The 55,586-nt window shown below is 72.7% G+C and carries 51 protein-coding genes and 6 tRNA genes; 41 read left to right on the plus strand and 16 right to left on the minus strand.

Annotation, left to right across the window (positions count from 1 at the left end; all coding sequences use genetic code 11):
* The coding region (locus ACFC1F_RS20305) for a serine/threonine-protein kinase (RefSeq protein ID WP_376160060.1) at positions 1-951 on the minus strand (951 nt) is incomplete at its 3' end.
* Positions 952-1,393: 442 nt separating this feature from the next.
* Here ACFC1F_RS20305 and ACFC1F_RS20310 point away from each other — a divergent pair.
* A complete protein-coding gene (locus ACFC1F_RS20310) occupies positions 1,394-1,591 on the plus strand; it encodes a hypothetical protein (protein ID WP_148647613.1) in 198 nt (65 codons plus the stop codon).
* A 385-nt stretch (positions 1,592-1,976) separates the two neighbouring features.
* On the opposite strand, the gene ACFC1F_RS20315 is transcribed toward ACFC1F_RS20310, so the two are convergent.
* The 4 genes from ACFC1F_RS20315 to ACFC1F_RS20330 form a co-directional block, all read right to left on the minus strand.
* A tRNA-Val gene (locus ACFC1F_RS20315) sits at positions 1,977-2,048 on the minus strand.
* 41 nt (positions 2,049-2,089) lie between these two features.
* Positions 2,090-2,161, minus strand: a tRNA-Val gene (locus ACFC1F_RS20320).
* Positions 2,162-2,195: 34 nt separating this feature from the next.
* Positions 2,196-2,269: transfer RNA gene (locus ACFC1F_RS20325), tRNA-Cys, on the minus strand.
* 40 nt (positions 2,270-2,309) lie between these two features.
* Positions 2,310-2,382, minus strand: a tRNA-Gly gene (locus ACFC1F_RS20330).
* Positions 2,383-2,875: 493 nt separating this feature from the next.
* Between ACFC1F_RS20330 and ACFC1F_RS20335 the strand changes: the two genes are divergently transcribed.
* The 3 genes from ACFC1F_RS20335 (at position 2,876) to ACFC1F_RS20345 (ending at position 5,920) form a co-directional block, all read left to right on the plus strand.
* Positions 2,876-3,925, plus strand: coding sequence for a chorismate-binding protein (locus ACFC1F_RS20335; protein ID WP_376160062.1), 1,050 nt, complete (start codon positions 2,876-2,878; stop codon positions 3,923-3,925).
* A gap of 104 nt (positions 3,926-4,029) precedes the next feature.
* On the plus strand, positions 4,030-4,860 hold the full coding sequence (locus ACFC1F_RS20340) for an aminotransferase class IV (protein ID WP_376160064.1): 831 nt from the start codon (positions 4,030-4,032) through the stop codon (positions 4,858-4,860).
* A gap of 217 nt (positions 4,861-5,077) precedes the next feature.
* A complete protein-coding gene (locus tag ACFC1F_RS20345; protein ID WP_376160066.1) occupies positions 5,078-5,920 on the plus strand; it encodes a GNAT family N-acetyltransferase in 843 nt (280 codons plus the stop codon).
* A 19-nt stretch (positions 5,921-5,939) separates the two neighbouring features.
* Here ACFC1F_RS20345 and ACFC1F_RS20350 read toward each other — a convergent pair whose 3' ends face one another.
* Positions 5,940-6,440, minus strand: coding sequence for a DsbA family protein (locus ACFC1F_RS20350; RefSeq protein ID WP_376160067.1), 501 nt, complete (start codon positions 6,438-6,440; stop codon positions 5,940-5,942).
* A 132-nt stretch (positions 6,441-6,572) separates the two neighbouring features.
* On the opposite strand from ACFC1F_RS20350, the gene ACFC1F_RS20355 reads away from it, so the two are divergent.
* Positions 6,573-7,100 carry a hypothetical protein gene (locus tag ACFC1F_RS20355; RefSeq protein WP_376160069.1) on the plus strand — a complete coding sequence of 176 codons (528 nt, stop codon included), beginning with the start codon at positions 6,573-6,575 and terminating at the stop codon, positions 7,098-7,100.
* Between the two features lie 43 nt (positions 7,101-7,143).
* On the opposite strand, the gene ACFC1F_RS20360 is transcribed toward ACFC1F_RS20355, so the two are convergent.
* Positions 7,144-7,713, minus strand: a complete 570-nt coding sequence (locus ACFC1F_RS20360; protein ID WP_148647608.1) for a CGNR zinc finger domain-containing protein — start codon at positions 7,711-7,713, stop codon at positions 7,144-7,146.
* Between the two features lie 458 nt (positions 7,714-8,171).
* Entirely contained in the window at positions 8,172-8,585 is a 414-nt protein-coding gene (locus tag ACFC1F_RS20365) for an SsgA family sporulation/cell division regulator (RefSeq protein ID WP_030056266.1), read from the minus strand.
* Positions 8,586-8,779: 194 nt separating this feature from the next.
* Between ACFC1F_RS20365 and ACFC1F_RS20370 the strand changes: the two genes are divergently transcribed.
* The 3 genes from ACFC1F_RS20370 (at position 8,780) to ACFC1F_RS20380 (ending at position 9,782) form a co-directional block, all read left to right on the plus strand.
* The gene (locus ACFC1F_RS20370; RefSeq protein WP_376160071.1) at positions 8,780-9,292 is read left to right on the plus strand and encodes a TIGR02611 family protein; all 513 of its coding nucleotides are present in this window, start codon (positions 8,780-8,782) and stop codon (positions 9,290-9,292) included.
* Positions 9,293-9,417: 125 nt separating this feature from the next.
* Positions 9,418-9,489, plus strand: a tRNA-Val gene (locus tag ACFC1F_RS20375).
* Between the two features lie 221 nt (positions 9,490-9,710).
* Positions 9,711-9,782 (plus strand) — tRNA-Val (locus tag ACFC1F_RS20380).
* An 80-nt stretch (positions 9,783-9,862) separates the two neighbouring features.
* Here ACFC1F_RS20380 and ACFC1F_RS20385 read toward each other — a convergent pair.
* On the minus strand, positions 9,863-10,630 hold the full coding sequence (locus ACFC1F_RS20385; protein WP_376160073.1) for a 3'-5' exonuclease: 768 nt from the start codon (positions 10,628-10,630) through the stop codon (positions 9,863-9,865).
* 148 nt (positions 10,631-10,778) lie between these two features.
* Between ACFC1F_RS20385 and ACFC1F_RS20390 the strand changes: the two genes are divergently transcribed.
* The 4 genes from ACFC1F_RS20390 (at position 10,779) to ACFC1F_RS20405 (ending at position 15,296) form a co-directional block, all read left to right on the plus strand.
* Positions 10,779-11,333, plus strand: coding sequence for a DUF4365 domain-containing protein (locus tag ACFC1F_RS20390; protein ID WP_376160075.1), 555 nt, complete (start codon positions 10,779-10,781; stop codon positions 11,331-11,333).
* 31 nt (positions 11,334-11,364) lie between these two features.
* On the plus strand, positions 11,365-12,519 hold the full coding sequence (locus tag ACFC1F_RS20395; RefSeq protein ID WP_376160077.1) for a hypothetical protein: 1,155 nt from the start codon (positions 11,365-11,367) through the stop codon (positions 12,517-12,519).
* An 87-nt stretch (positions 12,520-12,606) separates the two neighbouring features.
* Positions 12,607-14,586 carry a threonine--tRNA ligase gene (thrS, locus tag ACFC1F_RS20400; protein WP_376160079.1) on the plus strand — a complete coding sequence of 660 codons (1,980 nt, stop codon included), beginning with the start codon at positions 12,607-12,609 and terminating at the stop codon, positions 14,584-14,586.
* A 149-nt stretch (positions 14,587-14,735) separates the two neighbouring features.
* Positions 14,736-15,296 carry an HIT domain-containing protein gene (locus tag ACFC1F_RS20405; protein WP_148647602.1) on the plus strand — a complete coding sequence of 187 codons (561 nt, stop codon included), beginning with the start codon at positions 14,736-14,738 and terminating at the stop codon, positions 15,294-15,296.
* 63 nt (positions 15,297-15,359) lie between these two features.
* Here ACFC1F_RS20405 and ACFC1F_RS20410 read toward each other — a convergent pair whose 3' ends face one another.
* Entirely contained in the window at positions 15,360-17,006 is a 1,647-nt protein-coding gene (locus ACFC1F_RS20410) for a hypothetical protein (protein WP_307852899.1), read from the minus strand.
* A gap of 190 nt (positions 17,007-17,196) precedes the next feature.
* On the opposite strand from ACFC1F_RS20410, the gene ACFC1F_RS20415 reads away from it, so the two are divergent.
* Positions 17,197-17,649: a thiol-disulfide oxidoreductase DCC family protein gene (locus ACFC1F_RS20415; protein ID WP_376160081.1), complete on the plus strand. Its 453-nt coding sequence runs from the start codon at positions 17,197-17,199 to the stop codon at positions 17,647-17,649.
* Here ACFC1F_RS20415 and ACFC1F_RS20420 read toward each other — a convergent pair.
* Entirely contained in the window at positions 17,628-19,685 is a 2,058-nt protein-coding gene (locus ACFC1F_RS20420; protein WP_376160083.1) for an elongation factor G-like protein EF-G2, read from the minus strand. The genes ACFC1F_RS20415 and ACFC1F_RS20420 overlap by 22 nt on opposite strands.
* 278 nt (positions 19,686-19,963) lie before the next feature.
* On the opposite strand from ACFC1F_RS20420, the gene pgsA reads away from it, so the two are divergent.
* From pgsA to ACFC1F_RS20500, 16 genes are all read left to right on the plus strand, one after another.
* Entirely contained in the window at positions 19,964-20,611 is a 648-nt protein-coding gene (gene pgsA / locus ACFC1F_RS20425) for a phosphatidylinositol phosphate synthase (RefSeq protein ID WP_209410124.1), read from the plus strand.
* A gap of 17 nt (positions 20,612-20,628) precedes the next feature.
* Entirely contained in the window at positions 20,629-21,618 is a 990-nt protein-coding gene (locus tag ACFC1F_RS20430; RefSeq protein ID WP_376160085.1) for a phosphatidylinositol mannoside acyltransferase, read from the plus strand.
* 30 nt (positions 21,619-21,648) lie between these two features.
* A complete protein-coding gene (locus ACFC1F_RS20435) occupies positions 21,649-22,833 on the plus strand; it encodes a glycosyltransferase family 4 protein (RefSeq protein WP_376160087.1) in 1,185 nt (394 codons plus the stop codon).
* Positions 22,834-22,918: 85 nt separating this feature from the next.
* Positions 22,919-23,284 (plus strand): 5-carboxymethyl-2-hydroxymuconate Delta-isomerase, encoded by a 366-nt coding sequence (locus ACFC1F_RS20440; protein WP_209410128.1) that lies wholly within the window; start codon positions 22,919-22,921, stop codon positions 23,282-23,284.
* Positions 23,285-23,385: 101 nt separating this feature from the next.
* Positions 23,386-23,886 (plus strand): hypothetical protein, encoded by a 501-nt coding sequence (locus ACFC1F_RS20445; RefSeq protein WP_148647726.1) that lies wholly within the window; start codon positions 23,386-23,388, stop codon positions 23,884-23,886.
* Between the two features lie 209 nt (positions 23,887-24,095).
* On the plus strand, positions 24,096-25,007 hold the full coding sequence (gene pdxS, locus ACFC1F_RS20450; RefSeq protein ID WP_030300161.1) for a pyridoxal 5'-phosphate synthase lyase subunit PdxS: 912 nt from the start codon (positions 24,096-24,098) through the stop codon (positions 25,005-25,007).
* A gap of 186 nt (positions 25,008-25,193) precedes the next feature.
* On the plus strand, positions 25,194-25,817 hold the full coding sequence (gene pdxT, locus ACFC1F_RS20455) for a pyridoxal 5'-phosphate synthase glutaminase subunit PdxT (protein ID WP_209410130.1): 624 nt from the start codon (positions 25,194-25,196) through the stop codon (positions 25,815-25,817).
* A 124-nt stretch (positions 25,818-25,941) separates the two neighbouring features.
* Positions 25,942-26,700, plus strand: coding sequence for a YebC/PmpR family DNA-binding transcriptional regulator (locus ACFC1F_RS20460; RefSeq protein WP_209410139.1), 759 nt, complete (start codon positions 25,942-25,944; stop codon positions 26,698-26,700).
* A gap of 168 nt (positions 26,701-26,868) precedes the next feature.
* Positions 26,869-27,450 (plus strand): crossover junction endodeoxyribonuclease RuvC, encoded by a 582-nt coding sequence (gene ruvC, locus ACFC1F_RS20465; protein ID WP_209410141.1) that lies wholly within the window; start codon positions 26,869-26,871, stop codon positions 27,448-27,450.
* Positions 27,447-28,058, plus strand: coding sequence for a Holliday junction branch migration protein RuvA (gene ruvA / locus ACFC1F_RS20470; protein ID WP_376160090.1), 612 nt, complete (start codon positions 27,447-27,449; stop codon positions 28,056-28,058). Before ruvC ends, ruvA begins: the two co-directional genes overlap by 4 nt.
* 95 nt (positions 28,059-28,153) lie before the next feature.
* The gene (gene ruvB / locus ACFC1F_RS20475) at positions 28,154-29,245 is read left to right on the plus strand and encodes a Holliday junction branch migration DNA helicase RuvB (RefSeq protein WP_376160092.1); all 1,092 of its coding nucleotides are present in this window, start codon (positions 28,154-28,156) and stop codon (positions 29,243-29,245) included.
* 247 nt (positions 29,246-29,492) lie between these two features.
* Positions 29,493-29,900 (plus strand): preprotein translocase subunit YajC, encoded by a 408-nt coding sequence (gene yajC / locus ACFC1F_RS20480; RefSeq protein ID WP_376160093.1) that lies wholly within the window; start codon positions 29,493-29,495, stop codon positions 29,898-29,900.
* Positions 29,901-30,047: 147 nt separating this feature from the next.
* Positions 30,048-31,862 carry a protein translocase subunit SecD gene (gene secD, locus ACFC1F_RS20485; RefSeq protein WP_376160095.1) on the plus strand — a complete coding sequence of 605 codons (1,815 nt, stop codon included), beginning with the start codon at positions 30,048-30,050 and terminating at the stop codon, positions 31,860-31,862.
* A gap of 4 nt (positions 31,863-31,866) precedes the next feature.
* Positions 31,867-32,976, plus strand: a complete 1,110-nt coding sequence (secF, locus tag ACFC1F_RS20490; RefSeq protein WP_376160097.1) for a protein translocase subunit SecF — start codon at positions 31,867-31,869, stop codon at positions 32,974-32,976.
* Positions 32,977-33,002: 26 nt separating this feature from the next.
* Positions 33,003-33,554 (plus strand): adenine phosphoribosyltransferase, encoded by a 552-nt coding sequence (locus ACFC1F_RS20495; protein ID WP_148647590.1) that lies wholly within the window; start codon positions 33,003-33,005, stop codon positions 33,552-33,554.
* Positions 33,555-33,724: 170 nt separating this feature from the next.
* The gene (locus tag ACFC1F_RS20500) at positions 33,725-36,175 is read left to right on the plus strand and encodes a bifunctional (p)ppGpp synthetase/guanosine-3',5'-bis(diphosphate) 3'-pyrophosphohydrolase (protein WP_374105942.1); all 2,451 of its coding nucleotides are present in this window, start codon (positions 33,725-33,727) and stop codon (positions 36,173-36,175) included.
* Positions 36,176-36,262: 87 nt separating this feature from the next.
* On the opposite strand, the gene ACFC1F_RS20505 is transcribed toward ACFC1F_RS20500, so the two are convergent.
* Positions 36,263-37,492 (minus strand): DUF349 domain-containing protein, encoded by a 1,230-nt coding sequence (locus tag ACFC1F_RS20505; RefSeq protein WP_209410151.1) that lies wholly within the window; start codon positions 37,490-37,492, stop codon positions 36,263-36,265.
* A 263-nt stretch (positions 37,493-37,755) separates the two neighbouring features.
* Positions 37,756-38,589 (minus strand): peptidylprolyl isomerase, encoded by an 834-nt coding sequence (locus ACFC1F_RS20510; RefSeq protein ID WP_376160099.1) that lies wholly within the window; start codon positions 38,587-38,589, stop codon positions 37,756-37,758.
* 244 nt (positions 38,590-38,833) lie between these two features.
* Here ACFC1F_RS20510 and ACFC1F_RS20515 point away from each other — a divergent pair, with 244 nt between their 5' ends.
* The 4 genes from ACFC1F_RS20515 (at position 38,834) to ACFC1F_RS20530 (ending at position 43,211) form a co-directional block, all read left to right on the plus strand.
* A complete protein-coding gene (locus ACFC1F_RS20515; protein WP_209410162.1) occupies positions 38,834-39,541 on the plus strand; it encodes an MBL fold metallo-hydrolase in 708 nt (235 codons plus the stop codon).
* Between the two features lie 11 nt (positions 39,542-39,552).
* Complete coding sequence (gene hisS, locus ACFC1F_RS20520) at positions 39,553-40,815, plus strand: histidine--tRNA ligase (protein WP_209410164.1); 1,263 nt, start codon at positions 39,553-39,555, stop codon at positions 40,813-40,815.
* The gene (aspS, locus tag ACFC1F_RS20525) at positions 40,812-42,614 is read left to right on the plus strand and encodes an aspartate--tRNA ligase (RefSeq protein WP_148647585.1); all 1,803 of its coding nucleotides are present in this window, start codon (positions 40,812-40,814) and stop codon (positions 42,612-42,614) included. Before hisS ends, aspS begins: the two co-directional genes overlap by 4 nt.
* 90 nt (positions 42,615-42,704) lie before the next feature.
* Complete coding sequence (locus ACFC1F_RS20530; RefSeq protein ID WP_376160102.1) at positions 42,705-43,211, plus strand: GNAT family N-acetyltransferase; 507 nt, start codon at positions 42,705-42,707, stop codon at positions 43,209-43,211.
* 46 nt (positions 43,212-43,257) lie between these two features.
* On the opposite strand, the gene ACFC1F_RS20535 is transcribed toward ACFC1F_RS20530, so the two are convergent.
* Positions 43,258-44,187: a LysR family transcriptional regulator gene (locus ACFC1F_RS20535; RefSeq protein ID WP_376160104.1), complete on the minus strand. Its 930-nt coding sequence runs from the start codon at positions 44,185-44,187 to the stop codon at positions 43,258-43,260.
* A 207-nt stretch (positions 44,188-44,394) separates the two neighbouring features.
* On the opposite strand from ACFC1F_RS20535, the gene ppk2 reads away from it, so the two are divergent.
* From ppk2 to rpsD, 4 genes are all read left to right on the plus strand, one after another.
* Positions 44,395-45,222 carry a polyphosphate kinase 2 gene (gene ppk2, locus ACFC1F_RS20540; protein WP_376160106.1) on the plus strand — a complete coding sequence of 276 codons (828 nt, stop codon included), beginning with the start codon at positions 44,395-44,397 and terminating at the stop codon, positions 45,220-45,222.
* Positions 45,223-45,348: 126 nt separating this feature from the next.
* Positions 45,349-45,963: an antibiotic biosynthesis monooxygenase gene (locus ACFC1F_RS20545; protein ID WP_376160108.1), complete on the plus strand. Its 615-nt coding sequence runs from the start codon at positions 45,349-45,351 to the stop codon at positions 45,961-45,963.
* A gap of 49 nt (positions 45,964-46,012) precedes the next feature.
* Positions 46,013-47,362, plus strand: a complete 1,350-nt coding sequence (locus ACFC1F_RS20550; RefSeq protein WP_376160110.1) for a replication-associated recombination protein A — start codon at positions 46,013-46,015, stop codon at positions 47,360-47,362.
* Between the two features lie 350 nt (positions 47,363-47,712).
* Positions 47,713-48,327: a 30S ribosomal protein S4 gene (gene rpsD, locus ACFC1F_RS20555; protein WP_063346792.1), complete on the plus strand. Its 615-nt coding sequence runs from the start codon at positions 47,713-47,715 to the stop codon at positions 48,325-48,327.
* 186 nt (positions 48,328-48,513) lie between these two features.
* Here the strand turns inward: rpsD and ACFC1F_RS20560 are convergent, their stop codons facing one another.
* Both ACFC1F_RS20560 and ACFC1F_RS20565 read right to left on the minus strand, forming a co-directional pair.
* A complete protein-coding gene (locus tag ACFC1F_RS20560; protein WP_376160112.1) occupies positions 48,514-48,840 on the minus strand; it encodes a tetratricopeptide repeat protein in 327 nt (108 codons plus the stop codon).
* 83 nt (positions 48,841-48,923) lie between these two features.
* Complete coding sequence (locus ACFC1F_RS20565; protein WP_376160114.1) at positions 48,924-51,056, minus strand: regulator; 2,133 nt, start codon at positions 51,054-51,056, stop codon at positions 48,924-48,926.
* A 302-nt stretch (positions 51,057-51,358) separates the two neighbouring features.
* Between ACFC1F_RS20565 and ACFC1F_RS20570 the strand changes: the two genes are divergently transcribed.
* The 4 genes from ACFC1F_RS20570 to ruvX are packed head-to-tail and all read left to right on the plus strand — an operon-like array spanning position 51,359 to position 55,434.
* Entirely contained in the window at positions 51,359-51,835 is a 477-nt protein-coding gene (locus ACFC1F_RS20570; RefSeq protein WP_148647577.1) for a DUF948 domain-containing protein, read from the plus strand.
* A 4-nt stretch (positions 51,836-51,839) separates the two neighbouring features.
* Positions 51,840-52,286 (plus strand): DUF6167 family protein, encoded by a 447-nt coding sequence (locus ACFC1F_RS20575; protein ID WP_376160116.1) that lies wholly within the window; start codon positions 51,840-51,842, stop codon positions 52,284-52,286.
* Entirely contained in the window at positions 52,286-54,955 is a 2,670-nt protein-coding gene (alaS, locus tag ACFC1F_RS20580) for an alanine--tRNA ligase (protein ID WP_209410189.1), read from the plus strand. The genes ACFC1F_RS20575 and alaS overlap by 1 nt, the downstream gene beginning before the upstream one ends.
* Entirely contained in the window at positions 54,955-55,434 is a 480-nt protein-coding gene (ruvX, locus tag ACFC1F_RS20585; RefSeq protein WP_148647574.1) for a Holliday junction resolvase RuvX, read from the plus strand. Before alaS ends, ruvX begins: the two co-directional genes overlap by 1 nt.
* Positions 55,435-55,586 lie beyond the last annotated feature (152 nt).

The following is a 55,586-nucleotide window of genomic DNA, read 5'->3' on the forward strand; positions in this document are numbered from 1 at the left end:
GCCGGCCTGTGGCACCGGTGCCGCGGCCGCGCCACGACCGGGGACGCCGGGACGGCCGGGCGCCGCCCCGGGGGGCCGACCGCCCGGGGCGCGCGCCGGCCGGTCCGGGCCCGCGCCGTCGGGCGACGCCGTGCCTCGGGCCGCCAGCTCGCTCAGCCGCTCGTGCAGTGCGGCCGCGCCGGGCCGCTCGGCGGGCTCCTTCGCCAGGCAGGCCCCGATCAGCGGGGCCAGCGGCGGCGGTACGGCCGACAGGTCGGGCTCCTCGTGCACGACCCGGTAGAGCATGACCTCGGAGGAGGCCCCCGAGCCGAACGGGGTGTCCCCGGTGAGTGCGTACGCGAGCGTGGCACCGAACGCGAAGACGTCCGTCGCGGGGGTCACCGCGGCGCCGCGCACCTGCTCGGGAGCCAGGAAGCCGGGGGAGCCGACCGCCGTGCCGACGTGGGTGAGCGTGCTCGCGCCGCGCGACCAGGCGATGCCGAAGTCGATGATCCGCGGCCCGCGCGGCGAGAGCAGGATGTTGGACGGCTTGAGGTCCCGGTGGACGACGCCGGCCTCGTGCACCTTGACCAGCCCGTCGGCGAGCGCGGCCCCGACCCTGGCGGCCTCCGGCCAGCTCAGCGGGCCATCGTCACCGACCCGCTTGTACAGCGACGGGCCGGGGACGTACGCGGTGGCCAGCCACGGGCGGTCGGCCTCGATGTCGGAGCCCACCACGCGCGCCGTGCAGCCGCCCCGGATCCGGGAGGCGGCGGCGATCTCGCGGGCGAAGCGGGTGCGGAACTCCACGTCCTCGGCGAGCTCGGCACGGATCAGCTTGAGCGCGACCCGCTGCCCGCGGCGGTCGGAGCCGAGGTAGACGACCCCCATGCCGCCGGCCCCCAGTCGCCGGTGCAGGCGGTACGGCCCGACGATGCGGGGGTCCTCACGCCTCAGCCGCATCATCGCCATCTTCGTTCCCCGTCAGCCCGTGGGTGAGGCCCCGTCGGTTGGGGCATCGTCAGTTCCTGTCTGGCACAGCTTACGGACTGCCCGCTGCGGTGTGCTGATACGCAACACCTCAACCCTCCGTGCGATTGTCGGATCTTGCCTTGCCCAGCAGGTCACGGGGGTGCCGAAACGATTCTCGGGGTCGCCTCTCAGGGTTCCCCCGGGGGTGCGGTCGAGACCGTCTCCCCCTCCGGTAGTAGTCCCTGAGTCGGAGCGTCATCCTCCGGGATGCCCGCAGAACAGTACGAGGGCATGACGTCCGGCCACCCCCTCGCGCCATAGCGTTGTCCTCAGCGGTGGACGGGAGCTCGTCCCCCGAGGTAGCCGTCCACCGCGTCCACTCCGACCCGGCCGCACGACCGGTCCGGCAGGCACGGGCAGCACACGAACCAGGAGCAGGGGCATGGCAACGCAGGTCACGGGATCCCCCCGCCGCCGTCGGCCGGCCTTCACCCAGCGCCAGTCCGCGGAGCCGACCAGACACCCCGCGGTTGCGCTCGCCATGGCACTGCCCTGTGCCGTGCTGCTGGTGATGCTCTTCGGCGGGTGGGAGCAGATGGCGAGCCAGGCCCAGGCCGTCGCCGACCTGATCACCCGCTGACGACCGGCTGTCAGAGCCGGCCAATGAACGGGCACTGATCCCCTGGGGACGGGGAGCCAGTGCCGCCGGGGAAGGCCCGCGCCCGTGATGACACGCGGACGGGCGAGAGCGGTGCGCAGGAGCACCCCGGCAGGCGGAGATGCCGCGTACGGACGTCGGTGAGGGCGACCGTACGCGGCTCTTCTTCTTCTCCGGCCTTCTTCCCGCGGCTCGACCCGGCGTCCCGCGCCGCCGCCCCCGACCACAGCCCCGCACCGGCGCACCCACGCCCCATGCCCCATGCCCCCACGCACCGACAGCACCACACCGGCCCCGGCACCGTGCCCGCGCAGCGCAAAACGGCCGGGGCCGTGACCCTTACGGATCACGGCCCCGGCCGGTACTGTGCGCGATACTGGGATTGAACCAGTGACCCCTACCGTGTCAAGGTAGTGCTCTCCCGCTGAGCTAATCGCGCCTGGTGTGGCGGTCTTGCAGCAGACCCCGAAGGGCCCGACGTGCGCGATACTGGGATTGAACCAGTGACCCCTACCGTGTCAAGGTAGTGCTCTCCCGCTGAGCTAATCGCGCGGGGAGGTCTTCCGGTAGAACCGGATGATCCTCTTGGAGGTGGAGACGGGATTTGAACCCGTGTAGACGGCTTTGCAGGCCGTTGCCTCGCCTCTCGGCCACTCCACCAGGCAACACACGAAGAACGATCTTACACTGTTCTCCATCGAGCGGACGACGAGATTCGAACTCGCGACCCTCACCTTGGCAAGGTGATGCTCTACCAACTGAGCCACGTCCGCCTGTCTCCCGGGATCTTCACCGCTTTTCTTCGGCTGCGCTCCCTGGCGACGTGTTGAACTCTAGCGGATTCCTGGGCCAGCTAAAAATCCGTTCCCGCAGCGTGCCGAGGGGGCGCCCGCCGAGCGCCGTTCGGCGGGCCGTTCGACGGGCCGTTCCGCAGGGTCGTCGGCTCCCACCGGCGGCGCTCCCGGACGATCATCCGCAGGCCACCCGGCGCACACCCGCGCGACGCCCGCAGCTGCTCGCGCCCCCGCCGCGCGACCGGGCGCGGCCCCCGCGCCGCTGAGGGCGCCGGCCCGCCCCCGCGCCGCCGGACACCGAGGGCCACCGAGCCGCCCGCCGCCGAGCCGCCTCACCCGCACCCCGCACCCCGCACCTCACTCGCACCCGCACTTCGCTCACACCCTGCATCCCACCCTCACCCCAGGCCCCATCCGAACCCCCGACCTACACTTCAGGCACCGCAGCCCAGCCACCCCGTGCAGGAGAACCGTGTCCGGCCACCCCGACCCCTACAGCCCGCTCGCCCGCTTCGGCGGCCGCCTCGCCACCGGGCTGCGCGACGTCACCTCGGACCCGGCCGCGCTCGACTCCTCCGGCTTCTGGGCCGTCGCCTACGACTTCGAGGGCCGGCTCACCTGCGCCCGCTTCGACGACCTCCGCCCCGCGCCCGCGCCCCCGTCCGGAGCGGGCTGGCTGGGACCGGCCGCCGACGGCTGGCACAGCTCCCTCGACCGCGACGCCTACACCGCGGGCGTCCGCCGTATCCGCGAGCACATCGCGGCCGGCGAGGTCTACCAGGCCAACCTCTGCCGGGTGCTCACCGCGCCGCTGCCGGACCCGTCCCGGACCGACGTGGACGCGCTCACCGGACTGCTCGCCCACGGCAACCCGGCGCCCTACGCCGGGACGATCCGGCTGCCCGGGAGCGGCGTCGAGATCGCCACCGCCTCCCCGGAGCTCTACCTGCGCCGCGACGGCCGCACCGTCTCCTCCGGTCCGATCAAGGGCACCGGCCGCACCGAGGCGGACCTCCTGGAGAAGGACCACGCCGAGAACGTGATGATCGTCGACCTGGTCCGCAACGACCTCGGGCGGGTCTGCGAGACCGGCACGGTCACCGTGCCCGACCTCTGCGCCGTCGAGAAGCACCCGGGGCTGGTGCACCTGGTCTCCACGGTCCAGGGCACCCTGCGCGCGGACGCCGGCTGGCCCGGGCTCCTGGAGGCGACCTTCCCTCCCGGCTCGGTCACCGGCGCCCCCAAGTCCAGCGCCCTGCGGATCATCGAGGCCCTGGAAACCGCCCCCCGCGGCCCCTACTGCGGCGCCGTCGGCTGGGTCGACGCCGACCGCGGTGAGGGCGAACTCGCCGTCGGCATACGCACGTTCTGGCTCGACCGGACGGACCCCGGGGCGCCCCTGCTGCGCTTCGGCACGGGCGCCGGCATCACCTGGGGCTCGGACCCCGAGCGCGAGTGGGCGGAAACCGAACTGAAGGCCGCCCGCCTGGTCGCGATAGCGTCGGGCACCGAGACCGGCTGAAGGCGAGAAGCCCGCCCGAACCGGGACGAACACCGGACGAACACCCGGGCCTGCCATCGGTCCGGCACACCCCACCGCACCACCGCCTTGAGGAGCAGCCCTCGATGCAGCACCCGACCACGAGCTGGGTCAACGGCTCACTTGTCGACTCCGCGGACGCCGCCGTCTCCGTCCTCGACCACGGACTCACCACCGGGGACGGGGTCTTCGAGACCCTGAAGGCCGTCGACGGCCGGGTCTTCGCCCTCACCCGCCACCTCGACCGGCTCACCCGTTCCGCCCGCGGCCTCGGACTGCCCGACCCCGACCACGACGTGGTCCGCGAGGCCTGCGCCCAGGTCCTCGCCGCCAACCCGATGCCGCTCGGCCGCCTGCGCCTCACCTACACCGGCGGCGCCTCCCCGCTCGGCTCGGAGCGCGGCAACGACACCCCGACCCTGGTCGTCTCCCTCGGTGCCGCCGCCCACCGCCCCGACAGCACCGCGGTCGCGACCGTCCCGTGGCGCCGCAACGAGCACAGTGCCGTCGCAGGCCTCAAGACCACGTCGTACGCCGAGAACGTCGTCGCGCTCGCCGCCGCGCACCGCGCCCGCGCCTCCGAGGCGCTGCTCGCCAACACCGCCGGACGTCTCTGCGAGGGCACCGGCTCCAACGTGTTCGTCGTCCTCGGCGGACGGCTGCTCACGCCCACCCTCGCCTCCGGCTGCCTGGCCGGCATCACCCGCCGGCTCGTCGTCGAGTGGTGCGACGCCGAGGAGGCCGATCTGCCGTTCGACGTGCTCCAGGAGGCGGACGAGATCTTCCTGACCTCCACCCTGCGCGACGTCCAGGCCGTCACCCGCGTCGACGACCGTGAACTCCCCGGCCCCGGGCCGGTCACCGCCAAGGCCATGGCCGTCTTCACCGAGCGCAGCGGCGACGACCTCGACCCGTAACCCGGCGAGGCCCGCACCCCGCCCGGGCCCGCACCCCGCCCCGGCCCGCACTCCGCCCGTGCACGGACGACCGTCCGGGCCCGGCGCGCGCAGGTGCGGGCCCGGCGCACACCGGCCGCGGCCCGCAACCCCTCCGCGCGCGGCCCCGGCGAAGCGACGGACCCCGAGACCTCCCGCGGCGGATAGAACACCCGCACGGAGGGGAAGGGACCCCGACATGACCACCACGCTGCGCCCCGAGGGGCCGGAATCACCCACCGCGGCCGGCGGCCGCACCAGACGCTGGCAGATCTGCGCCAACGGCCGCCCGGTCGGCGCCCTGCGCACCACGACCGTCCCGCGTGGTACCCAACTCTGGGGTGAGCTGTCGGAGTTGGAGGTCTACGAGGGGCGCGGCCGGGGGCGCGGGACGTTCGGCGCCCTGGCCGCCGAGGAGGTGCTGCGCGGCCTGGGCTGCTCCCGGGTGGACGCCGACATCCCGGAGTCGGCGCAGCCCGCCCGCGGCCTCGCCGCGACCCTCGGCTACAGCGAGCGGATGCGGAACATGGCCAAGCGGCTGACCGTCGCGCCCGAGCTGCCGGCGGGCGTCGTGGCGCGCCGGATCGGTCCCGAGGAGTTCCCCGGCTGGCTCGACGAGGCGAAGGAGGGCTACATCAGCGACCTGCTCTCCTCCGGCCTCAACGAGGAGCAGGCGCGCGCCAAGTCGGACGCCGATCACGTGCACCTGCTGCCACAGGGCGCCGACACCCCCGGGGTGGCCCTGCGCCGTCTCTACGGGGACGGTCCGGACCCGCTGGGCGCGCTCTGGCTGGCCCTGCGGGTCCGTGACCTGCCCGACGGCGGGCCGTTGGCCTGGGTGATGGTGGTGGAGGTCGCCGAGGCCCACCGGGGGCGGGGTCACGGCCGCTCGCTGATGCTGCTCGCCGAGCGCGAGTGCCTGGCCGCGGGCGTGCACGACCTGGGGCTGAACGTCTTCAGCAGCAACCGGGTGGCGATCCGCCTGTACGAGTCGCTCGGCTACCGGATCACCAACAGGGTGTACGGCAAACCGCTTCTCTGACAGGAGGGTTGACGACCGGTCAGGAGGCCTTCGACGCCTCGATGAGGGCGGTGATCCGGTCCCGCAGACCGTCCTGGCTCTGCCCGCCGTCCAGCCGCTGCCCGGCGATCACGTACGTCGGCGTACCGGTCACCCCGATCGCCTTGCCCTCGGCCTGGTCGGCATCCACGATCAGCGTGTGCCGGCCGTCGACCAGGGCGGTGTCGACCTCCTCGGCATCCAGCCCGACCTCGCGGGCCACCTCCAGCAGCAGCTCCTCGCCGCGCGCGTCGAGCTCCTCGACCCGGGCCAGCAACGCCTCGACGTACGGCCACCCCAGCCCCTGGGCGAACGCCTCCTCGGAGGCCTGCGCCGCGGCGTACGCGTGCTTGTGCTTCTCCAGGGGGAAGTGCCGAAGCTCGATGGCGAGCGCGTCGCCGTACGCGGCGCGCAGCGCCCGTACGTCGTCCAGGGCGGTGCGGCAGTCCGGGCACTGGAGCTCGCACCAGAACTCGAGGCGGGGGAGGGAACCTTCGATCATGTCCCCAGTGTTCCACTAGTGGGCCCCGCCCCCGTCCCGGTGGTGCGCCGGGGCGCCGGCCCGAGCGACGGGAGGTCCGATGACCGGAACGACCAGGGTGAAGAGGGCGGACGGCACGAGCGGGGTGCGGCCGTGCTGACGGCGGCGGCCGCCTTCGTGCTGACCGCCGGCGGGGTGGCCGTGGCGGGCCTGCGCGCCTACCGCCGGCGCTTCCTGTCCGCGACCCGCTGGTTCGCTGTGGCGCTGCTGCCGGCCGGGCTCTACCTGAGCGGGCTGTTCCCGGTGGCGCGGACGATCGGCAGCAAACTGGCCGACTGGGCGACCGGGCTGGTCTTCGACCCGCGGGTCTGGACGGGCATCGCGCTGCTCGCGGTCTCGGCCGGTCTGCTGGTCGGCACCCGCTGGGCGGGCCGGCGCAGCGCCGTGGGTGCGGGGGAGTCCCGCCCGCAGGCCGCTGGACCGGCCCCGGCGCGGCCCGCGGTGGCCGGTGCGCCCGCACAGCCGTCGGCCGGAGCGGCGAGGCCGGCCGGAGCGGCGAATCCCGCCGGCGCCCAGAAGCCCGCGCGACCCGCGAAGCCCCCGAAGGCGGGCAAGCGGGACGACGGCCTCGGCGACGACTTCGCCGACATCGAGGAGATCCTCCGCCGCCGTGGCATCTGAGCCGTCGCGGCGTCCGAGGGCGGTCGGGCGGTCGGCGGCGGCCTCAGGCCGAGGGCACGGCCTCCGCCGAGCGCTGCCGTGCGCGGTAGGCGGCGACGTGCAGCCGGTTGCCGCAGGTGCGGCTGTCGCAGTAGCGCCGGGAGCGGTTGCGCGAGAGGTCCACGAAGACGCGCGCGCAGTCCGGTGCCTCGCACCGCCGCAGCCGCTCCCGCTCGCCCGCGGTGAGGATGAACGCCAGCGCCATGCCCAGCTCGGCCGCGAGGTGGTCGTGCAGGGCCGCGTGCGGGGCGAAGTAGTGGATGTGCCACCCGTGGTGGTCGTGGTTGGTCAGCCGGGGCGTGGTGCCGGCGTCCGCGACCAGGGCGTTGACGAGCTCGGCCGCCTCCACCGTGCCCTCGGTGCCGAAGACCTCCCGCAGCCGGGTGCGCAGGTTGTGCACGTTGTGCAGGTCGCTCTCGGTCAGCGAGTCGACCTCGCTGATCTCCTGGCGGATCACGAAGGCGTCCAGTGCGGCCACGTCGGGAAGCAGCTCGGTGCCGCACACCTCGGGTGCGGTGTTGAGCAGCTCGACGAGGATGCTCAGCGCGCACTCGGTGTCATGGGTGATCAGCACGATGGGGGCTCCTCGCGCGGAGGGGGCCGTCGGCACCCCGCGTCTACGGTCAACCCAGACCTTACCGGGCCCCGCCGCACGGGGCCGAAGCTTCTTGCCGAAGGACGGTACGAAGGTCGTTGTTCCGTGCGACGGCGCGGTGCCGCACGGGCGCCGCACGGGTGCCCGGCCGGACACACCGGGCTGCCCGGGAGGGCGCCGGAGCGCGACGCTCCCGGCCGCCCGGGCAAACGGGCGCGCCCGGCAGCGAGGCCGGCCACCCGTACGGATGGCCGGCTCCGGTGCCGGGCGCCTGCGGTGCGGTGGCCCGCTCCGGGTGGGAGCGGGCCGTTTCACCGGCCCCGAGACCGCGTCGTGCGCGGCTGAGTCTGCTGCCGTGCCCCCGAGTAGGACGGCTGCGGTGACGGCAGGGGGTGCGGCCCCGCGGACAGCGGGGCTTGACCGCCTCCCGGACGGGGTCAGCTTTCGGCGAGGATGTGGGACAGCTCCCGGTCGAGGTCGAAGTGACGGTGTTCGGTGCCGGGGGGCACGGCGGCGTCCGTCCGCTTGAGGAACGACTCAAGCGCGCGGGCCGGGGCCTCCAGCAGGGCTTCTCCTTCCGGAGAGCTCAGCGCGATGCAGACCACCCCTTGCCCGTGGCTGCGCGAGGGCCACACCCGGACGTCGCCGGTGCCCGTGGGTCGGTGCAGCCCCTCCGCAAGGAGATCTCGGGCGAACACCCACTCCACGGTCTCGTCGGCGCCGGTGTGGAACGTGGCGTGCACGGCATAGGGGTCGGCGGTGTCGTAGCGCAGGCCCGCGGGGACGGGCAGTGAGGACTCGCTGGACACGATGAGGCGCAGGTGCAGCTCGCAGCTGACCGTGGTGTTCATAAGCGCCATGGCCTTTCGCTCAGTGTGCGCTCGGGGAATCGCACGTCGGCGAACGGACCATCCCACCTCCAAGACCGATGTAAACCCCTCTGTCCCGATTCGGGGGCGAGTCGTACCCCTTACGGCGCATTGCGGAATCGGCACGGCACGCCCGTCGGGGCATTACCGGGCCGCTTCTCGGTTAGTTTCCTGGCATGACTGTGCGAAGCGACAAGGCGCGCGGGAACGCGGGCGGGAACACGAGAACGGGGGAGGCCGTCGTGCCGGACGAGACGGGGGCGCGGGACCAGGACGGCGGGGGCGGCGGGGAGCCGGAGGGCGCGGAGGGCGGCAGGCCGCTCGGCTCGCGGGCGCCGCACTTCATCCGGCGGTCCCGGCCGCTGCACCTGAGCTGGCAGGTGGCGGTCTTCCTGGCCGGCCTCGCGGTGGTGGTGGCCGGGGTGATCATGCTGCCGCTGCCCGGGCCCGGCTGGGTGGTCATCTTCCTGGGCATGGGCATCTGGGCGACCGAGTTCGTCTGGGCCCAGCTGGCCCTTCGCTGGACCCGCCGCAAGGTGGCCGAGGCCGCCCAGAAGGCGATGGACCCGCGGGTGCGGCGGCGCAACATCACGCTCACCGTGATCGGTCTCGCGGTGATCGCCGCGATCGGGGGCTGGTACCTGTGGAAGTACGGGCTGGTCATGCCCTGGAAGATCAAGGACAGCTGACCCCGGACGGCCGCAACCGGTGGCGCCCGTCCGGGGGACGGGCCGGGTGCCGTCCGGAGCCGGGTGCCCGGAACGAGGGGTGTTCGGAGCACCCCACGGGATGCGGTAATGTTTTCCCTGCACCCGGGCGATTAGCTCAGCGGGAGAGCACTTCGTTCACACCGAAGGGGTCACTGGTTCGATCCCAGTATCGCCCACCGGAATGCATTGTGATACGTAAGGCCCAGCCGATTATCGGCTGGGCCTTACGTGTATTTCCGCAATACGGTGAACAACTGCCCGGGAGTTGCCCCGGAATCGGGCTGAGGCGCAGTCATCTTCCATGTGGAGTGCGAGTTCTGCCGACGGGCCAGGTGGTCGCCGGGGATCCGAGTTGTACGACACCCCCCGAACGGTGCTACTGTTCATCTCGTTGCCCGGGCGATTAGCTCAGCGGGAGAGCACTTCGTTCACACCGAAGGGGTCACTGGTTCGATCCCAGTATCGCCCACCGGACAGCACGCAGGCCCTGATCGGAACACCGGTCAGGGCCTGCGGCGTTCGCGGACCAACCGAGTCCCGGACGGCCCGCTAGGCCGCCACCTCGCAGCTGTGCCCCGGCAGGAGCCGGCGCCCGCAACCGCACCGGGCCGGCCGCAGCGGCCAGGAGAGGTCCACCCGCTCCGGCGTCCCCGAGCGGTCGAACCAGTTCTGCAGCCCCCGCGCCTGTGCCGCGTGCCAAACCGCCTGCCGCAGGTGCAGCTCCGCCGCCGACAGCCCGCCCAGCGCCGCCGGGTAGCGCGCGCCGATCGCCCGGACCAGCTCCAGCGCCGCCGTCGCGTCCGCCGCCGCGTCGTGGGCCCCGGCCAGCTCCACCCCGTAGTGCGCGCACAGGTCGGTCAGGGTGCGCCGGCCCTTGCGGTAGCGGTCCACGTGCTTGTCCAGCACCCTCGGGTCGAGCACCAGCAGCCCCGTCGGGCCGAGCCCGTCCGCGAGCGACACCGACCAGTGCCGGCGCAACTCCCGGTCCAGCAGCGTCAGGTCGTACGGCGCGTTCATCACCACCACCGGCAGTCCGGCGCGGGCCTGCCCGGCCAGGGCGCGGGCGATCTCCGCCACCACCGTGCGGGCCGGGCGGCCGAACGCGCGCACCCGCTCGTCCGTGATGCCGTGCACCGCGCGGGCGCCGTCGGGTATCGGGACGCCCGGGTCCGCCAGCCAGGCGGTGGTCCGCGCCGGGGCGCCCGGGGCGGGCTGGACCACGAGGGCGGCCGAGACGATCCGGTCGGACTCCACGTCCACGCCGGTCGTCTCGGTGTCGAAGGAGGCGAGCGGGCCGGTGTACCAGTGCTGCTGCATGACTGCCCCTCAGGACTGCGTTCCCGGGAGGGTGATACCGCTCCTGACGCCCGTTCAACCGTTTGGCCGGGGCCGCGCCGGGCACCCTGCCTTCGGGTGTCCCGTCCGAATCCGGACGGGCCCGGGTGCCGGGGGAGGCAACGGGGCGATGACGCTGACACAGCCGCAGCCCGGGGAGGCCGCGGACGTCCTGCGGGGGAACCTCGCGGTGACGGCCTGCATGGAGACCCTGCAGGTCGGCTACCTGCACGCGGTCGCCGCGGCGGCCGGCTGCTCGCTCTCCCAGCCCTTCCCGGACAACGGCATCGACTGGCACGTCAGCCACGGTTCCCGGGCACACGAGGTCGACGACGAGGTCACCATCAAGATCCAGCTCAAGGCCACCCAGCAGATCGCGCCCCGGCCGCGCGGACCGTCCTTCGGCTTCACCCTCGACAACGACCACCTGCGCAAGCTCGCGCGGCCCCGGGTCGCGGTACCCCGGATCCTGGTCGTGATGCTGCTTCCGCGCCGGGTCGACCACTGGCTGGCGGCCGGACCGGACGCACTGGAGCTGCGGCACTGCTGCTACTGGGTCAACCTGGCCGGCCACCCGGTCACCGGGCAGCGCCGGACCAACGTCCGGGTGCCCACCGCGAAGGTCTTCGACGACCGCGCACTGTGCGACATCATGGCGCGGGTCGGTGCGGGCGGCAGCCCGTGACGGCCCGGCCCCGGCGGGGAGGAGCAGGACCATGACGCTGCCGCACGGGCCACGGGACGGTGCCCCGCCACTTCCCGACCCGGCCGCCGTCGACCCGGTGGTGCTCGCCACACTGCTCGCCCGGCACGGCTGGGTGCGCCGCGGCGGCCCGTCGGCCCGGTACGGGCGCTGGACGCCACCGGGCGACGCCGACCCGGGCACCAGCCTGCTGGTGCCCGCCGGGGGCGGATTCGACGACGCGGTCGAGCTGCTCGCCGAAGCCGTCACGGCGCTGTCGCACTCCCGAAGCCCGTCCGCCCGCTCGATCCTGCTGGCGCTCGCCGTGCCCGGTGACGAGCTCCAGTGGCAGCGCGAGCTGCCCGGACCGGCCGGCACCGTGCCCTGGGACGACGCCGAACGCCTCCGGCGGGCGGCGCGCTCGATGCTCGCCGCCGGCGCCAAGGCCGGACGGACCAGGGCCGCCTACTTCGGCGCCCGGCTCGACACCTGGGCCGGGGACTTCCTCGAAAGCGTGCTCGTGGTGGACGGCGCCGGCGGGCTCACCGCGTACACCCCCGCACCCGAGGGCCGGGCCGCGGTGACCACACTGGTCCGGGCCCTGGAGGCACTGCGCGACGCCGTCGACTACCGGCGGGTCAGCGGCGGGCCGGAGGCCTTCGAGAACGCCGTCCAGGCCGGGGTCAGCCGGGAGCTGGTGCAGTCCGTCGAGGAGCTGGTGCGGGGCGCCACCGCCGGCCGGCTCGCCGTCGCCTGGTCGGCCGCCGCCGGGACGCCCGGCGGATTCGGCGACCGGCGGATCGCCCTGGAGTTCTCGCCCGGAGACCTCCCCGCCCTGGAGGAGGCCGCCGCACTGCTGGAACGGATCGAACCGGCCGTCGCCGTCACCGTCGTCGGCGTCGTGGTGCGGCTCAAGCGCGCCGACCCGGCCGGCCCCGGCACCGTACGACTGCGCGTCCTCGGCGGCGCCGAGGTCAGCGAGGTGAAGGTCCGCCTCGCCGACCCGGCGTACCGGCTGGCCGCCGAGGCCCACCTCGCGGGCGCCCCGGTGCGGGTCAGCGGCCGGCTGGAGCGGCGCGGAGGGTTCCGCCGGCTCACCCACCCGCACGGGCTGGAACCCTGCGGGCTGGAGGAGGCCGAGCGGCAGCGGCTGCTGAAGAGCCTGGGAGAAGGGGGACAGGGGGCGTAGGTGCACGGCCGGGGCGGTGCTCTCGGTACCATCGTCACGCGCAGCGCAGTGTTGCGTCCTATGAATCCAGCACGTCAGGAGAGACCGGTGACGGACGTCCGGGTAATCATCAACCGCGAACCCGATCGGGAAGAGCGCGTGGTGACCACGGGCACTACGGCCGCCGAGCTCTTCGCCGACGACCGCTCGATCATCGCCGTCCGCGTCGGCGGCCAGCTCAAGGACCTCGCGTACGTCCTCCAGGACGGCGACGAGGCCGAGCCGGTCGCGATGGGCAGCAAGGACGGCCTGGACATCCTGCGCCACTCCACCGCGCACGTCATGGCGCAGGCCGTGCAGCAGCTCTTCCCGGAGGCCAAGCTCGGCATCGGCCCGCCGGTCAAGGACGGCTTCTACTACGACTTCGACGTCGAGAAGCCGTTCCACCCCGATGACCTCAAGGCCATCGAGAAGCGGATGCAGGAGATCATCAAGCGCGGGCAGAAGTTCTCCCGCCGCGTGGTCACCGACGAGGCCGCCACCGAGGAGCTGGCCTCCGAGCCGTACAAGCTGGAGCTGATCGGCCTCAAGGGCTCCGCCGCCACCGCGGGCGAGGGCGCCGACGTCGAGGTCGGCGCCGGCGAGCTGACCATCTACGACAACCTGGACGCCAAGTCCGGCGAGCAGTGCTGGGGCGACCTCTGCCGCGGCCCGCACCTGCCGTCGACCCGGCACATCCCGGCGTTCAAGCTGATGCGCAACGCTGCCGCCTACTGGCGCGGCAGCGAGAAGAACCCGATGCTCCAGCGCATCTACGGCACCGCCTGGCCGAGCAAGGACGAGCTGAAGGCGCACCTCGACTTCCTCGTCGAGGCCGAGAAGCGCGACCACCGCAAGCTCGGCAACGAGCTCGACCTCTTCTCCATCCCCGAGGAGATCGGCTCCGGCCTCGCGGTCTTCCACCCCAAGGGCGGCATCATCCGCCGGGCCATGGAGGACTACTCGCGCCGCCGGCACGAGGAGGAGGGCTACGAGTTCGTCTACACCCCGCACGCCACCAAGGGGAAGCTCTTCGAGAAGAGCGGCCACCTCGACTGGTACGCGGACGGTATGTACCCGCCCATGCAGCTCGACGAGGGCGTGGACTACTACCTGAAGCCCATGAACTGCCCGATGCACAACCTGATCTTCGACGCGCGCGGCCGCTCGTACCGTGAACTGCCGCTGCGCCTCTTCGAGTTCGGGACGGTGTACCGGTACGAGAAGTCCGGCGTCGTGCACGGCCTGACCCGGGCCCGCGGCTTCACGCAGGACGACGCGCACATCTACTGCACCCGCGAGCAGATGGCGGAGGAGCTCGACTCGACGCTGACCTTCGTGCTCAACCTGCTCCGCGACTACGGTCTGACCGACTTCTACCTGGAGCTGTCGACCAAGGACCCGGTCAAGTACGTCGGCAGTGACGAGACCTGGGAGGAGGCCACCGCCGTCCTCGCGGCCGTGGCCGAGAAGCAGGGCCTCCCGCTGGTCCCGGACCCGGGCGGCGCGGCCTTCTACGGCCCGAAGATCTCGGTGCAGGCGAAGGATGCGATCGGCCGTACCTGGCAGATGTCGACCATCCAGCTCGACTTCAACCTGCCGGAGCGTTTCGACCTGGAGTACACCGCCGCGGACGGCTCGCGCCAGCGGCCGGTCATGATCCACCGTGCGCTGTTCGGCTCGATCGAGCGGTTCTTCGCGGTGCTGCTGGAGCACTACGCCGGTGCCATGCCGCCGTGGCTGGCCCCCGTCACCGTGACCGGCATCCCGATCACCGACGAGCACGTGCCGTACCTGCTGGAGGTCGCGGCCGAGCTGAAGAAGCGCGGGATCCGGGTCGAGGTGGACACCTCGGACGACCGGATGCAGAAGAAGATCAGGAACGCGCAGAAGAGCAAGGTCCCGTTCATGCTGATCGCCGGCAACGACGACGTCGAGGCGGGTGCGGTCTCCTTCCGCTACCGCAACGGCGAGCAGAAGAACGGCGTGCCGCTGGCCGAGGCGGTCGCCGAGATCGTGGACGCCGTGGAGCGCCGCATCCAGGTGTGACGTGGTCCCCGTGCGCGAGCGGGGGTGGTCCGATGCACGAGATGATCAGGCGCGGACAGAAGTAGTGGGCCCCGCCCGGGCGGGGGTTCGCGGGGCAGTCTCCTCAGGGAGTCTGCCCCGCACTGCTTTGCAAGCCACGCCGGGCGAATATGCTGATCAGCATGACGACTGAGCCGGAACTGCAGCGGGGCGTCGGCGAGCCGGACGGCTTCCGCCGCCTGTGGACCCCCCATCGGATGGCGTACATCCAGGGCGAGAACAAGCCCACCGGCCCGGCTCCGGACGACGGTTGCCCGTTCTGCTCGATCCCGTCGCTGAGCGACGAGGACGGGCTGGTCGTCGCGCGCGGCAGCGCGGTGTTCGCCGTGCTGAACCTGTACCCGTACAACGGCGGGCACCTGATGGTCGTCCCGTACCGGCACGTCGCGGACTACACGGAGCTGGACGACGCGGAGACCGCCGAGCTGGCGGTGTTCACCAAGAACGCGATGACGGCGCTGCGGGCGGCCTCGGGGGCGCACGGCTTCAACATCGGGATGAACCAGGGCACGGCGGCCGGCGCCGGGATCGCCGCGCACCTGCACCAGCACGTGGTGCCGCGCTGGGGCGGGGACACCAACTTCATGCCGGTGGTCGGCCACACCAAGGTGCTGCCGCAGTTGCTGGCGGACACCCGCAAGATGCTGGCCGAGGTCTGGCCGCAGGGCTGACCGCACGAAGACCGAAGGGCCCGCAGCCGAGTACGGCTGCGGGCCCTCTCGACGTCCGCGTGCTCAGCCGGCGTCGTACTGGTCGACCTTGTACGGGCGGCTGCCCTGCGCCTCGGACTTGATGATCGAGGCGCGGTTCTTGAAGAAGCGCTCGGTGTCGAGGTCGTGCTCCTCCAGGAACTCCAGCGTGGCCGCGTGGACGGCGCTGAGCACCGGGGAGGCGACGTTGAGCGCGTTGTCGGTCATCGACCGGGTGTTCCACGGCGGCGCGGCCCAGGCGTGCCGGAAGCCGAAGGGCTCGGGCAGGCCGAGGCCGCCGCCGAGCCAGGCGAGCAGGCCCGGGATCCGGTGGAAGGGCGCGCGGACGGCCTGGCGGACCACCTCGTCGTTGTCGATCAGGGGGAGCTTGAGGGTCTGCTCCTCCCAGAACTTCACGGTCTTGGGGACCGTCTTCTCCTTGTCCTTCGGCTTGTCGAAGAAGAGGCCGTTGACCGGGCCGAGCGCGTAGCCGGCCACCGTGATGTTCATGGTGTGGGCGAGCAGGACGACGGTGACGGTGAAGGTGATGACCAGCTTGCCGTCGTGCGTCACGAACTGGGTGGCGAGGTAGTGCCGGGGGCCACCGGGGAAGGTCTGCTTGTCGGCGATGGCCTGGATGGCGAACTCGCGCATCCGGTCGCCGTCCATGTCGGCGCCGCCCGGGCGGCCGATCTCGTCGGCGCCCTCGCCGACCTCCAGCACCACCCACTGCTTGACGGCGATGCCGGGGATCCCGCTGTTGGCGACGTCGCTGATGCCGAGGGCCTTGATGTGGCCGGAGATCTTGCGGACGAGGTCCCAGGGGTGGAACGCGCGGTAGTCGAGGTGGCCCTCGGCCGGGCGCAGGTTGTCGACCAGCCGCCACTCGCCCCAGCGCTTGCCGACGCCGAGGATGCCCTTGCGGCCGGCGTAGTGCTGGATGTTGGTCTCCTGCTCGGACTCCAGCCGGCCGAGTTTGGCGCGCAGGTCGGCGGCCTTCTTGTCCAGGTCGTCGCGGGGGACGGCCTTGGGGACGGTGGCGGCGACGGCGTTGCCCTCGACGAGGGCCAGCCAGCGGGCGCGCAGGTCCAGGGCGGAGGCGAGCACGACGCGCTTGGCGAGGTACCAGCCGACGACCGGGGCGAGCATGACCAGGCGCAGGTAGATGCCGAGCAGGCCGCCGGCGGGCGGCTTGATCGCGAGGAGCAGGGCGAGTGCGGCGGCGAGGGCGAGGACGATGCCGCCGTAGGCCGCGGCGTTCTTGGGGTTGTCCCGCTTGAGCCAGGCGCGCAGCTGGAAGGCGCCGAGCCAGAGCAGGGTGCCGGGCAGGAAGAGGACGCCCGTGACGACGGTGACGCTGGTGAGCTTGCGGTCGCGTGCGGCCCGGAGGTCCTCGGCGGCGAGGCAGTGCTCGACGATCTGGCGGGTGTCGATGCCGAAGGAGGGGACGAGCGGCTTGCGGTCGCCGCCGAGCGCGCGCCCGATGACGGCGCGGCTGAAGGCCTCGCCGAGGTTGGGGCGGAAGAGCGCGAAGCGGCCCTTCTTCGCGGTGGCGTCGGTGACCGCCGCGACGAAGTCGTGGACCTCGCCGTCGCGGTAGGCGGCCGAGGAGAGCGCCTGGGTGACGGCGGTCTGCGGGCCGGCGTCGGTCCGGGGTATCTGCGCACCCGGGGTCATGTCGAGTGTGGTCACGGTGGCGTCCCCTCCTCCCCTTGTCAGCGTCAGCGGCAGGTTACCGTGCCCCGGTACCGCCGCGCGGATGATCGTCTGAAGTGCCGTCACGTTCGGGCCACGCGGGGCCCGTCCGGCATGATGCCCAGCTTCGGGTGCGCTGACGCCCCTGGTGATCAGGCCGGGGGGCGCAATGGGGCACGATGGGCGCATGGAGCGATCCGAGGGAGCTGCGGTGAAGGATCCGGTGCTGGTCTTCGACGGGGACTGCGCGTTCTGCACGACGTGCGCGGGGTGGGCCGAGCGGTACCTGCGGCAGACGCTGGCCTCGGGGGGCTGGGAGGCGGTGCCGTTCCAGTTCGCCGACCTGGCGGAGCTGGACGCGCGGGCCGGCGGGCACGGCGAGGTGTCCTGGGAGCGGGCCGAGCGCGAGGTGCTCTGGGTGACGCCGGCGGGCCGGGTGCACGGGGGTGCGCAGGCGGTGGCGCGGCTGTTGATGCGGACGGGCGGGGCCTGGGCGTACCTGGGCGGGGTGCTGGCGCTGGCGCCGGTGCGGCCGTTGGCGGGCGTGGTGTACCGCTGGGTGTCGAGGAACCGGCACCGGATGCCGGGCGGTACGCCGGCCTGTTCGCTGCCGCAGGCTCAGCGGGCGTCGTCGGTGTAGCGGGCGGCGAGTGCGGTGGGCATGGGTTCGTGGCGCAGGTGGGCGCGGGAGAACTCGGCGGTGCCGTGGGTGAGTGAGCGCAGGTCGACGGGGTAGCGGGCGAGTTCGAGTTCGGGGACCTCGGCGCGCAGCAGGGTGAGTGAGGGGCCGCCGGTCTCGGTGCCGAGGACGCGGCCGCGGCGGGCGGAGAGGTCCGTGAGGACGGCGCCGAGGTAGTCGTCGGGGAGCAGGACGCTGACGGCGGCGACGGGTTCGAGCAGTCGGATGACGGCGTGTTCGGCGGCGTCGCGCAGGGCGAGGGCGGCGGCGGTCTGGAAGGCGGAGTCGGAGGAGTCGACGGAGTGCGCCTTGCCGTCGGTGAGGGTGACGCGGACGTCGACGAGCGGGTGGCCGGTGGCGACGCCCTTGGCGAGCTGGGCGCGGACGCCCTTCTCCACGGAGGGGATGAAGTGCCGGGGGACGGCGCCGCCGACGACGTGTTCCCGGAACTCGAAGCCGGAGCCAGCCGGGAGGGGTTCGACCTCCAGGTCGCAGATGGCGTACTGGCCGTGGCCGCCGGACTGCTTGACGAGGCGTCCGTGGCCGGCGGCGGCGGTGCCGAAGGTCTCGCGGAGGGCGACCCTGGGTTCGACGGTGTCGACGTGGACGCCGTGGCGGCCGCGGAGCCGGTCGAGGACGACCTCGGCGTGGGCCTCCCCGGTGCACCAGAGGACGAGCTGGTGGGTGTCGGGGTTCTGTTCCAGGCGCAGGGCCGGGTCCTCGGCGACGAGCCGGGCGAGGGCCTGGGAGAGCTTGTCGTCGTCGGCCTTGCTGTGGGCCTCGATGGCGATCGGCAGCAGGGGTTCGGGGGTGGTCCAGCCTTCGAGCTTCACCGGGTGGCCGGGTTCGTGGACGCTGTCGCCGGCGCGGGCGGTGGTGAGTTTGGCGGCGCAGACGAGGTCGCCGGCGACGGCGTGCGGGACGGGGCGCTGGAGTTTGCCGAAGGGGCTGGTGAGGGCGGTGACGCGTTCGTCGCCGTCCTGGCCGTCGGGGTGGTCCGGGCCGGTGAGGTGGATCCGGGTGTCGGGGCGCAGGGTGCCGGCGTAGACGCGCAGCAGGCTGATCCGGCCGACGTAGGCGTCGCCGGTGACGCGGACGACCTGGGCGGCGAGGGGGGCGTCGGGGTCGCACTCGGGGCCGGGGCGGGTGCGTTCGGTGGGGTCGGGGAACGTGGTGGTGATGAGGTCGAGGAGTTCGGTGGCGCCGAGGCCGGCGTCGCTGGTGGGGACGGCGGGGTGGAGGGTGCAGGCGAGGACTTCGCGGCGCATGCCGGCTTCGAGCGCGTCGGTGTCGAGGGGTTCGCCGGCGAGGTAGCGCTCCATGAGGGTGTCGTCCTGGCCGGAGATGGCCTCGACGAGGCTCTCCCGGGCGGGGCCGGTGTCGGGGAGCGGGTCGGCCTGGCCGTAGGTGTGTCCGGTGAGGAGGTCGACGCTGCCGTCGGGGCGGCCGTCGTGGCGGACGGGGAGGAAGAGCGGGCGCAGGGTGTCCGGTCCGAGGCCGAAGGCGTCGTGGCAGGCGGTGAGGATCTCGTCGAAGCCGCTGCGGGCGACGTCGAGCTTGGCGACGGCGATGGCGCGCGGGATGCCTTCGGCGGCGCACTCGCGCCAGAGTGCGCGGGTGGGCGCGGTGACGGGGTCGGTGGCGGAGACGACGAAGACCGCGGCGTCGGCGGCGTGCAGGGCGGCGCGCAGGTCGGCGGCGAAGTCGGGGTGGCCGGGCGGGTCGAACAGGTTGATCTTGACGCCGTGCCATTCGAGGGGGAGCAGGGAGAGCTGGACCGAGCGCTGTTGCTGGTGCTCGATGTCCTCGTGGTCGGAGACGGTGTTGCCGTCGGCGACGCGGCCGGTGCGGCCGATGGCGCCGGCGGCGAGGGCGAGGGATTCGGCGAGGGTGGTCTTGCCCACGCCGCTGCAGCCGATGAGGACGACGTTGCGCAGATTGCCCGGGCCGGTGACGGTGGGCGCCTGGCCGGCTCGTGCGGTGCTGCGGTCGGGCATCGGGGTCTCCTCCCGTCGCGCCGAGACTGTCGTTGAAAGTCTAGGTGCGGTGTTCCCGGGGCCGCGTGTCGTGGGGGCGGGTGGTGACCGTGCGTGTGCGGCCGTGCGCCCGGGGTTGCGGGCGGGCGGGGTGCGGGGGCGGGCGGGCGGTGCGGTGCGCCGGAGGGTGTCGTCGGCGTGGCTACGATGGGTGCGCCGGTTGGGCTGATCCAGTCGGCCGTCTGCCGCGTACTCCGCCGCAGGCGGGTACCAGGGAGATCGGAGCGGTCGGGAAGGCCATGCTCAACAAATACGCGCGTGCCTTCTTCACACGTGTCCTGACCCCGTTCGCCGCGTTCCTGATCCGGCTGGGTGTGAGCCCGGACGCCGTGACACTGGTCGGTACCGCCGGTTCGGTGGCCGGTGCGCTGGTGTTCTTCCCGCGCGGGGAGTTCTTCTGGGGCACCATCACGATCACGCTGTTCGTCTTCTCGGACCTGGTGGACGGGAACATGGCCCGGCAACTGGGCCGGACCAGCAAGTGGGGGGCCTTCCTGGACTCCACGCTGGACCGGGTGGCGGACTCGGCGATCTTCGGCGGTCTGGCGATGTGGTACGCGGGCAACGGCGACAACAACCTGCTGTGCGCGGTGGCGGTCTTCTGCCTGGCGAGCGGCCTGGTGGTGTCGTACACCAAGGCCCGGGCGGAGAGCCAGGGGCTGCCGTGCGACGTGTCGGGGCTGGTGGAGCGGGCCGAGCGGCTGGTGATCAGCCTGGTCGGCGCCGGGCTCGCGGGCCTCGCCACGTTCGGTGTGCCGTACGTGGAGTGGCTGCTGCCGGTGGCGCTGTGGCTGGTGGCGGCGGGCAGTCTGGTGACGGTGGTCCAGCGGGTGCTGACGGTGCGCCGGGAGGCGTTCGAGGCCGACCGAGTGGCGGCCGGAAGCTGAAGGGGAGCGGGCCTGCGGTGAAGGACCGACTGGTGTACTCGGCGTACGCGCTGGGCTGGGCGGCGCTGAGGCACCTGCCCGAGCCGGCCGCGCGGGGCCTGTTCGACGGCATCGCCGACTTCGCGTGGCGCAAGCGCGGCAAGCGGGTGCTCCAGCTGGAGGCCAATCTGCTGCGGGTGCGCCCGGGGTTGGACGAGGCCGGGCTGCGGGAGCTGTCGCGGGCCGGGATGCGCTCGTACATGCGGTACTGGATGGAGTCCTTCCGGCTGTCGGTGTGGAGCCGGCAGCGGGTGGCCCGGGACGTGCAGGTCGAGGGCTTCGAGCAGCTGCGGGAGGCGATGGAGTCCGGGCGCGGCGCGGTGATAGCGCTGCCGCACATGGGCAACTGGGACCTCGCGGGCGCCTGGGTGGCGCTGGAGGGCTACCCGTTCACGACGGTCGCGGAGCGGCTGAAGCCGGAGCGGCTGTTCGACCGGTTCGTGGCGTTCCGGGAGGGCCTGGGCATGGAGGTGCTCGCGCTGACCGGCGGCGGGGGCAACGTGATCGGCGCGCTGGCCCGGCGGCTGCGCGAGGGGCGGCTGGTCTGCCTGGTCGGTGACCGGGACCTCTCGGAGGCGGGCATCGAGGTGACCTTCTTCGGTGAGGCGACCAGGATGCCGGCGGGTCCGGCAGCGCTCTGCCAGCGGACCGGGGCGGCGTTGCTGCCGGTGTCGCTCTGGTACGACGGCCCGGTGATGCGGGCGCGGATCCATCCGGAGGTCCCGGTGCCGGCGGAGGGGGACCGCAAGGAGAAGACGCAGCTGATGGTGCAGGCGATGGCGGAGGTCTGGGAGGAGGGCATCCGCGAGCACCCCGAGGACTGGCACATGCTGCAGCGGTTCTGGCTCGCCGACCTGCCGGTCCGTGCCACGGTGGAGGCACCGGCGGTGGCCCGGGCCGTCCACCCCGTCGCGGAGCCGTCCGGCGAGCCCGCCGGAGAGCCCGCCGCCGAGGCCTCCGGGCCCTGACGGCGAACCTGGAAGGAACACGAGGAACCAGTGAAGATCGGCATCGTCTGCCCGTACGACTGGGACGTCCCCGGAGGGGTGCAGTTCCACATCCGGGACCTGGCCGAGCACCTGATCGGTCTCGGCCACGAGGTGTCGGTGCTGGCGCCCGCCGAGGACGAGGAGGCGCTGCCGCCCTACGTGGTCTCGGCCGGGGGTTCGGTGGCCGTGCCGTACAACGGGTCGGTGGCGCGGCTGAGCTTCGGCCCGCTGTCGGCGGCCCGGGTGCGGCGGTGGCTGCACGACGGCGCGTTCGACATCCTGCACGTCCACGAGCCGGTCGCCCCGAGCCTGTCGATACTGGCGGCCTGGTCGGCGACCGGGCCGATGGTCGGCACCTTCCACACCTCGAACCCGCGGTCGCGCTTCATGATCGCGGCCTCGCCGATCCTGCAGCCGGGTCTGGAGAAGATCCGGGCCCGGATCGCGGTGAGCGAGTACGCCCGGCGCACCCTGGTCGAGCACCTGGGCGGGGATCCGGTGGTGATCCCCAACGGGGTGGACGTCGGGTTCTTCGCCGAGGCCGAGCCGGACCCGCGCTGGACGGGCGGCGCGGCCGCGGGCGAGCCGGGCACGATCGGGTTCGTCGGCCGGATCAACGAGCCGCGCAAGGGCCTGCCGACGCTGCTGGCCGCGCTGCCGAAGATCCTGGCGGAGCGGCCGGGCGTGCGGCTGCTGGTGGCCGGCAAGGGCGACGAGGAGGAGGCCGTCGCGGGGCTGGCCCCGGAGGTCCGCCAGCAGGTGGAGTTCCTCGGCATGGTCAGCGACCGGGAGAAGGCCCGGCTGCTCAGCAGCGTCGACCTGTACGTGGCGCCGAACACCGGCGGCGAGAGCTTCGGGATCATCCTGGTCGAGGCGATGTCGGCGGGCGCGCCGGTGCTGGCCAGCGACCTGGACGCGTTCAAGCAGGTACTGGACGGCGGGGACGCGGGCGAGCTGTTCCCGGTGGAGGACGCGGACGCGCTGGCCCGCTCGGCGCTGCGGCTGCTGGGGGACCCGGGCCGGCTGGAGGAGCTGAGCAAGGCGGCGTCCCGGTACGTCCGGCGGTTCGACTGGTCGACGGTGGCCGCGGACATCCTGGCGGTGTACGAGACGGTGGCGGCGGGTGCCGCGGCGGTGGTCGGGGAGGACGGGCGCGGCGCCCGGCGCGGCCGGTTCGGGCTGGCCCGGGACTGATTTCCGCGGCGCGGGAAGCAACCGGGCGCCGGGGTGGTTGGGGTCTGCCGGACCGTACCGATCACCGTGACCCCTGGAGGCACCGATGCCGCAGATCTCCGTCGACTACTCGGCCGGGCTGGCCGGCGCGTTCGACCGTCGTGAGCTGGGCCTGGCCATCAACCGGCTCGCCGTGAAGACCATCGGCGCGAACCCGGAGGCGTGCAAGACGGTCTTCCGGGAGGTGCAGGACTTCGTGGTGGGTGAGAGCGAGGCCGCGGACGACCAGGTGTACGTGGAGTTCCAGATCTTCCCCGGGCGCACCGCCGAGGCCAAGGCGGCGCTCAGCGACGCCGTGCTGGCGCTGCTGGCCGAGCGGGTCGTCCCGGCGGCCGGCAGCCGGCTGTTCACGGCGGTGAACATCGCGGACATCGACCGCGACAGCTACCGCAGCGCGACCGTCGCCGGCTGAGCCGCGGGCGCCCGGTGGCACGGCCGGGCCGTGCGCACCCGGTAGCGTAGCGCCCCGTGACTACCTGGATCTGGGCCGGCGTGGCCGTGGTGCTGTTCGGCATGTACCTGAGTTGGACGGCCGGCCGGCTGGACCGGTTGCACGCCCGGATCGACGCCGCCCGTGCGGCGCTGGACGCGCAGCTGGTCCGCCGGGCGTCGGTCGCGATGGAGGTGGCCACCTCCTCGCTGCTGGACCCGGCGGCCTCGCTGCTGCTGCTGGACGCCGCCCACGCGGCCCGGCAGGCGGACGACGAGCAGCGCGAGGTGGCGGAGAGCCAGCTCAGCATGGCGCTGCGGGCGGTGCTGGCCGATCCGGAGCAGGTCGCCGTGCTGGTGGCCGAGCCGGGCGGCGAGGAGGCGGTGAAGGAGCTCACCGCCGCGGTGCGCCGGGTGCCGATGGCGCGGCGGTTCCACAACGACGCGGTGCGGGCGGCCAGGGCGGTGCGGGAGCACCGGCTGGTGCGGTACTTCCGGCTGGCCGGGCGGGCGCCGTTCCCGATGGCGTTCGAGATGGACGACGCGCCGCCGCCGGCGCTGACCCCCGAGGGCGCCCCGGCCTGAGTGGGGTCCGGGCGCGGCCCGCGTACGGTGTGCGCAGGGTCAGCGACCCGGTCCGGGACGGGACTTCCCACATGGTGGGCGGGAGCGTCCGGATCCGGCCTGTTTGTCGTATCCCGTCGGCCTGCCTGGACTTGATGGCGCATGGAGAGGCGGTTTCTTCCGCCTACCATAGGGCGATAGCACTGGTTCATCTTCGAGTGAGGTCTCACGTGTCCACCACCCCCACCACCGCAGACCAGCCGCAGATCGGTACCGCCCGGGTGAAGCGCGGCATGGCCGAGCAGCTCAAGGGCGGTGTGATCATGGACGTGGTCAACGCCGAGCAGGCCAAGATCGCCGAGGACGCCGGCGCTGTGGCCGTCATGGCCCTGGAGCGGGTTCCGGCCGACATCCGCAAGGACGGCGGCGTCGCCCGCATGTCGGACCCGAACATGATCGAGGAGATCATCGCCGCGGTCTCGATCCCGGTCATGGCGAAGTCCCGGATCGGCCACTTCGTCGAGGCCCAGGTCCTGCAGTCGCTGGGTGTCGACTACATCGACGAGTCCGAGGTGCTGACCCCGGCCGACGAGGTCAACCACTCCGACAAGTTCGCGTTCACGACCCCCTTCGTCTGCGGCGCCACCAACCTGGGCGAGGCCCTGCGCCGCATCGCCGAGGGTGCGGCCATGATCCGCTCCAAGGGTGAGGCCGGCACCGGCAACGTCGTCGAGGCCGTCCGCCACCTGCGCCAGATCAAGAACGAGATCGCCAAGCTGCGCGGCTTCGACAACAACGAGCTGTACGCCGCCGCCAAGGAGCTGCGCGCCCCGTACGAGCTGGTCAAGGAGGTCGCCGAGCTCGGCAAGCTGCCGGTCGTGCTGTTCTCCGCCGGTGGCGTGGCCACCCCGGCCGACGCCGCGCTGATGCGCCAGCTGGGCGCCGAGGGCGTCTTCGTCGGCTCCGGCATCTTCAAGTCGGGCGACCCGGCCAAGCGTGCCGCCGCGATCGTCAAGGCCACCACCTTCTTCGACGACCCGAAGATCATCGCGGACGCCTCCCGCAACCTGGGCGAGGCCATGGTCGGCATCAACTGCGACACCCTGCCCGAGACCGAGCGCTACGCCAACCGCGGCTGGTAGTCCCGCCCGCGTCCGGCGTCGGCCCGCCGCAGCGCCGCGGCGCTCGGCGGGCCGCGCCGCGCCGGCCCCCGGACGCCGGCGGCCCGGGGAAGCGACCGCCCGCAGCGGCCGCGCGACGACCGCCCGAAACGGCGGTCCCGCCGGGCGGCGATCACACGAAGTACCGATCGAAGAAGGTTTGAGACCGTGAGCACTCCAGTCATCGGCGTCCTCGCCCTGCAGGGCGACGTCCGCGAGCACCTGGTCGCGCTGGCCGAGGCCGACGCGCTGGCCCGTCCGGTGCGCCGCGTCGAGGAGTTGGCCGAGGTCGACGCGCTGGTGATCCCCGGCGGGGAGTCCACCACCATGTCGAAGCTGGCGCTGCTGTTCGGCGTGATGGACCCGCTGCGCGAGCGCGTCGCCGCCGGCATGCCGGTGTACGGCACCTGCGCGGGCATGATCATGCTCGCCGACAAGATCCTGGACGGCCGTGAGGACCAGGAGACCGTCGGCGGCATCGACATGACCGTGCGCCGCAACGCCTTCGGCCGCCAGAACGAGTCGTTCGAGTCCGGTGTCGCCTTCGAGGGCCTCGGCGACGAGCCGGTGCACGGCGTGTTCATCCGCGCCCCCTGGGTGGAGTCGGTCGGCGCGGGCGTCGAGGTGCTGGCGGAGCTGCCGGCCGCCGACGGCCCGGAGAGCCGGATCGTCGCCGTCCGTCAGGGAAACCTGCTGGCCACGTCGTTCCACCCCGAGCTGACCGGCGACCACCGGGTGCACGGCTACTTCGTGCGGATGGTGGAGGAGCACCTGGCCGCGGTCGCGCGGTAGCGGCCGGTCACCGCGGCGCGGGTGGCGCCCCGCCGCCGCACGCTGACCGTGTGCGGTCCACCGGTGGCGGCACCGGTAAGATCTCTTCTGTTCATTTCCCTTTGGCGACGTAAAGGAGCTGGCGATGTCCGGCCACTCTAAGTGGGCTACCACCAAGCACAAGAAGGCCGTGATCGACGCCAAGCGCGGCAAGCTCTTCGCCAAGATGATCAAGAACATCGAGGTGGCGGCGCGCACCGGCGGCGGTGACCCGGCCGGAAACCCGACCCTCTACGACGCCATCCAGAAGGCGAAGAAGAGCTCGGTCCCGATCGACAACATCAACCGCGCCGTCAAGCGCGGCTCGGGCGCCGAGGCCGGCGGGGCCGACTACTCGACGATCATGTACGAGGGCTACGGCCCGAACGGCGTCGCGGTGCTCATCGAGTGCCTCACCGACAACCGCAACCGCGCCGCCTCGGACGTGCGCGTCGCGATGACCCGCAACGGCGGCTCGATGGCCGACCCGGGCTCGGTCTCGTACCTGTTCAACCGCAAGGGCGTCGTGATCGTCCCCAAGGCCGACGGCGTGGACGAGGACAAGCTCTTCGAGGTCGTCCTCGACCAGGAGCCCGAGGAGATCAACGACCTCGGCGAGTCCTTCGAGATCGTCTCCGAGGCCTCCAAGATGGTCGACGTCCGCACCGCCCTGGTGGACGCCGGCATCGACTACGACTCGGCCGAGGCCAACTTCCTCCCGAGCATGCAGGTCGAGCTGGACGTCGACGGCGCCCGCAAGATCCTGAAGCTGATCGACGCCCTGGAGGACAGCGACGACGTGCAGAACGTCTTCGCCAACTTCGACATCAGCGACGAGGTCGGTGCGCAGCTCGACGCCGAGTGACCGTTCTCACTCCCCGGCCCGGTGGTCCCTCGACCACCGGGCCGGTGTCGTCGGTGGGACTGTCGTACCCGGGCGGTAGCCTTCGCAGGTCGTCCGCCGTGAGGAACGCCGGCACCGGGCCGGAGCGGCCGCAGGCGGGTGGCGGATCACCGAGAGGCGGGGCGTGACGTGCGGGTACTGGGTGTGGACCCGGGTCTGACCAGGTGCGGGATCGGCGTGGTGGACGGCGCCCCGGGCCGGCCGCTGGCGATGGTCGGGGTCGGCGTGGTGCGCACCCCGGCCGACGCGGAGATCGGGCCCCGGCTGCTCCTGGTCGAGCAGGGCATAGAGAGCTGGCTCGACGAGCACCGGCCGGACCTGGTGGCCGTCGAGCGGGTGTTCGCCCAGCACAACGTCCGCACCGTGATGGGCACCGCCCAGGCCAGCGCGGTCGCGATGCTCTGCGCCACCCGGCGGGGCATCCCCGTCACCCTGCACACCCCCAGCGAGGTCAAGGCCGCCGTCACCGGCTCCGGCCGGGCCGACAAGGCCCAGGTCACCGCAATGGTGCAGCGGCTGCTCCGGCTGGACGCGCCGCCGAAGCCGGCCGACGCCGCCGACGCGCTGGCGCTGGCCATCTGCCACATCTGGCGCGGCGGTGCGACGGACCGGATCGCCGCCGCCCTGGCCAAGGCGGCGCCCGCCCCGGCCGCCGTCCGTCCGCCCGCCCGTCCGTCCTCCTACCGAGCCCCCCGAGGAGCCGCCCGATGATCGCCTTCGTCCAGGGCCCGGTGGCCGCCATCTCCGCCGGCACCGTCGTCGTCGAGGTCGGCGGCGTCGGGATGGCCGTCCAGTGCACCCCGAACACCACGGCCGGCCTGCGGATCGGCGAGCCCGCCCGGCTCGCCACCTCGCTCGTCGTCCGGGAGGACTCGCTCACCCTGTACGGCTTCGCCGACGACGACGAGCGGGCGGTCTTCGAGATCCTCCAGGCCGCGCCCGGCGTCGGCCCGCGCCTCGCCCAGGCGATGCTCGGGGTGCACAGTCCGGACGAGCTGCGGGCCGCCGTCGCCGCGGGGAACGAGCGGGCGCTGATCGCCGTCCCCGGCATCGGCAAGGCCAAGGCCGCCAAGCTGCTGCTGGAGTACAAGGACAAGCTGGGCGCGCCGCACGGCAGCGTCCCGGCGCAGAAGCCGGTCGCCGCCGGCCCGGCGCCCTGGGGCGAGCAGCTGCACGCCGCCCTGGTCGGCCTCGGCTACGCGCCGCGGGAGGCGGACGAGGCGGTCACCGCCGTCACCCCGGAGGCGGAGGCGCAGGCCGTGACCGATGTCGGCGCCCTGCTCAGGGCGGCTCTGCGGACCCTCAACCGGGCCCGTTGAGTCACCCTTTACCGATCTGACCACCTGTCATCTTGTCGACATTGGAGCCCGCGTCACCTGAACGGGCGGCGCGAGCGAATCATCAAGGGGTGCACATGAGCCCGTACGACTCCGACCCGGCCGACCGGCTGGTCGCGGCCTCCGCCGACGGCGAGGACCAGGCGGTCGAGGCGGCGCTGCGCCCCAAGCTGCTGGACGAGTTCATCGGGCAGGAGCGGGTCCGCGAGCAGCTGTCGCTGGTGCTCCAGGCGGCCCGCAAGCGTGGTGCCGCGCCCGACCACGTGCTGCTCAGCGGCCCGCCCGGGCTGGGCAAGACCACCCTTTCCATGATCATCGCGGCCGAGCTGGGCGCCCCGATCCGGATCACCTCCGGCCCGGCCATCCAGCACGCCGGGGACCTCGCGGCGATCCTCTCCTCGCTCAGCGAGGGCGAGGTGCTCTTCCTCGACGAGATCCACCGGATGTCCCGGCCGGCCGAGGAGATGCTCTACATGGCGATGGAGGACTTCCGGGTCGACGTGATCGTCGGCAAGGGCCCGGGTGCCACCGCCATCCCGCTGGAGCTGCCGCCGTTCACCCTCGTCGGTGCGACCACCCGGGCCGGCCTGCTGCCGCCGCCGCTGCGCGACCGCTTCGGCTTCACCGGCCACATGGAGTTCTACGCGGCGGCCGAGCTCCAGAAGGTGGTGCACCGCTCGGCCGCGCTGCTGGACGTCGAGATCGACCCGGCCGGTGCGGCCGAGATCGCCGGGCGCTCCCGCGGCACGCCGCGCATCGCCAACCGGCTGCTGCGCCGGGTCCGCGACTTCGCGCAGGTCCGCCACGACGGCGTGGTCACGCCGGAGATCGCCGCCCGGGCGCTGGACGTCTACGAGGTGGACGCCCGCGGGCTGGACCGGCTGGACCGCGCGGTGCTGGACGCGCTGCTGCGGCTGTTCGGCGGCGGGCCGGTCGGCCTGTCGACCCTGGCGGTCGCGGTGGGGGAGGAGGCCGAGACGGTCGAGGAGGTCGCCGAGCCCTTCCTGGTCCGCGAGGGCCTGCTCGCCCGCACCCCGCGCGGCCGGATCGCCACCGCCGCCGCCTGGCGGCACCTGGGCCTGACCCCGCCGGTGCAGGCCCCTCCGGTCCAGACCAATCGGGGCATGGTGCCGGCCCAGTCGGAGCTCTTCCCGGCCGACGAGGGCTGAACGGGTGACACCGGGACGATAGGGGCGTACCTGGCCCCGGGGCAGGTCGGCGGGGAGAAGCCGGGGGAGAAGTCCGGGGAATCCGTGCAGGCCGAGGGTCGCCACTTTCGGCGGCAGGATGCGATGCTTGGCGTTGTCCGATCAGTTCGGGGTCGCCTAGACTCCGCCGGACCGCCCCTCTCACCCGACGGGCCGACCAATACCACACAGGCCGCCGGCCGGCGGCCCGTAAAGGACCCTGGCTGCAGTGAACCTCATCATCCTTCTCCTCCCGATCATCGCGATCGTGCTCATGTTCCGGTCGCAGAAGAAGCGCCAGTCGCAGATGCAGCAGATGCAGACGGCGCTGGAGCCCGGGGCGGGCGTGCGTACCATCGGCGGTCTGTACGCCCAGGTGAAGGCGGTGAACGAGGAGACCGTCGAGCTGGAGATCGCGCCCGGTGTGTTCACCCACTTCACCAAGAGCGCGATCGCCGCGGTCCTGGAGCCGGCCGAGTACGACGCGATCATCAACGGCCGCCCGGCCGACGACGAGCTTCCCGAGCCGGAGGCCGAGGACGCCGACGCCGATCAGGTCGACGAGAAGCCGCTGACGCTCACCAAGGACGGCGCCGACAAGGGCGAGGCCGAGGGCGGGGCTCCCGCGAGCAAGTAGTACGGCCGGGCACCCGCCCGGTCGCGCGGCGCAGTGCCGCGAGTCCACAGGATCTCAGGGCCGCAGGATCCGCCACGCCCCCGTCCAGCCACGAGCAGGACGGGGGGCCGGTAGGGGAGGTGGCATGGACAGGGAGAAACGAGCAAGGTGGCAACACCCAAGTCGCGCCCGCGCGACGGTTACCCGGGGCGGGCGCTGGCCCTCATCCTGGTGGTCACCGTCGGACTGGTCGCCCTCATGTTCGGGACGGGCAACACCAAGCCCCGCCTGGGGATCGACCTCGCAGGCGGCACCAGCATCACGCTGAGCGCGAAGTCGACCGACCCCAAGGCGATCAACAAGTCCAACATGGACATCGCCACCGGGATCATCGAGCAGCGGGTCAACGGGATGGGTGTCTCCGAGGCGGAGGTCCAGACCCAGGGCGACCGGAACATCATCGTCAACATCCCCAAGGGCGGGGACAAGCAGAACGCGGCCGACCAGGTCGGCACCACCGCGAAGCTGTACTTCCGCCCGGTCCTCGCCCTCGCCCCCACCGGCGTCCAGGCGCAGGCCCCGAGCGCCGCCCCGTCGGCGAGCGGCAGCGCCACCCCCGGCGCGAGCCCCTCGGCCTCGGCCTCGGCCGGCAGCACGGCCGCCGCGCCCAGCGCGAGCGCCAGTGCGACCAAGCAGGGCCGCGCGGTCGGTGAGGCCCTCGCGGCCGACGCGACCCCGACCGCCGCCGCCACCGGCAGTGCGAGCGCCGCCCCGAGCGCCGCCGCCTCCGGTTCGGCCGCCGCGACCCCGAGCGCCGCCGCCACCGCGCCGACCACGCCGGACCTCGGCGCCGCGATGACCCAGGGCACCGTGCCGCCGGAGCTGGCCGCCGAGTTCGCCGGCCTGGACTGCTCCAAGCCCGAGCAGCGCAAGAACCTGCAGAAGGCCGAGGACCAGCCGACCGTCGCCTGCAGCCAGAAGGCCGAGGACGGCGTCTTCTACAAGCTGGCGCTCGGCCCGGTCGCGGTGAAGGGCGCCGACGTCTCCAAGGCGCAGGCCAGCATCGACACCCAGCAGGGCCAGGGCTGGCAGGTCCAGCTGCAGTTCAACGGCGCCGGCACCGACGCGTTCACCGCGATCACCGGCAAGCTGGCCACCCAGCCCGCCCCGGCCAACCAGTTCGCCATCGTGCTGGACGGCCAGGTCGTCTCCCACCCGTACGTGCGCGGCGCCATCCCCGGCGGCTCGGCCGTGATCTCCGGCAGCTTCAGCCAGAGCGAGGCGCAGGGCCTGGCCAACGTGCTGAGCTTCGGCGCGCTGCCGCTGGAGTTCACCACGGACGACGTCACCACCGTCTCCCCGCAGCTCGGCGGCGACCAGCTGGAGGCCGGCCTGATCGCCGGCGCCATCGGCATGCTGCTGGTGGTCCTCTACTCGCTGGTGTACTACCGCGGCCTCGGCCTGGTCTCCATCGCCGGTCTGATCGTCTCGGCGATCCTGACCTACTCGATCATGAGCCTGCTCGGCGCCGGCATCGGCTTCGCGCTGAACCTGCCGGCCGTCTGTGGCGCGATCGTCGCGATCGGCATCACCGCGGACTCCTTCATCGTGTACTTCGAGCGCATCCGCGACGAGGTCCGCGAGGGCGCCCCGCTGCGCCCGGCGGTCCAGCGGGCCTGGCCGCGCGCCCGGCGCACCATCCTGGTGTCGGACTTCGTGTCCTTCCTCTGTGCCGCGGTGCTCTACCTGGTCTCGGTCGGCAAGGTGCAGGGCTTCGCCTTCACCCTCGGCCTGACCACCGCGCTCGACGTCGTGGTGATCTTCCTCTTCACCAAGCCGCTGATCACGCTGCTGGCCCGCCGCAAGTTCTTCTCCGACGGCCACCCGTGGTCCGGTGTGGACCCGAAGCGCCTGGGCGCCCGCCCGCCGCTGCGCAGCAGCCGTCGCCGTACCCCCTCGTCCACCGCCGTGAAGGGGGCCTGACACCGTGTCGCGCTTCTCCAACCTGGGCCACCGGCTCTACCAGGGCGAAATCAGCTTCGACTTCGTCGGCCGCCGCAAGCTCTGGTACAGCATCTCCGGCGTGATCGTGCTGGTCGCCGCGGTCGGCCTGGCCATGGGCCTGAAACTCGGCATCGAGTTCAAGGGCGGTTCGGTCTACACCGTCTCCAAGCCGGGGCTGTCCATCTCGCAGACGCAGGACGCGGTGGACAAGATCGTCCACTCGCACCCGCTGGTGCAGTCCGTGGACGACGGCAAGAAGTTCCGGATCCAGATCAGCTCCGAGGAGAAGGTCTCCTCGTCGGTCTTCACCGACCAGCTGTCCAAGGAGCTGAAGGTCCCGCTCGCCGAGATCGACACCCAGGTGATCGGTCCCAGCTGGGGTGAGCAGATCTCCAGCAAGGCGCTCACCGGCCTGATCATCTTCATGATCCTGGTGACGGTCTACCTGGCGATCGCCTTCGAGTGGCGGATGGCGGTGGCCGCCCTGGTCGCCCTCATCCACGACCTCCTGATCACCATCGGGGTCTACGCCCTGGTGGGCTTCGAGGTCACCCCCGGTACGGTGATCGGCTTCCTGACGATCCTCGGGTACTCGCTCTACGACACGGTCGTCGTCTTCGACACCGTGAAGGAGAACGCCAAGGGGATCACCAAGCAGAACAAGATCACCTACAGCGAGGCGGCCAACGCGGGCCTCAACCAGACCCTGGTGCGCTCGCTCAACACCACGGTGGTCGCCCTGCTCCCGGTGGCGGCGCTGCTGTTCATCGGCGGCGGTCTCCTGGGCGCCGGCACGCTGAACGACATCTCGCTCGCGCTGTTCATCGGCCTCGCCGCCGGTGCCTACTCCTCGATCTGCGTCGCCACCCCGCTGCTGGCGCAGCTCAAGGAGGAGCAGCCGGAGATGAAGGCGCTGGCCAAGCGGGTCGCCCAGCGGCGCGCCGCGGAGGCCAAGGCCGCGGCCGAGGGCGTCCGGGACGCGTCGCCGGAGGGCGAGGAGTTCGCCGACGGCGACCTGCCGGCCGGTATGGTCGGTCAGCGCGGCCGGGCGGCCGGCACGCGTGCCAAGGGCCGTCCGTCCACCAAGCGCTGACGCCCGACCGACCGTAAGGACTCTTCGTGACCACCGCCGACACCGCACTGGCCGAGCTGCTGAACAGCCGGATCCGGGACGTCCCGGACTACCCGAAGCCGGGTGTGCTGTTCAAGGACATCGCGCCGCTGCTCGCCGACGCCGAGGCCTTCGCGGCCCTCACCCGGGCGCTGGCGGAGCGGGCGACCGCCCTCGGTGCGACCAAGGTGGTGGGCCTGGAGGCGCGCGGCTTCGTGCTGGCGGCCCCGGCGGCCTTCGCGGCCGGGCTCGGCTTCGTGCCGATCCGCAAGCAGGGCAAGCTGCCCGGCGAGGTGTTCCGCCGCTCGTACGAGCTGGAGTACGGCTCGGCGACGCTGGAGGTCCAGTGCGACGCCTTCGCCCCCGGCGAGCGGGTCCTGGTGGTGGACGACGTGCTGGCCACCGGCGGCACCATCGGCGCCTCGCTGGACCTGGTCAAGGAGGCCGGCGCCGAGCTGGTGGGCGTCGTGGTGCTGATGGAGCTGGGCTTCCTGGACGGCCGCGAGCGGCTCTCCGGGCACCTGGGCGGCGCGCCGCTGGAGACGCTGGTCACGGTCTGAGAAGAGAGCACCGAGGGCGGCGGCCGGATGATCCGGCCGCCGCCCTCGCGCGTGCGCGGAGCGTGTCCGGGACCGGGCGGCTGAACACCGGAGCGCCCGGCTCGGTACCATGAAGATTCATCCCCTCCCGGTTGTCCGCGTTGTCGTCGGCCGTACGGGGGGTCGGCCCGGTGCCCCGAGGAGTGTCCTTGCCCGACGAGGTTGTGCCCACGGCCGCAGCGGCCGCCCCCGAAGACCGCCCCACGCCCTCGGGGGCCACACCGGCACGTCCGGCGCCGACCTCCTCGCGTCCGGTGGCTCCCGCGAGCCGCCCGTCCTCCTCCGGCGGCATGCGCGCCCGCTTGGCCCGCCTCGGCGGCCAGCGGTCCAGCGTGCTCAACCCCGTCCTGGAGCCGCTCTTCCGCTCCATCCGGGCCAACGACCCGAAGGCCGACCCGGCGCTGCTCCGGGACATCGAGAAGGCGTACGCGGTCGCCGAGAAGTGGCACCGCGGGCAGAAGCGCAAGAGCGGCGACCCGTACATCACCCACCCGCTGGCGGTGGCGACCATCCTGGCCGAGCTGGGCATGGACGCCCCGACCCTGATGGCCGGGCTGCTGCACGACACCGTCGAGGACACCGACTACGGCCTGGAGACCCTGCGCAGGGACTTCGGCGACTCGGTGGCCCTGCTGGTCGACGGCGTCACCAAGCTCGACCGGGTCAAGTTCGGCGAGGCCGCGCAGGCCGAGACCGTCCGCAAGATGGTCGTCGCGATGGCCAAGGACCCGCGCGTCCTGGTGATCAAGCTGGCCGACCGCCTGCACAACATGCGCACCATGCGCTACCTCAAGCGGGAGAAGCAGGAGAAGAAGGCCCGCGAGACGCTGGAGATCTACGCCCCGCTGGCGCACCGGCTGGGCATGAACACCATCAAGTGGGAGCTGGAGGACCTCGCCTTCGCGATCCTCTACCCCAAGATGTACGACGAGATCGTCCGCCTGGTCGCCGAGCGCGCGCCCAAGCGGGACGAGTACCTGGCGACCGTCATCGACCAGGTCCAGGGCGACCTGCGCGGCGCCCGGATCACCGCCTCCGTCACCGGCCGGCCGAAGCACTACTACTCGGTCTACCAGAAGATGATCGTCCGGGGCCGGGACTTCGCCGAGATCTACGACCTGGTGGGCATCCGGGTCCTGGTCGACACCGTCCGCGACTGCTACGCGGCGCTGGGCACCATCCACGCGCGGTGGAACCCGGTGCCGGGGCGGTTCAAGGACTACATCGCGATGCCCAAGTTCAACATGTACCAGTCGCTGCACACGACGGTGATCGGCCCCGGCGGCAAGCCCGTCGAGCTCCAGATCCGCACCTTCGACATGCACCGCCGGGCCGAGTACGGCATCGCCGCGCACTGGAAGTACAAGCAGCGCGCGGTCGCCGGCGCCTCCAAGGTCCGCACCGACACCCCGGCCCAGGCCCGCAAGGACGACAAGGCCGGCGCCGTCAACGAGATGGCCTGGCTGAGGCAGCTGCTGGACTGGCAGAAGGAGACCGAGGACCCGAGCGAGTTCCTGGAGTCGCTGCGCTTCGACCTCTCCAACAACGAGGTCTTCGTCTTCACGCCCAAGGGCGACGTGATAGCGCTGCCCGCCGGGGCCACCCCGGTGGACTTCGCCTTCGCGGTCCACACCGAGGTCGGGTACCGCTGCATAGGGGCCCGGGTCAACGGGCGGCTGGTGCCGCTGGAGTCGACCCTGGAGAACGGCGACAGCGTCGAGGTCTTCACCTCCAAGGCGGAGAACGCCGGCCCCTCCCGGGACTGGCTGGGCTTCGTCAAGTCCCCGCGCGCCCGCAACAAGATCCGCGCCTGGTTCTCCAAGGAGCGCCGCGAGGAGGCGATCGAGCACGGCAAGGAGGCGATCGCCCGGGCGATGCGCAAGCAGGGCCTGCCGATCCAGCGGATCCTGACCGGCGACTCGCTGGTCACCCTGGCCCACGAGATGCGCTACCCCGACATCTCCTCGCTGTACGCGGCGATCGGCGAGGGCCACATCGCCGCGCAGAACATCGTGCAGAAGCTCGTGCAGGCGCTCGGCGGCGAGGAGGGTGCCACCGAGGACCTCGCCGAGACGGCGACCCCGACCCACGACACCCGCCGGGCCGTGCGCCGCCGGGCCAAGGGCGACCCCGGTGTCATCGTCAAGGGCGTCGAGGACGTCTGGGTCAAGCTGTCGCGCTGCTGCACGCCCGTCCCCGGCGACCCGATCGTCGGCTTCGTCACCCGCGGCAACGGCGTCTCGGTGCACCGCGCCGACTGCGTCAACGTGGAGGCGCTCAGCCAGCAGCCCGAGCGGATGATCGACGTCGAGTGGGCGGCCACCCAGTCGTCCGTCTTCCTGGTGGCCATCCAGGTCGAGGCGCTGGACCGCTCCCGGCTGCTGTCGGACGTCACCCGGGTCCTGTCCGACCAGCACGTCAACATCCTGTCGGCGGCGGTGCAGACCTCCCGCGACCGGGTGGCGATGAGCCGCTTCACCTTCGAGATGGGCGACCCGAAGCACCTCGGGCACGTGCTCAAGGCGGTCCGCGGCGTCGAGGGCGTCTACGACGTCTACCGGGTCACCTCGGCCCGGAAGTAGCGGCCGGCCGGGTACGCCCGGCCGGCAGGGCACGACGAAGGGCCCCGGGTTCGCCCGGGGCCCTTCGTCGTGTCCTGCGGCGTCGGCTCAGCCGCTGAACTCCTCCTGGCTCTTGTGCGCCTGCTCCAGCAGGGTCTGCACACCGGCCAGCTCGGACTCCAGCTTGGCGACGCGGCTCGCGTTGCCGGCCGCGCGGGCCTTGTCCAGGTCGGCCTGGATCTTCTCGGCCTTGGCCTCGAAGAGGCCGACCATGCCGGCGGCGCGCGCCTTGGCCTCCGGGTTGGAGCGCTTCCACTCGGCGTCCTCGGCCTCGCGGATCGCCCGCTCGACCGCGTTCAGCCGGCCGTCCAGCTTCGGCCGGGCGTCGCGCGGCACGTGCCCGATCGCCTCCCAGCGCTCGTTGACGTCGCGCAGCGCGGCCTTGGCGGCCTTGAGGTCGGTGATCGGCAGGATCGTCTCGGCCTCGGCCGCCAGCGCCTCCTTGAGCTTCTGGTTGGCGACCTGCTCGGCGTCACGCTCGCTGAAGACGGCGGACCGGGCCTGGAAGAAGACGTCCTGGGCGCCGCGGAACCGCGCCCACAGCTCGTCCTCGACGTCGCGCTGGGCGCGCCCGGCGGCCTTCCAGCGCGCCATCAGGTCGCGGTAGCGGGCCGCGGTGTCACCCCACTCGGTGGACGAGGAGAGCGCCTCGGCCTCGGTGACCAGCCGCTCCTTGACCGCCCGGGCCTGGTCGCGCTCGGCGTCCAGGGTGGCGAAGTGCGCCTTGCGGTGCTTGGAGAAGACCGAGCGGGCGTGCGAGAAGCGGTGCCACAGCTCGTCGTCGCTCTTGCGGTCCAGCCGCGGCAGGCCCTTCCAGGTGTCCACCAGCGCGCGCAGCCGGTCGCCGGCCTCGCGCCACTGGGTCGACTCGGCGAGCCGCTCGGCCTCGGCGACCAGCTCCTCCTTGGCCGTCCGGGTCTCGTCCTGGGCCTTGGCGCGGGCGGCCTTGCGCTGCTCGCGACGGCTCTCGATCTCACCGGCCAGCGTGTCCAGCCGCTTGGCCAGCGCGTCCAGGTCGCCGACCGCGTGCCCCTCGGTCACCTGCGCGCGCAGGTGCTCCAGCGCGGTCTGGGCGTCCTTGGCGGCCAGGTCGGTGGTGCGCACCCGCTTCTCCAGCAGGCCGATCTCCACCTCGATGCCCTGGTACTTGCGCTCGAAGTAGGCGAGGGCCTCCTCGGGCGAGCCGGCCTGCCAGGAACCCACGACGCGTTCGCCGTCGGCCGTCCTGACGTAGACCGTGCCCTGCTCGTCGACACGGCCCCACGGGTCGCTGCTCATAGCGCGTCCTCCACATGACGTCGCGCCCGCGCCGGGGCGGTACGCGTCCGTCGTCCACAGTTGATGTGCGGCGGACCGATGAGTCCGCCGTCCCGCCCGCCGGGTGCTGCTGCCGAGGGTGACGGCTTGGCGGATCGGGGCACCCTACACAACGCCAACATAGGCGACCAGGCCCGGTGCTGTCCGCATCCGGGCCGGGCAATTTCGGGCCGGGACCGCGCCCGTACGCCGCCGGGGCGGGCGTGGCGCGGTCCCGGTACGGGTCAACCCTTTACGGTGGTCACCGAGTTGAGGGTGACGTCGGCCATCGGGTGGCCGTCCGTCCCGCCCTCCAGGGTGCCCGCGGCGGCGATCTTCTGGAGCACGTCCAGACCGCCGGTGATCTTGCCGAACGGGGTGTAGTTCGGGTCCAGCTTGGTGTCCTTGTAGACCAGGAAGAACTGGCTGCCGTTGGTGCCCGGGCCCGAGTTGGCCATCGCCACGGTGCCCGCCGGGTAGGTCGCGCCGGCCAGGTTCTCGTCGGCGAACTTGTAGCCCGGGCCGCCGGTGCCGCCCGGGGCGGTGGCGCTGGCCGTCGGGTCGCCGCACTGCAGCACGTAGATGCCGCCCGTGGTCAGCCGGTGGCACTTGGTGTGGTCGAAGTACTGCTCGCCGGAGAGGAAGGCGAAGGAGTTGACCGTGTGCGGGGCCTTGGCCGCGTCCAGCGTCAGCGTCACCTTGCCGCAGTTGGTGTCCAGCGTCGCCGTGTAGGTCCCGGAGGCGTCGGCGCTCATCGCGGGCTCGGTCTTCCACTGCTTGCCGTTCGGCGCGCCCGGCGCCGGGTCGGTGCAGCCCTCGACCGGCTTGCGGGTCGGGGTGGTGGGCTCGGCGGCGGTCGGCGCGGCCTGCGCGGCGGGGGAGGAGTCCTTCTTGTCCTCGGAGTCGAACGCACCCGTGCCCACCAGCGCACCACCGCCCGCCAGCACCACCACCGCCAGGGAGGCCCCGAGGACGGTGTTGCGGCGCTTGCGCGCGGCGTGGGCCTCGGCCCGGCGCTGCGCCTGGCGCTCGTACTTCTCGCGGGCGAGCTGCCGCCGCCGCTGTTCGCTGGTGACCACAGGCCGTGTCTCCTACATATGTGCTGGACTCGTGTACGGATGCTGGAGCGGATCATCGCATCCATCGACTGCCAAGTGTAGGTACCGCGGCTGTAAGAACGCGGTGAACCTGTCAGGACGAAGTGGACCTGTCACCCCTATCTGGTTCGCAACCGGACCCGGACCGCCGGTAGGCTGCGCTTACATCACATCGTGTAGCCGCACCCCGTAGCCGCCACTGCCGACCGAGTCACGAAGGACGCGCGTGTTCATCGCCGGATTCCCCGCTGGAGCCTGGGGCACCAACTGCTACCTGGTCGCTCCGGCGCCGGGCGAGGAGTGCGTCATCGTCGACCCGGGCCACCAGGCCGCCCAGGGCGTCGACGAGCTGATCCGCGAGCACCGGCTCAAGCCCGTCGCGGTCGTGCTCACCCACGGCCACATCGACCACATCGCCTCGGTCGTCCCGGTCTGCGGCGCCAAGGGCGTCCCGGCCTGGATCCACCCCGAGGACCGCTACATGATGGCCGACCCGGAGAAGGCCCTCGGCCGGTCGCTCGGCACCCAGCTGATGGGCGAGCTCACCGTCGGCGAACCCGACGACGTGCGCGAGCTCACCGACGGCAGCGTGCTGGACCTCGCCGGCCTGAAGCTCACCGTCGACCACGCGCCCGGCCATACCAAGGGGTCGGTGACGTTCCGGACGCCCGGCGCCGAGGACCTCCCCCCGGTGCTCTTCTCGGGCGACCTGCTCTTCGCCGGCTCCATCGGGCGCACGGACCTCCCGGGCGGGGACAGCGAGGCGATCATGCAGTCGCTGGCCCGGGTGTGCCTGCCCCTCGACGACACGACCGTGGTCCTCTCCGGCCACGGCGGACAGACCACCATCGGCCGTGAGCGCGCCACCAACCCCTACCTCAGGCAGGCGGCGGGAGCGCTCGGCGCTCCGGCCTTCCCGCGACGAGGAATGTGACGGAAGAGAAGTTGAGCACCTTCACCGCCCCCAAGGGCACCTACGACCTCCTGCCCCCCAGCTCCGCGACCTTCCTGGCGATCCGGGAGCGGATCGCCGCGCCGGCCCGCCGGGCCGGCTACGGCTACGTCGAGACCCCGGTCTTCGAGGACGTGAAGCTGTTCTCCCGCGGTGTCGGCGAGTCCACCGACATCGTCTCCAAGGAGATGTACAACCTCACCACCAAGGGCGGCGACGAGCTCGCGCTGCGCCCCGAGGGCACCGCCTCGGTGCTGCGCGCCGCGCTCCAGGCCAACCTGCACAAGCAGGGCAACCTGCCGGTCAAGCTCTGGTACTCCGGCTCCTACTACCGCTACGAGCGGGCGCAGAAGGGCCGCTACCGCCAGTTCTCCCAGGTCGGTGCCGAGGCGATCGGTGCCGAGGACCCGGCCCTGGACGCCGAGCTGATCATCCTGGCCGACGACGCCTTCCGCTCGCTGGGCCTGAGCGACTACTCGCTGCTGCTCAACAGCCTCGGCGACAAGCAGTGCCGGCCGGTCTACCGGGCCGCCCTGATCGAGTTCCTGGCCGGCCTCGACCTCGACGAGGACACCCGCCGCCGCGCCGAGATCAACCCGCTGCGCGTCCTGGACGACAAGCGCGAGTCGGTGCAGGCCCAGCTCGGCGACGCCCCGAAGCTGCGCGACTTCCTGTGCGAGGAGTGCAAGGCCTACGACGAGAAGGTGCGTGAGCTGCTCACCGCCAACGGCGTCGCCTTCGTCGACGACCCGAAGCTGGTCCGCGGCCTGGACTACTACACCCGCACGACCTTCGAGTTCGTGCACAACGGCCTCGGCGCGCAGTCCGCGATCGGCGGCGGCGGCCGCTACGACGGCCTCTCCGAGATGATCGGCGGCCCGGCGCTGCCGTCCGTCGGCTGGGCCCTCGGCGTGGACCGCACCTACCTGGCGCTGGAGGCGGAGGGCGTCGCCCTCGACCTGCCGGCCGCGACCTCCGTCTACGCCGTCGCACTCGGCGAGGAGGCCAAGAACGTCCTGTTCGCCAAGGTGGTCGAGCTGCGCCGGGCCGGCGTCGCCACCGACCTCGCCTTCGGCGTCAAGAGCATCAAGAACGCCATGAAGTCCGCCGACCGATCCGGCGCCCGCTTCGCCCTCGTGGCCGGGGACCGGGACCTCGCCGACGGCGTCGTCCAGCTCAAGGACCTGACCACCGGCGAGCAGAACCCCGTCGCCCTCGACGCACTCGTCACCACCCTGAAGGAGAAGCAGCTGTGATCCGCACGCACGACGCGGGCACGCTCCGCCCGGAGCACGCAGGCACCACCGTCACCCTGGCCGGCTGGGTCGCCCGCCGCCGCGACCACGGCGGCGTCGCCTTCATCGACCTGCGCGACGCCTCCGGCACCGTGCAGATCGTGGTCCGCGACCTCGACTCGGTGCACGGTCTGCGCGCCGAGTACTGCGTCAAGGTCGTCGGTGACGTCCGGGTGCGCCCCGAGGGCAACGAGAACCCGGACATCCCGACCGGCGCCGTCGAGGTCGTCGTCAGCGAGATCGAGGTGCTCTCCGAGGCCGCCCCGCTGCCGTTCCCGGTGGCCGAGTACGAGCCCGGCACGGTCAACGAGGAGGTCCGGCTGCGCTACCGCTACCTGGACCTGCGCCGTGAGGGCCCGGCCAAGGGCCTGCGGCTGCGCTCCAAGGTCAACAACATCATCCGCCGGGTGATGGAGGAGAACGACTTCCTCGACATCGAGACGCCGTACCTCACCCGCTCCACCCCCGAGGGCGCCCGCGACTTCCTCGTCCCGGTCCGCCTCCAGCCCGGCCACTGGTACGCCCTGCCGCAGTCGCCCCAGCTGTTCAAGCAGCTGCTGATGGTGGCCGGCATGGAGCGCTACTACCAGATCGCCCGCTGCTTCCGCGACGAGGACTTCCGCGCCGACCGGCAGCCGGAGTTCACCCAGCTGGACATCGAGGCCTCCTTCGTCGACCAGGAGGACATCCTGGCCCTCGGCGAGAAGATCGTCGGCTCGATCTGGCGCGACGTGCACGGCTACGAGATCCCGAACCCGCTGCCCCGGATGACCTACGCGGACGCCATGTCCCGCTACGGCTCCGACAAGCCGGACGTCCGCTTCGGCCAGGAACTCACCGACCTCACCGAGTACTTCAAGGGCACCGAGTTCCGCGTCTTCCAGGCCCCGTACGTCGGCGCCGTGGTCATGCCCGGCGGCGCCTCGCAGCCGCGCAAGGCGCTCGACGCCTGGCAGGACTGGGCCAAGGCGCGCGGCGCCCGCGGCCTCGCCTACGTCGTCATCGACGCCGAGACCGGCGAGCTGCGCGGCCCCGTCGCCAAGAACCTCTCCGCCGAGCACCTGGCCGGCCTGGCCGCCGCCGCCGGCGCCAAGAACGGCGACGCGATCTTCTTCGCCGCCGGCAAGCAGCGCCCCTCGCAGGAGCTGCTCGGCGCCGCCCGTCTGGAGATCGGCCGCCGCTGCGAGCTGATCGACGAGTCCCAGTGGGCCTTCCTCTGGGTCGTCGACTTCCCGATGTTCGAGCCGATCGAGGACGACAAGGGCGAGTTCCAGGGCTGGCACGCGGTGCACCACCCCTTCACCGCCCCGACCGCCGAGTCGCTCGCCACCTTCGACACCGACCCGGGCTCGGCCCTGTCCAACGCCTACGACCTGGTCCTCAACGGCTCGGAGCTGGGCGGCGGTTCGATCCGTATCCACCAGCGGGACGTGCAGAAGCGGGCGTTCGACGCGATCGGCCTCTCCGAGGAGGAGGCGGCCTCGCAGTTCGGCTTCCTGCTGGACGCCTTCAACTACGGCCCGCCGCCGCACGGTGGCGTCGCCTTCGGCCTCGACCGGATCGTCACGCTGCTCGGCGGGTACGACACCATCCGGGACGTCATCGCGTTCCCGAAGACGTCCACCGGCGGCGACCCGCTGACCGGCGCCCCCACGCCGATCACCCCGGCGCAGCGCCGCGAGGCCGGCGTCGACGCCCAGCCGAAGGTCCGCGAGGACGCCAAGTCCGAGGCCAAGTCCGAGGCTCAGCCCAAGGCTTGACGTTCAATCGGCTAACCTTTCACGGCCCCGGACGGCGCACCTGCCGTCCGGGGCCGGTCCACAACGGTGTGCGACGGAAAGAGGCTCTCCATGAAGGTCAGCACCAGAGTCGAGTGTCCGGGCGACGCGCCCGCCACCAGACGGGTCCACATGGCCGCGTTCCCCGGCCCCGACGAGGCCGACCTGGTGGACGCGCTGCGCCGTGACCCCGCCTGGCTGCCCGACCTGTCGGTGGTCGCGGTGGACGGGGCCGGCCTGGTCGTCGGCCATGCGCTGCTCACCAGGCTGCAGGTCGGTGACGGCCAGGGCCTGGCGCTGGCGCCGGTCGCGGTCGCCCCGGAGTGGCAGCGCAAGGGCGTCGGCGAGCTGGTCGTCCGGGCCGCGCTGACGGCCGCCGAGGAGGCCGGCGAGAAGCTCGTCGTGGTGCTCGGCGACCCGGACTACTACGGCCGCTTCGGTTTCCTCCCGGCGCAGCGCCACGAGGTCACCGGCCCGTTCGAGGTGCCGGAGGCCTACTTCCAGGCGCTCACCCTGCCCGCCTACGACGGCGGCCCGCGCGGGCTCTGCCGTTACCCGGAGCCGTTCGAGGCGGTGTAGGGCGTGCCCGGCACGCCCTACGGCGGGTAGGGCCGGCCGAGCCCGGTCAGCGCCGTTCCTGCGGGCGGGCCTCCCGCCCCGCGGGGGCCCCGACCGTCGCCCGGCAGCTCTGCACGAACGCGGCCATCGCCGGGGTCTGTTCCCGCTCCTTCGGCCAGTACAGCCCGACCTGACTCGGGGCGAGCCCCCGCACCGGCCGGTACGCGACATCCTCCCGCGCCGCCAGCCTGCTCATCGTCTCCGGGGCGAAGCCGACGCCCTGGCCGCACACCACCGCGGCCAGCCACTCGTCGGCGTTGTGCGCCACCGCGCCGATCCGCACCGGTCGCCCGCCCCGCTCCCGGACCGCCAGCCAGTAGTCGCGCCAGTGCCCGGACTCGTGCGGTATCGCCACGAAGGGCTCCTCCAGCAGCTCCTCGAAGTCGATCACCGCACGCCCGGCCAGCCGGTGTCCGGCCGGCAGCGCCACGCAGCGCGGCTCCTCGCCCAGCACCGCGACGTTGTACTGACCGGACAATGACGGCGGCGCGTGCCAGAGCGTGAGGTCGATCTCCCCGGTGGCCAGCCCGGAGGTGGGGTCGAACCAGTTGTTCTGCCGCAGCTCCACCTGCCAGCCGGGCATCCGCCGGGTGAAGTCCGCCACGGTGTTGCGGGTCATCACGTTGATCGTGCTGCCCTCGAAGCCCACCCGCAGCGTCGAGCCCTGCTCGGCCGCCGCCGCCCTGGTGGCGCGCAGCGCGTCGTCCCAGCCCGCCAGCATCGTGCCGGCGCGCTCGGCCAGGGCCCGTCCGGCCGGGGTGGGGGCCATGCCCCGGCGGGAGCGCTCGAACAGCTCCACCCCGAGCAGTGCCTCCAGTTGGCGGATCTGCTTGGTCAGCGTCGGCTGCGAGACGAACAGCCGGGCCGCGGCGGCGGTCAGCTGCCCCTCCTCGCAGACCGCGGCGAAGCTGCGCAGCAGTCGGGTGTCCACATCCATGCCCCAAGGTTATGGAACGGGATATTGGACCGCCCCGGCAGGTCTGCGACAAGGTTGATCACTCGGCCTCCGGGCCGGGCCACGGGGGAGTACGGCAGCGGCGGTTCAGGGGGCCGCCGCTGCCGGAACGGTCGGCACGGCCTGCGGGAACGGGGCGCAACGCCTACCGTGAGTGGGCATCGGCACTCTCCGGACGGAGGCACCCAGGTGACGGCCAGGCCCGAGCGCGAGCGAGCCGGAACCCCGGAGCGGCTGCCGAGGAGGCCGTACGAACGGGAGCTTCTGCGGCTCCAGAACGAGCTGGTGAAGCTCCAGGAGTGGGTGCGCGCCGAGGGCGCCCGCCTGGTCGTCGTCTTCGAAGGGCGCGACGCGGCCGGCAAGGGCGGCGCGATCAAGCGGGTGACGGAGTATCTGAACCCGCGCATCGCCCGGGTCGTGGCGCTGCCCGTCCCCACCGAGCGCCAGCGCGGCCAGTGGTACTTCCAGCGGTACGTGGAGGAGCTGCCGGCCGCCGGGGAGATCGTGCTGTTCGACCGCAGCTGGTACAACCGGGCCGGGGTCGAGAAGGTGATGGGCTTCTGCACGGACACCGAGTACCGGGAGTTCCTGCACCAGTGCCCGGGCTTCGAGCGGATGCTGACCGAGGCCGGCATCCTGCTGCGCAAGTACTGGTTCTCGGTCAGCGACACCGAGCAGCAGCGGCGGTTCCGGGACCGGCTGGAGGACCCGATGAAGCGCTGGAAGCTCTCGCCGATGGACATCGAGTCGATCACCCGCTGGGAGGACTACTCGCGGGCCAAGGACGAGATGTTCGCCCACACCGACACGACGGACTCGCCGTGGAACGTGGTGGAGAGCGACGACAAGCGCCGCGCCCGGATCAACATGATCGCCCATCTGCTCTCCACCGTCCCGTACCGCGAGGTGGTGGCGCCCCGGATCGAGCTGCCGCCCCGCCCGCCGTCGCGCGGCTACCGGCGGCCGCCGCGCGACCTGCAGAACTACGTGCCCGACCACGCGGCCGGGCTGGGGTAGCCGGGGCGGGGGCTCCTCCGAACGGCCCCGCGGCGTTGCCGGTGCCGGTGCCAGGCCGTCCGATGGACGTGCCCCAGCAAGGCACGGGCGCCGGCCGGCGCCCCGACGACGTCAGGAGAACCGCCCATGTTCGTTCGTACCGTCTACGCGACCGGTGACCCGGCCAAGCTCGACCAGGCCCTCGACGGCCTCCGCGCCGAGGCTGTCGGGCTGCTCGCGGCGCAGCCCGGCTACCGGGGCTACGGACTGTTCGCCAACCGGGAGCTCGGCATCGTCACGATGGGCTCCTGGTGGGAGAGCGCGCAGGCCGAGCGGGACAGCGACGCGCAGCTGAAGCAGCGGCGCGCCGAGCTGCTCCAGCCGTTCGCGGGGACGGTGACCACGGACACCTGGGAGGCGGTGGTCGCCGCCCGGCCCGCCCAGGCCGGGCCCGGCGCCTGGTTCCGGCTGACCAAGTTCGACTTCGACCGGGCCGACGCCGACCGGATCGCCGCCGCCTACCGGGAGGGGGCGCTGCCCGCGATGCAGAAGGTCGACGGGTTCCTCGGCGGCTCCATGCTGCTCAACAGCGAGGACGAGCGCGGTTCGGTCGGCGGCCTCTTCGCCGACAAGGCCGCCCTGGTGGCCTCCCGCGGCGCGGTCGCGCAGGCCCGGGCGAAGGCGGTGGCCGCCGGCGGGGTGACGCTGCGCTCGCTGGAGGAGTTCGAGGTCGTCCTGCTGGACCTCCCGCAGCACGGGTAGCCGCCGCGGAGCGGGCCGGGCTGTCGGCGGGCTCGCATAGGCTTCCGGTGTGGACGAACCGGACCTCTTCACCGCCGCCGCCGAGGAACGCCAGGCCAAGGAGCCCGGCCGCGCCCCGCTCGCCGTACGGATGCGCCCGCGGACGCTGGACGAGGTGGCCGGGCAGCGGCAGCTGCTGAAGCCCGGCTCGCCGCTGCGGCGCCTCGTCGCAGGCTCGCGCGGGCCCGCGGCGACCAGCTCGGTGATCCTCTGGGGCCCGCCCGGCACCGGGAAGACCACGCTCGCCCACGTGATCAGCCAGGCCGTGGAGGGGCGCTTCGTCGAGCTGTCGGCGATCACCGCGGGCGTCAAGGAGGTCCGCGCGGTCATCGACGGCGCCCGCCGGGCGGTCGGCATGAGCGGCAAGGAGACGGTGCTCTTCCTGGACGAGATCCACCGCTTCTCCAAGGCCCAGCAGGACTCGCTGCTGCCCGCGGTGGAGAACCGCTGGGTCACCCTGATCGCCGCTACCACGGAGAACCCGTACTTCTCGGTGATCTCCCCGCTGCTGTCGCGCTCGCTGCTGCTCACCCTGGAGTCGCTGACCGACGAGGACGTCCGGGCCCTGCTGCGCCGGGCCGTGGCCGACCCGCGGGGTCTGGAGGGCGCGCTGGAGCTGTCCGGGGAGGCCGAGGACCACCTCGTCCGCCTCGCCGGCGGGGACGCCCGGCGCGCGCTGACCACGCTGGAGGCGGCGGCCGGGGCGGCGCTGGAGAAGGGCGAGGCGAGCATCACGCTGGCCACCACCGAGACGGCGGTCAACCAGGCGGCCGTCCGCTACGACAAGGACGGCGACCAGCACTACGACGTCGCCAGCGCGCTGATCAAGTCGATCCGCGGCAGCGACGTCGACGCCACGCTGCACTACCTGGCCCGGATGATCGAGGCGGGGGAGGACCCCCGGTTCATCGCCCGGCGGCTGATGATCTCGGCCAGCGAGGACGTCGGCCTGGCCGATCCGACCGCGTTGACCACGGCGGTGGCGGCGGCCCAGGCGGTGGCGCTGATCGGCTTCCCGGAGGCGCGGATCATCCTCTCCCAGGCGGCGATCGCGCTGGCCCTGGCGCCGAAGTCCAACGCCGCCTACACGGCGATCGACGCGGCGCTGGCGGACGTCCGGCAGGGTCTGGCGGGCGCGGTGCCGCCGCACCTGCGGGACGCGCACTACGGGGGCGCGGGCAGGCTCGGGCACGGCCAGGGCTACCAGTACCCGCACGACCTGCCGGAGGGCATCGCGGCGCAGCAGTACGCGCCGGACACGGTGCACGGCAAGGAGTACTACCGGCCGACCCGGCACGGCGGGGAGGCGCGGTACGCGGACGTCGTGGAGTGGACGAGGGGCCGGCTCAGGGGTGAGTGACGCGGGCGCCGCAGGCCCCGGCGGGAGGGTGATCCGCAGCGGGTATACTCGTGCGGAGTGCCGTGTCCCGGGACGGCGGCAGGGGAGACCCTGACCGACCGGCCGCACCAGCGGGGCACCGGCGGTGGGCCCTTCGGGGCCCTCAGGAGCGTCGCGCACCGTTTCGGTGTCGCGTGCAGCCCACCAACCCCGGTTCGGTGGGCCACTCGTGTGCAAGCACTTCTGTGCCCGGCCTCGGAGAGCGGCTGACCACACTGCCCGTGGGCGGTGCGGTTTTTCTCCGGACCGCGACGAGCGACCTCCGTCAACACCTGGTGAAGCCGTATTCGTAAGCAAGGAAGGTTTGGTTCATGGCGAACCAGAAGCGTCCCAAGGTCAAGATCGCGCGTGCGCTCGGCGTGCCGCTGACCCCGAAGTCCGTCAAGTACTTCGAGGCCCGCCCGTACCCGCCCGGCCAGCACGGCCGTGGCCGCAAGCAGAACTCGGACTACAAGGTCCGTCTGCTCGAGAAGCAGCGTCTGCGCGCCCAGTACGACCTGAGCGAGAAGCAGATGGCGCGCGCGTTCGACCGCGCCAAGAAGGCCGAGGGCAAGACCGGTGAGGCGCTCGTCGCCGAGCTGGAGACCCGTCTGGACTCGCTGGTGCTGCGTTCGGGCATTGCCCGCACCATCTACCAGGCCCGCCAGATGGTCGTCCACGGTCACATCGAGGTCAACGGCGGCAAGGTCAACAAGCCGTCGTACCAGATGAAGCCGGGCTTCGTGGTGACTGTGCGCGAGCGCAGCAAGGAGAAGGTCCCGTTCCAGGTCGCCCGTGAGGGTGGCTACGCGGGTGAGGGCCAGACCCCGAAGTACCTCGAGGTCAACCTGAAGGCCCTGGCCTTCCGCCTGGACCGCGCGCCGCAGCGCAAGGAGGTCCCGGTGATCTGCGACGAGCAGCTCGTCGTCGAGTACTACTCGCGCTGACCCGCGAGCGGTACGCCTGCCGTACCCAGCGAGCCCCCGTCGCCTTTCGAGGCGGCGGGGGCTCGCCCCTTTTCCGTGACGCGCCCGTTCCCGCGGTGACTCACCCGCGTGCCCGTTGACCCGCCCGCTCGCCTCCGGGCGCCCGGGTCCGGCGTGCCGTTCGGCCCGGGGCGGGGCCGGGAGCGGTCAGAGGTCCTCGCCGGTCATCGCGGCGGCGAGCCGCAGGTGCGGGCGGGCCTCCTCGGCGCGGCCCTGGCGCTCCAGGGTCCGGCCGAGCATCAGCCGGGCGTAGTCCTCCGCCGGGGCGGCGTCCACGATCACGCGCAGCTGGGCCTCGGCGCGGGAGAGCTGGGCCGAGTGGTAGTAGCTGCGGGCCAGCAGCAGCCGGACCGAGAGGTTGGCCGGCTCCTCGGCGAGGACGCCCTCCAGCATGCGGGCGGCGTCGGAGTAGGCCTTGGACTCGAAGTAGAAGTTCGCGAGGCGGTACTCGTCGGCGGCGGTGTGGATGGCCACGGCTGCTCCTTCCGGGTCGGCCCGGTGCCCGTCCTGGTGCGACGGTTCCGGGTGGTGCTGCCCCCTGAAGCAATGGACAAGTTTCAACTATTCCTGACCGGCGACGGCTGCGGCTCCGGCGGCACCGAGCGGGGGCCGGGCAGCGGCCCCGGTCCGCCCGCCGCGTCGTCCCCGCCGAGCGCGCGGCGCACGGCGGCGTCCAGGTCCAGCCGGGTTCCGCGGTCGAACGAGTCGGCGAACTCCTGCTCGGTCAGCCCGGCCCTGGCCCGGTCCTCGCAGTCCCGGTGCGGGCCGTTGAAGGTGCGCGAGCCGAAGAACGGCTTGCCCACGGCCTGCCAGATCCGGTGCGCGGCCCCCTGCAGCACCCGGGCCTCGCGCAGGTCGCCCGGCTCGCCGGGCCCGACGGGCTCGGTCTCCAGCAGCGCCAGCAGGTCGATCGCCAGCACGATGCCGAGCAGGTCGCGGAAGAGGTGGTTGAGCCGGACGCTCTCCCGGGCCTGCGCGCGGGCCAGCCGGACCTCGCCGTTCAGCCAGTGCGAGTACGCCAGCGCGTACAACCCGTACGCGTACGCCCACTGCTCGCCGTGCTCCTCGCACAGCTCGCGGACCTGGCCGAGCCAGAGCTCGCCGCTCTCCCGGTCGCCCTGGAAGAGGTAGGCGATGCCCAGCTCGAACATGGCCATCAGGACGTTGCTGTTCAGCTCGCCGATGGTGCGGTAGTGCCAGAGCGCCTCCTCGAACAGCTCGGCCGCGCGGGCCGGTTCGTCGCCGATCAGCGCCGCGCAGCCCTGCCGGTGGACGGCGTAGGCGAGCGCCCGGTCGTCGCCGGTGTCCTGCGCCTGGCGGCGGCACTCCTCCAGCGCGGGCCGTGCGGCGACCAGGTCGCCCTGGAGGGTGGCCATGTAGCCGGTGACCCAGAGCGCCTTCGCACGGGCCTCGGTCGGCTCGGGGGCGAGGGCGAGGGCGCGGTCCAGCCAGTGCCGGCCCTCGCCGAGATGGCCGCAGCCGACCCAGAAGAACCAGAGCGTGCCGGCCAGCAGCAGGGCGAGCTGCTCCTCGCCCGGCTCGGCCAGGCAGAACTCCAGCGCCGCACGGAGGTTGGCGTGTGCGAGCCCGGTCCGCTCGGCGGTCTCGGCCTGCCGCGGGCCGAACCACTCGACCTCGCCCCAGGTCGCCACGCCGAGGTACCAGTCGCGGTGGCGGCGCAGCAGCCGCTGTTCCCCGCCCGCGCCGCGCAACCAGTGCCCGCCGTACTCGCGCAGCGTGTCCAGCAGCCGGAAGCGGACGCCGAAGGCGCTCTCCTCGCGCAGCACCACCGACTTGGCGACCAGTTCGGACAGCAGGTCGAGCAGCTCGTCCGGTTCGAGGCCGTCGCCGGCGCAGACGTACTCGGCGGCCTCCAGGTCGAAGCTGCCGGCGAAGACGGAGAGGCGGGCCCAGAGTAAACGTTCCTGCACCGTGCAGAGCTCGTGGCTCCAGCCGATCGTCGTCCGGAGCGTCTGATGGCGCGGCAGCGCCGTCCGGGCACCGCCGGTGAGCAGCCGGAAGCGGTCGTCCAGGCGGGCGCCGATCTGTTCCACCGACAGTGCGCGCAGCCGCCCGGCCGCCAGCTCCACGGCCAGCGGGATGCCGTCCAGCCGGCGGCAGAGCTGGGCGATCCCCTCGACGGTGGCCGCGGTGACCTCGAAGGACGGCAGCACCGCCCGGGCCCGGTCGGCGAAGAGCAGCACCGCGTCCGGCACCGTGCCGGGGCCCGCCCGGCCGACCGGCAGCGGCGCCAGGGTCAGCAGGTGCTCGCCCGGGGACCGCAGCGGTGCCCGGCTGGTGGCCAGCACCCGCAGGCCCGGCACCGCCCGCAGCAGGGTGTCGGCCAGCTCCCCGCAGGCGTCCACCAGGTGCTCGCAGCCGTCCAGCACGATCAGCATCCGGCGCCCGGCCAGTTGCTCGGTCAGGATGTCCAGCGGCGCCCGGGCGGTTCCGTCGGTCAGCCGCAGCGCCTCCAGGGCTGCGTGGCCGAGCAGCAGCGGGTCCTGCACCGGGGCCACCTCGACCAGCCAGGTACCGTCCGGGAAGGCGCCGGCCGCCCGGGCCGCCGCGCGCAACGCCAGCCGGCTCTTGCCGACCCCGCCCGGCCCGGTCACCGTCACCAGCCGGGCGGCGGCCAGCATCCCGGCCAGGGAGGCGAGCTCCTCCCGCCGTCCGACGAAGCTGTTCACCTCCGCGGGCAGCCCCCCGGGCGCCGGCGGGCGCGGCGCCGCCGTCCCGGGCTCTGCTCTTGAGTCGCCTGCCAAACACTGCTCCCGGGTCCGGGCCCGGACCCTCGCGGTCCGGACGTCGCGGGGACCGCCCCCGCGACGGCCCGCCCGGTGGAACGAGGTGACCGGCCGGTAGGTTACGCGCACGGCTCGCACACCCGACCGGATCGCGGGGCGGGCCCGGCCGGTGACCCGGTCCGGAAACCGGCCGTGGTCGCGATAGGGTTCCCCTCGGAGAACAGCAAGGCGAGGGAGCGCGCAAGGTGTCCGTGGGAGAGCTGGCCGGGTTGCTCGTCGCCGTGTTCTGGGCGGTCCTGGTCACCCTGCTCGCCGTCGTGCTGGTCCGGCTCTCGCGGGTGCTGAAGGAGGCCACCGTCCTGGTCTCCGCGGTCACCGAACAGGCCGTGCCGCTGCTGACCGACGCCGGCGCCGCCGTGCGCAGCGCCAACGAGCAGCTCGAGCGGGTCGACGAGATCACCGCCAACGTGCAGGACGCCGCCGCCAACGCCAACGCGCTCTCCTCCACCGTCGCGGCCACCCTGGGCGGGCCGCTGGTCAAGGTCGCGGCCTTCAGCTACGGCGTCCGCAAGGCCGTCGCCAAGCAGAACGGCACCCTGACGCTGCCCACCCAGCCGGGCGAGCGCGAGGAGCTGGCCCGGCTGATCCGGGCCGAGGTGCGCGCCGCGACGGCGCCCAAGAGCGGCCTGCTCGCCCGGGTCCGGCGCGCGGTGAGGAGCTGACGCCATGGTGCGACGCATCTTCTGGATGGCGGTCGGCGCCGGCGCCACCGTCTGGGCCATGAACAAGGCCAACGAGGCCGTTCACCGGCTCACCCCGGACAGCCTCTCCGGCACCGCCGCGCGCGGTGCGCTGCACCTGGGCGACGCGGCCAAGCGGTTCGCGCAGGACGTGAAGGCCGGCATGGCCGAGCGCGAGGAGCAGCTGCGCGAGGACCTCGGACTGGACGGCACCGCCGTCGTCGAGCCCCGCCGCCGCAACAGCGGAGTCCTGCGCGGCGAGCCGCAGTACCGAGCTATCTCGGCGGCGCCCGGCAGCCCGGCCGCCGCCCTGCCTCCGTCCAGCAGTGCCCGCGCATCGTCCGACGGTGCCCGCACCACCCCAGCCATCGAAAAGACGCCCCGCCGCGCACTGCCGCAGCAGGGCGGTACCCCGAACCGGAAGGACCACTAATGGAGTCGGCAGAGATCCGCCGCCGCTGGCTGCGCTTCTTCGAGGAGCGCGGCCACACCGTCGTTCCGTCGGCGTCCCTGGTCGCCGACGACCCCACCCTGCTGCTGGTCAACGCCGGCATGGTGCCCTTCAAGCCGTACTTCCTGGGCGAGGTCAAGCCGCAGTTCTCGCGCGCCACCAGCGTCCAGAAGTGCGTGCGCACCCTGGACATCGAGGAGGTCGGGAAGACCACCCGGCACGGCTCCTTCTTCCAGATGTGCGGCAACTTCTCCTTCGGTGACTACTTCAAGGAAGGAGCCATCAAGTTCGCCTGGGAGCTGCTCACCACTCCCGTCGCGGACGGCGGCTACGGCCTGGAGAAGGAGAAGCTCTGGATCACCGTCTACAAGGACGACGACGAGGCCGAGCAGATCTGGCGGGACGTCATCGGCGTGCCGTCCGAGCGCATCCAGCGCCTCGGCATGAAGGACAACTTCTGGTCGATGGGCGTTCCCGGCCCGTGCGGCCCGTGCTCGGAGATCAACTACGACCGCGGCCCCGCGTACGGCGAGGAGGGCGGCCCGGCCGTCAACGGCGAGCGCTACCTGGAGATCTGGAACCTGGTCTTCATGCAGTACGAGCGCGGCCACGGTGACGGCAAGGACGGGTTCGAGATCCTCGGCGACCTGCCGAGCAAGAACATCGACACCGGCCTCGGCCTGGAGCGCCTCGCCGCCATCCTGCAGGGCGTCGACAACCTCTTCGAGATCGACACCAGCCGGATGATCCTCGACCACGCCGCGGCGCTCACCGGCCACACCTACGGCGCCGACCACAAGTCGGACGTCTCGCTGCGCGTGGTCACCGACCACATCCGCACCGCGCTGATGCTGATCGGCGACGGCGTGACCCCCGGCAACGAGGGCCGTGGCTACGTCCTGCGCCGCATCCTGCGCCGGGCCATCCGCAACATGCGCCTGCTGGGCGCGACCGGTCCGGTCGCCCGGGACCTCACGGACACCGCGATCAAGGCGATGGCCCCGCAGTACCCGGAGCTGGAGACCGACCGCAAGCGGATCGAGACGGTCGTCACCGGCGAGGAGACGGCCTTCCTGCAGACCCTGAAGGCCGGCACCAGCCTGCTGGACGCCGCGGTCACCGAGACCAAGCAGGCCGGCGGCGCCGTCCTCTCCGGCGACCAGGCCTTCAAGCTGCACGACACCTACGGCTTCCCGATCGACCTCACCCTGGAGATGGCCGAGGAGCAGGGCCTCCAGGTCGACGAGTCCGGCTTCCGCCGCCTGATGCAGGAGCAGCGGGACCGCGCCAAGGCGGACGCCAAGGCCAAGAAGATGGGCCACGCCGACGTCGCCGCGTACCGCGAGGTCGCCGACAAGTCCGGCGCCAGCGTCTTCACCGGCTACAGCCTCACCGAGGGCGAGGCCACCGTGGTCGGCCTGCTGGTGGACGGCGTCCCGGCGCCGGCCGCGAGCGAGGGCGACGAGGTCGAGATCGTCCTCGACCGCACCCCGTTCTACGCCGAGGGCGGTGGCCAGCTCGCCGACCACGGCCGGATCCGGCTGGACTCCGGCGCGGTCGTGGAGATCCGCGACGTGCAGCAGCCCGTCCCGGGCGTCGTCGTCCACTCCGGCGGCGTGCTGTTCGGCGAGGTCGTGCTCGGTGCCTCCGCGTACGCCACGATCGACGTGGACCGCCGCCGGGCGATCGCCCGCGCCCACTCGGCCACCCACCTGACCCACCAGGCGCTGCGCGACGCGCTCGGCCCGACGGCCGCCCAGGCCGGCTCCGAGAACGCCCCCGGCCGGTTCCGCTTCGACTTCGGCTCGCCCGCCGCCGTGCCCGGCAGCGTGCTGGTCGACGTCGAGCAGAAGATCAACGACGTGCTCACCCGCGAGCTGGACGTCACCGCCGAGGTCATGACGATGGACCAGGCCCGCAAGGCCGGCGCCATCGCCATGTTCGGCGAGAAGTACGGCGACGAGGTCCGGGTCGTCACCATCGGCGACTTCTCCAAGGAGCTCTGCGGTGGCACGCACGTCGGCAACACCGCCCAGCTGGGCCTGGTGAAGCTGCTCGGCGAGTCCTCGATCGGCTCCGGCGTGCGCCGGGTCGAGGCGCTGGTCGGCGTGGACGCCTACAAGTTCCTCGCCCGCGAGCACACCGTGGTCTCCCAGCTCACCGAGCTGGTCAAGGGCCGCCCGGAGGAGCTGCCGGAGAAGATCTCGGGCATGCTCGCCAAGCTCAAGGACGCCGAGAAGGAGATCGAGCGCTTCCGCGCCGAGAAGGTCCTGGCCGCCGCCGCGGGCCTGGCCGACTCGGCCGAGGACGTGCAGGGCATCGCTGTGGTGGCCGCGCAGGTCGCCGACGGCACCGGTGCGGACGAGCTGCGCAAGCTGGTCCTGGACGTGCGCGGCCGCCTCGGCTCGCGCCCGGCCGTCGTCGCCGCCTTCACCGTGGCCAACGACCGCCCGCTGACCGTGATCGCCACCAACGAGGACGCCCGCGGCCGCGGCATCAAGGCCGGCGAGCTGGTCCGGGTCGCCGCCAAGACCCTCGGTGGCGGTGGCGGTGGCAAGGACGACGTCGCCCAGGGCGGCGGCTCCAACCCGGGCGCGGTCGGCGAGGCCATCGCCGCCGTGCGCGGCCTGGTCGCGGAGCGCGCCAGCTGATGGAGCAGGAGGAAAGGCCCTTCCGGCGGGGGCGGCGGATCGCCGTCGACGTCGGTGACGCCCGGATCGGGGTCGCGTCCTGCGACCCCGACGGGGTGCTCGCCACGCCGGTGGAGACCGTCCCCGCCGGGGTGAAGTCGCAGGCCAGGATCGGTGCCATCGTCGAGGAGTACGACGCGATCGAGGTGATCGTCGGCCTTCCGCGCTCGCTCAGCGGCAAGGAGGGCCCGGCGGCCGAGAAGGTCCGCGCCTACGCGGCCCGGCTGGCCAACCGGCTCTACCCGGTACCGGTCCGGCTGGTCGACGAGCGGATGTCCACCGTCACCGCGACCCACGGCCTGCGGGCCTCCGGGGTCAAGGCGAAGAAGGGCCGCTCGGTGGTCGACCAGGCCGCCGCGGTGGTGATCCTCCAGACCGCCCTTGAGTCCGAACGGGTGAGCGGACGGCCGCCCGGTGAGAGCGTCGAGGCGGCCGGCTGACCAGCCTGCTCTAACGTCCCGGTGAGGGGCCCGTGCGGACGCGTCCGCACGGGCCCCGCCCGCCGGTTCCGGGCCGCCGTGGGGGGGCCAAGTCCCACCAGGACTTCACCCCCGGGCTCACGCCGGGCTCTTATAAACAAAAACGAGCCCAC

The organism is Kitasatospora sp. NPDC056181, from assembly GCF_042266225.1.
Taxonomy (GTDB): Bacteria; Actinomycetota; Actinomycetes; order Streptomycetales; family Streptomycetaceae; genus Kitasatospora.

Excerpts from the sequence above, each read along its gene's own strand:
- ACFC1F_RS20310 (WP_148647613.1), top strand. The coding sequence starts at position 1,394 with ATGGCAACGCAGGTCACGGGATCCCCCCGCCGCCGTCGGCCGGCCTTC.
- ACFC1F_RS20340 (WP_376160064.1), top strand. The coding sequence starts at position 4,030 with ATGCAGCACCCGACCACGAGCTGGGTCAACGGCTCACTTGTCGACTCC.
- ACFC1F_RS20345 (WP_376160066.1), top strand. The coding sequence starts at position 5,078 with ATGACCACCACGCTGCGCCCCGAGGGGCCGGAATCACCCACCGCGGCC.
- ACFC1F_RS20350 (WP_376160067.1), bottom strand. The coding sequence starts at position 6,440 with ATGATCGAAGGTTCCCTCCCCCGCCTCGAGTTCTGGTGCGAGCTCCAG.
- ACFC1F_RS20365 (WP_030056266.1), bottom strand. The coding sequence starts at position 8,585 with ATGAACACCACGGTCAGCTGCGAGCTGCACCTGCGCCTCATCGTGTCC.
- ACFC1F_RS20370 (WP_376160071.1), top strand. The coding sequence starts at position 8,780 with ATGACTGTGCGAAGCGACAAGGCGCGCGGGAACGCGGGCGGGAACACG.
- ACFC1F_RS20385 (WP_376160073.1), bottom strand. The coding sequence starts at position 10,630 with ATGCAGCAGCACTGGTACACCGGCCCGCTCGCCTCCTTCGACACCGAG.
- ACFC1F_RS20390 (WP_376160075.1), top strand. The coding sequence starts at position 10,779 with ATGACGCTGACACAGCCGCAGCCCGGGGAGGCCGCGGACGTCCTGCGG.
- ACFC1F_RS20395 (WP_376160077.1), top strand. The coding sequence starts at position 11,365 with ATGACGCTGCCGCACGGGCCACGGGACGGTGCCCCGCCACTTCCCGAC.
- ACFC1F_RS20405 (WP_148647602.1), top strand. The coding sequence starts at position 14,736 with ATGCTGATCAGCATGACGACTGAGCCGGAACTGCAGCGGGGCGTCGGC.
- ACFC1F_RS20415 (WP_376160081.1), top strand. The coding sequence starts at position 17,197 with ATGGAGCGATCCGAGGGAGCTGCGGTGAAGGATCCGGTGCTGGTCTTC.
- ACFC1F_RS20420 (WP_376160083.1), bottom strand. The coding sequence starts at position 19,685 with ATGCCCGACCGCAGCACCGCACGAGCCGGCCAGGCGCCCACCGTCACC.
- pgsA (WP_209410124.1), top strand. The coding sequence starts at position 19,964 with ATGCTCAACAAATACGCGCGTGCCTTCTTCACACGTGTCCTGACCCCG.
- ACFC1F_RS20440 (WP_209410128.1), top strand. The coding sequence starts at position 22,919 with ATGCCGCAGATCTCCGTCGACTACTCGGCCGGGCTGGCCGGCGCGTTC.
- ACFC1F_RS20445 (WP_148647726.1), top strand. The coding sequence starts at position 23,386 with ATGTACCTGAGTTGGACGGCCGGCCGGCTGGACCGGTTGCACGCCCGG.
- ACFC1F_RS20460 (WP_209410139.1), top strand. The coding sequence starts at position 25,942 with ATGTCCGGCCACTCTAAGTGGGCTACCACCAAGCACAAGAAGGCCGTG.
- ruvA (WP_376160090.1), top strand. The coding sequence starts at position 27,447 with ATGATCGCCTTCGTCCAGGGCCCGGTGGCCGCCATCTCCGCCGGCACC.
- ruvB (WP_376160092.1), top strand. The coding sequence starts at position 28,154 with ATGAGCCCGTACGACTCCGACCCGGCCGACCGGCTGGTCGCGGCCTCC.
- ACFC1F_RS20505 (WP_209410151.1), bottom strand. The coding sequence starts at position 37,492 with ATGAGCAGCGACCCGTGGGGCCGTGTCGACGAGCAGGGCACGGTCTAC.
- ACFC1F_RS20530 (WP_376160102.1), top strand. The coding sequence starts at position 42,705 with ATGAAGGTCAGCACCAGAGTCGAGTGTCCGGGCGACGCGCCCGCCACC.
- ACFC1F_RS20535 (WP_376160104.1), bottom strand. The coding sequence starts at position 44,187 with ATGGATGTGGACACCCGACTGCTGCGCAGCTTCGCCGCGGTCTGCGAG.
- ACFC1F_RS20545 (WP_376160108.1), top strand. The coding sequence starts at position 45,349 with ATGTTCGTTCGTACCGTCTACGCGACCGGTGACCCGGCCAAGCTCGAC.
- rpsD (WP_063346792.1), top strand. The coding sequence starts at position 47,713 with ATGGCGAACCAGAAGCGTCCCAAGGTCAAGATCGCGCGTGCGCTCGGC.
- ACFC1F_RS20575 (WP_376160116.1), top strand. The coding sequence starts at position 51,840 with ATGGTGCGACGCATCTTCTGGATGGCGGTCGGCGCCGGCGCCACCGTC.
- alaS (WP_209410189.1), top strand. The coding sequence starts at position 52,286 with ATGGAGTCGGCAGAGATCCGCCGCCGCTGGCTGCGCTTCTTCGAGGAG.
- ruvX (WP_148647574.1), top strand. The coding sequence starts at position 54,955 with ATGGAGCAGGAGGAAAGGCCCTTCCGGCGGGGGCGGCGGATCGCCGTC.